Raw genomic sequence first — 57273 nt, 5'->3', positions numbered from 1 at the left:
GGCGGCCAGCGAGGCCGACCACTCCTCGGGCAGGCGAGCGACGGGGTGAAGCGGGGTGGAGCGCACCTCCGTGGCGTACTGCGCGCCGCCCCGAGCGGCAAGGGCACGGGCGCGAGCGCGGCCGCCAGCGCCGAGCGCGGGCACCCGCGCCGGCCTCAGGTCAGCTCTGCGTCTCGGCGTGCGCCGCCGCGAGCTGCCCGTCGCGGTCGCGGCGCGCCCGCGTCCGGCTCGTCGCCTCGAGCGCCTCGCGGGTGTAGCGCTCGAGCGCCTCGGCCCGGTGCATCGCCGTGTGCTCGGCGAACACGCGCTGCCGTGCCCGCTGGCCCACGGTGAGGCGCTTGTCCTCCTTCATCTCCCGGAGTTTCCGGAGCACGTCCTCCGGCGTGCGGACGAGGAGGATCTCCTCGCCGGGCTGGAAGAACGTCTCGATCCCGGGCCAGGTGTCGCTCAGGACCGGGGTCCCGCACGCGGCCGCCTCGAACAGGCGCGCGCTCGGCGACCACCCGGACTCGACCATCGCCCGGCGGGTCAGGTTCAGCGTGAAGCGCTGGGCGTTGTAGAAGATGCGGTGCTCGTCCGGCGGCAGGTGCTCCGTCCGGGTGACGTTCTCGGGCCACGCGAGCGACGCCGGGTACTGCGCGCCCGCCACCGCGAAGCGCCCGCGGCGCATCCGCCGCGCGGGCTCCAGCAGGAGCCGCTCGACCGCCGCCTGCCGGTCGTCGCTGTACGTGCCGAGGTAGCCGAGATCCCAGCGCATCGGCGTCGGCTGCGGGTAATACACGTCGGTGTCGGCCGCGCAGTAGAGCGCCCGCGCGCGCACCGCGCCGTGGCTGCGCTCCAGCCGCTCCAGCGTCGGGCCGCCCGTCGCCGACAGGTAGAGGTCGTACCGCGGGATCAGCGCCGGCGTGAGGTACGCGTGGTCCCCGTGCGCGAGCCGGCCCAGCGTGACCGGTGTGTCGAGATCGTAGAACGCGGCCTTGCCGCGGGCCTCCTCCGTGATCCACGCCCCGACGGTCGCCCCTTCCGGGACGAAGGAGCCGACCACCACGAGATCGGCTTCGCGCACCGCGCGTGAGAATCGATCGCGGAGCTCGGTAATGCTCGAGTACTGCTCGATCGCGCCGTAAGGCGGGTTGGGCAGGTCGCGGTGCTGATCGTAGATGGAGAGGTTCCGCTCCAGAAAGAGCACGTGGTGGCCGCGCGCCGCGAGCGCCCGGAGGAGCGCTCTGTACGTCGTGGCGTGGCCGTTGCCCCACGAAGACGTGATGGAGAGTCCCAGGAAGACATAGCGGTAGGTAGGTGTCGTCATAACGTGGTGGCGGCGAGGGTTGAGAGATCCCAGACGACGTGCCGGCCCGGAGTGGCCGGTCTCGAGACACACCGCGGCGACGCCCGTGAGGCCGGTTCCGGCCTCACGGGCGCAGCCAGGCAGGCGGACACGCCGGGCTGGACGAGGCTGGGCCGCGCCGCCCGGTTCGGTAACGAGAGCTGCACACGTCGATCCGGTTGCCCTGGCGCCGCGCGAGCGGGCGCGGCGACGAGCGAGCGAACCCCGGATTAACATGCGTGCTCACGCTCTGCAATCCTGCGAGATGCGGTTTCTCGTCCGAAGAGGCGTATTCCCCGTCAGGACCTCAGGCGATAAGGCCCGGACTGATCTCGAGACGATGAACGGCGCAGAATCGTAACGTGCTGAGGGATAAAGCGGCTCGATCGCGCAAAGCACCCGCGGCGAGCGCGGTTCGCGTGGCCGTTGCCTCGCCGCGGCCGCGGCGAGGCAACCGGCCTGTGCGGCGAAGAGCAGATTCGAAGAGATGATGAGAAAACCGGGGCCGCTATCGTAATGGTCAGCCGCGGCTGCTGGTCGAACGGAGCGATGGCGGGCGCTCCCGCACGGGAACGCCGCGGCAGCGCGTGAGACGCCGCCGGAGCCGGCGCGGCCCGGTGAGCGCGCCGCCGCGGGCCGCAGGGCGACGGACCTCTGCGCTGCCGGTCTCGATGAAGGCGCAGCGGAGCGCGGGCGCGCAGGGGGGCGCCGTCCGATCGGCGCGCCACCGGCGCAGCGGGCTCAGCCGGTGCCGTGAGGCGCGGAGGGGCGCGCGGAGAATTCGTCAGGGGAGCGGGAAGGCAGGAGGCGCACGGCGCCGCGGGCCGCCTTCCTGCTCGGAGAGGGCGTTGCCGCGGAGCGCGGCGCGATCGCCTGCGGGGTCGTCCAGCCTGGAGCGGCGGGGCGCGGCGCGGATGCCGCCGCGACGTTCAGCTGGCGGGGCGCAGCCCCCGCCAGCCGTCGAGCACCTCGGCGACGTTGGCGAAGCGGCGGTCTGGGCTGTGGGCGAGACCCCGGTTCACGAACACCTCGACATGCTTGTCGACCGGCGGCGGCATGAGGTTGCCGAGGCGGCGCGGCGGCGTCCTCGTCTTCAGGTCGGCGAGCATCATCAGGTTGCGCGCGGCGTAGGGGAGCTCGCCCGTGAGCGCCTGAAAGACCACCGTCATGGCCGCATAGAGGTCGGCCCGGTGATCCACCGTCTTGCCCTTCACGAGCTGCTCCGGCGGCGCGAACCTGAAATCGCCGAGACACCGGCCCGGCAAGCTCACCACCTCGTCGTCGAACGCGGGCGGGAGCTTGCACGAGCCGAGATCGAGCAGCGTCAGCCGCTCGCCGTCCGGGCCCCGGTCGAGGAGCACGTTCGTGGAGCTGATGTCGCGGTGGATGATGCCAATCTCGTGCAGCTCGGCGATCGCCAGCCAGAGCTGCTCGACCAGCGGGTGTAGGGCGGCGAACGGGATCGGCCCCAGCCGGGCGAGGCGGTCGCTGAGGAGCTCGCCCTCCCGCAGCTCGAAGACGAGGAGGGGGCCGTGCTCCGGGTCCTTGCCGCCGTCGATCGACGGCAGCGTGTGCGGGCCCCGCAGCCGCTGGCACGCCGCCGCCTCGCGCCGGAAGCGCGCCTGGGCCTCCTCCAGGGGCATGCGCTCCGGCGCGCTGAGCACGCCCCCCGGGTCCAGCCGCACCGGAGGCTCGCCGAGCACCTTCACCGCGACGCGGCGGCCAGCGCTCGCGTCCTCGGCGCTGAACACTTCACCGAGGCCTTCGCGGCGGAGATGACGCACCACGCGGTAGCGCTGGAGCAGTACGGTTCCGGGCACGATTGACAAGAGCGGCCTCCTTCGCTTGACAAAGGGGGTCCAGCGCGTTCCGGTCGCCTCCCCCCAGTCCCCAGACAAGCTCATTTATCACGCGGGCGCGACAGAGGAAGCGCCGCGCGCGTCGCGGAGTGAAAAGGAGGCCGCGCCTACACCTGCCACGCCGCATCGCGCGGCCTCGTCGCCCGGCCGCTGCGCTCGAGGTCGCCTGGACGAAAAAGTATCGTGGTGTGGGCGAGGGGGGAGGCGAGCGCCGCCGGCCGGGCGTGCCGTCGCACCAGGGCGCGGCGGGGCGCGGCGGGGCGGGGCGCGGCCGGGCGCCAGGGCAGGGGGCGCGCGGGCGCGTCGCTGCGCCGTAGAGTTACGCCGTAGAGTTGCCCGTGGCCGCGCTCTCTGGCGACGATGCGCGCTGGAGCGCGGCAATCGGCGGTGATTGCATCGAGGAGGCGGGGCCTCGCGGCGCGCGGCTCCGGCGACTGGCCACCACCCCCGAACCGCTGGCCATTCTCGTGAACTTCGCGTAGCTCCCACACAGGACGGACGGTCCGCGGGGAGCGGCGGCAGGGGCAATGCGAGCGGGAAACGTCATCGACGGCCGGTTCGAGATCGTGGAGCTCGCGGGCGCCGGCGGCATGGGCCACGTCTTCCGCGCGTACGACCTCACGACCGGCGAGACGGTCGCCCTCAAGGTCCTCCAGAACGCCGCCACCCAGGACTCGAGCCGCCTCTCGCGCGAGGCGCAGGCGCTCGCCACGCTGCGGGTGCCGGGGGTGGTGCGGTACATCGCCCACGGCGTCACCGACCTCGGCCACCCCTACCTCGCCATGGAGTGGCTCACCGGCGAGACCCTCTCGCAGCGCCTCGCCCGGCAGGCGTTCACGCTGGACGAGAGCCTCAAGCTCGCCCGGCGCGTCGCGACCACCCTCGGGTCCGTGCACCGGCTCGGCGTCGTCCACCGCGATCTGAAGCCGAGCAACCTGCTCCTCGTCGGCGGCGCGATCGACCGCATCACGCTCATCGACTTCGGCGTGGTCCGGATGTCCGGCATCGATCAGCAGCTCACCATGCCCGGCGCCATCCTCGGCACCCCCGGCTACATGGCGCCGGAGCAGGCCCGCGGCGAGGCCCAGGTCGACGCGCGCGCCGACGTCTTCGCGCTCGGCTGCGTGCTCTACAAGTGCATCTCGGGGCGCGCCCCGTTCCGCGGCGCGCGCGGGCTCGCGGTGCTCGTCAAGGTGCTCCTCGAGGAGCCGCCGTCGCTCCGGTGGCTCCGCGAGGACGTGCCCGAGGCGCTCGACGAGCTCGTCACGCGCATGCTGTCGAAGTCGCCCGAGGGGCGGCCGAGCGACGGCAACGCGGTCGCCGCCGAGCTCGCCGCGCTCATGGATCCCGCGGCGCTCTCGGTCCGCCCGCCGGCCAGCTCCATCCGCCCGCCGGAGCTCACGACCGGCGAGCGCAAGGTGATGTGCCTCGTGCTCGCGCGCGACGGCCGCGCCCCGGCCGCCGCCGAGGCGGCGCTCCCCGAGGTCGACGAGCAGGCGCGCGCGCAGGCGCTCTCGGCCACGGCGGCGCGCTACCGGGGCCAGCTCGAGCTCGTCGAGGCGCGGCTGCCGCTCGTCGTGCTCTCCGGCGCCGGCGCGACGACCGACCTCGCGGCCCGGGCGGCCCGCTGCGCGCTCGCCGTGCAGGCGCTGCTCGGCGGCGCGCCGGTCGCGGTCGTCACGGGCAGGGCCGAGATCGCCTCGCGCATGCCGATCGGCGACCTCATCGATCGCGTCGTCCAGCTGCTCCCCGAGCGCCGCGCCCCGTCCCGCGCGGCGGCGATCCGCATCGACGAGGTGACGGCGGGGCTGCTCGGGGCGCGCTTCGAGATCACCACGGACGAGGCCGGCCAGTGGCTCCACGGCGCGCGCGAGGGGCCGGACGAGGTGCCGCTCCTGCTCGGCAAGGCCACGTCGTGCGTCGGGCGCGAGCGCGAGCTGTCGCTCATCCGGGACGAGCTCGCCCGGTGCGTCGAGGAGTCGACCCCGAGCGTCGTGCTCGTCACCGGGCCGGCGGGCATCGGCAAATCGCGGCTCCGCCACGAGCTCGTCCGCGCGATCCGGGAGGACGGCGAGCCGGTCGAGGTGTGGCTCGGGCAGGTGGACCCGATGAGCGCCGGCTCGTCGTTCGGCCTGCTCGCGCACGCGCTCCGGCGGGCGATGGGCCTCTCCGAGACCGACGCCGTCGAGGAGCGGCGGCGCAAGGTGCGGGCGCGGGTCGAGCGGCACGCGTCGCTCGACGCGGCGCGCGTGGCGACGTTCCTCGGCGAGCTGGTCGGCGCGCCGTTCCCGGACGACGACGTCCAGCTCCGGGCGGCGCGGCGGAACCCGATGCTCATGGGCGACCAGCTGCGCCTCGCCTGGGAGGACTTCCTGCGCGCCGAGTGCGCGGTGCACCCGGTCCTGCTCGTGCTCGAGGACCTGCACTGGGGCGACCTGCCCACGATCACGATGGTCGACGCCGCGCTCCGGAACCTGAAGGACCGGCCGTTCATGGTGATGGCGCTCGGCCGCCCGGAGGTGCACGAGCTCTTCCCGAAGCTGTGGGACGAGCGGCGCGGGCACAAGCTCCGCCTCGCGGGGATCTCGCGCCGGTCGAGCGAGCGGCTCGTGCGCCAGGTGCTCGGCGAGCGCGAGAGCCCGGCGCTCGTGGCGACGCTCGTCGAGCGCGCGGACGGCAACGCCTTCTACCTCGAGGAGCAGATCCGCGCCGCGGCGGCGGGCAAGGGCGCGGACCTGCCGGAGACGGTGCTCTCGATGGTGCAGGCCGAGCTCGACGCGCTGGACGTCGGCGCGCGGCGGGTGCTGCGCGCCGGGGCGATCTTCGGCGAGAGCTTCTCGCGGAACGGGGTCGCCGCGCTGGTGGGCCGCGCGGAGGTCGACCGGCTGCTGACCGAGCTCGAGGCGCGGGAGCTCATCGTCCGGCGCTCGGTGGAGGGCGCGCCGGAGGTGATCGAGTACCGGTTCCGGCACGCGCTCGTGCGCGAGGCGGCGTACGGGATGCTGACCGATCACGATCGCCGCCTCGGCCACCGGCTCGCCGGCGAGTGGCTGGAGCGGACGGGGGCGGCGGACGCGATGGCGCTGGCCGAGCACTTCGAGCGCGGCGGCGAGCCGGCGCGGGCGGCGACGGCGACCCTGCGCGCCGCCGAGCAGGCGCTGCTCGGCAGCGATCTCGGCGCGGTGATCGAGCGGGTGGAGCGCGGCATCGCGCGCGGCGCGTCGAAGGCGACGGCGGGGGCGCTGCGGCTCTGCCAGGCCGAGGCGCACCTCTGGCGCGGCGAGTTCGCGCTGGCGGAGCGGCGGGGGATGGAGGCGCTGGAGCGGCTCTCGCCCGGGTCGGCGCCGTGGTTCTCTGCGCTCACGCAGATGATCCTCGCCGCCTCGAAGCGCGGCAACCACGACCAGGTCGAGCGCCTCTTGCGCGTCGCGCAGACCACGGAGCCGCGGCGCTCGGCGCGGACGGCGCGCAGCGTGTGCCTGTGCGCGGGCGCCGGGCGCCTCCTCTTCGGCGGGCGCTATCAGCTCGCGGACGAGCTGCTCGACGCGATCGAGCAGGACGCCGAGGAGACCGATCTGGAGGTCGAGGTGCTGGCGCGGCTCCACGAGGCGCGCGCGTACCGGGCGATGGCGGCCGGCGATCCGGGCGCCAGCTTCGCGGGCTTCGAGGGGGCGCTCGCGGCGTTCGAGCAGGCCGGCGATCGGCGCAACGCCTGCTGGGCGCGGAACAACCTCGGCTCCTGCTACGCGGAGCTCGGCGATTTCGAGGGCGCCGAGGCGGCGCTGCGCGCGTCGCTCGCGGACGCGGAGCGGATGGGGCTGTCGGACGCGCGGCTCGGGGCGCTCCTCGGCCTCGGCCCGGTGCTGGCGCGGCTCGACCTCGTCGAGGAGGCGCGGCGGACGGCGGAGGAGGCGATCGCGACGTCGCAGGGCCTCGGCGACGCGCGCCGGGAGGGCGCCGCGCGGACGTGCCTCGCGAGGATCCTGCTCCAGACGGGCGATCTCGGCGGTGCGGAGCGCGAGGCGCGCGCCGCGGTGGCGATCCTCTACGGCGCGCCGCCGCTGCGCGCGTTCGCGTACGCGGTGCTCGGGCGGGCGCTGCTCGACGCGGGGCAGGCGGTGGACGCGCTCGCGGCGACGACCGAGGCGTTCTGCCTGCTCGAGTCGGTGGGCGCCGAGGTGGGCGAGTCGCTGGTGCGGCTCGCGCACGCCGAGGCGCTCTCGGCGTGCGGTCACCGGCGGGAGGCGATGATGGCGATCGCGTCGGCGCGGGAGCGCTTGCTCGATCGGGCGAGGAAGATCGGGGATCCGGCGTGGAGGGCGAGGTTCCTGGGCAACGTGCCGGACAACGCGGCCACGCTGGAGATCGAGCGCAGGTGGCTGGGGGCGTAGGCCGGCGATAGCGCCGCGTCGCCTTGCTTCAGCGGGAGAGGGGGTGTCGCCCGGCCTACCGTGGACGCACGACCAGGGTCGTGCCTGGCTCCTGATGGAGAAGAATTTGAACCACAGAGACACAGAGGGCACAGAGGGAAGAGAAGAGAAAAATTTTATCTCATCTCTTCTCTCTCCTCTGTGCCCTCTGTGCCTCTGTGGTTCCTTCTCTCTTCTCTGCTGTCGCTCGGCGTCTGCGGGTCTCGGGACAGCCGCCTTCGCTACGCGGCGCCGGCGGGCGCCCGGCTCAGAGGAACTCGCAGAGATACCCTGTGGGCTGCGCGGCCTTGACGTCGAAGCCGCTCTTGCCGGCCACCTCGAACGACGTCCCCGCCGGGTACACGCGCCATTCCTGAGAGCCGTCGAAGCGGACGGCGAGCTCGCCCGCGACGACGGTCATCCGCTCCGGCGCCTCGGTCGAGAAATGGAACTCGCCAGCGTCGATGACTCCCACCGTCTGCCGGCGTCCGTGGCGCTCGAACCCGACGCTCTGGACGCTGCCGTTGAAGTAGCTGTTGTGCTTGAGCATGGCGCCCTCCTACCGCGTCCCGCGCCGAGAGGCCAGCCTCGACGCTCCCGGTCGCCGCGCGGCCGCGGCCGCGAGCCGCCGCCGGGAGCCGGCCGTCTGGGCGCGCCGGGCGGCCCCGGCGGCGAGGCTGAGCATCGCGTCGCCTCCCGGGCGCGGCGAGCCGCCACGGCGTGAACGCGAGCGCCGCTTGGGCGCGCGGCGCGCGTGCGGGTGAGGGCAAGAAAATTTGCCAGGTGGGGCAAGAAACTTTGCCCTTATCGTGTCTCTGACCCTGCGGTACCACCGCGTTGCCAAGGCACGGTCTCCCGCGAGCTCCGCGACGCAGCGACGCCCGAAGGGCCGCTCGTCATGGGCAAAGCCACCTCGTGACAGGCCCTGCATTGGCTACAACCTGCATGAGAGAGACCGCTACCGGTAGCTGACCCTGGCGGGGGGACGCCTGGCCTCTGTGGTTCGGCGACACATCGGATCTCGGGTGTCGCGCGCGGGCAGCGCGCGACACCGGCGAGACGCTCACCACGGCCGCTCCGCTGAAGCGACAGACACCGGAAGCATGAATGGAGGCAGCGCGTGACACACGACATCAAGGGCGAAGAAGGCACACTCCTCGAATCCCAGGACAACCTCGCCGTGGCCCGGCCCGGAGACGACAGGCGAGCCCGGTCGAGCGGGAAGGGTCGAGGCACGAGGTTTCTCATGAAGATGGCGATCGCCGTCCTCTCTTCCATGGCGCTCGCAGGCTGCGTCGCCCAGGAGGGCGATGAAGCCCTGAGCGAGGAGGCCCTGAGCGAGGAGGCCCTGAGCGAGGAGGCCGTGGGAGAGGCGGAGCAGGCGCTCCAGATCGGCCTCACGACGGTGAAGTGCAACAGCGGTTGGCCTGGTACGCGGGGCTGCTTCGTGCAGCTCGTCAGCGCGACGGACATCGTCCCCGGTTCGATCACCGTGCAGATCGATGGCCACAACGGCGCTGTGGGGTATAGCGTATCCCAGTCCGGGGCCCGGCTCATCAATTTCTCGGCGAGCATCCGCGAGGGCAACGCGTTCGACCCGGGGTCGAACACGACGAAGTTCATCGTGGCGTGGCTGCGCCAGTAGCGGCGGGGCCCGGATCCGACCCGGGTTGGCGGCGAAACGGGATCCGACCCGACCCGGGGTCGCGCCACAGGCCAACCCCGGTCGGGTCGCTGGAGCTCCGGGACGGGCGTGAACGGCTCAGGGGACGGAGCGGCCGACCGTCTCGGCCTTGGCCCACATCTGCGCGAAGCCTTCGGCGCCGTTGTAGAGCCGGTCGATGAGCTGCTCTCCGCCCGGCAGCGCCTCGACGTGCTTGAGGAAGTCCGGGAAGAGCCCGATGTGGACGACCCCCTCCTCGTTGTAATCCCACGAGCGGCTCCCCATCCGGGCCTTGGGGAACCTGGAGTAGTCGACGCAGGCCTTGGCGGCCGGAGCGGCGCATCGGTACACGACCTCCATGGCCTGCGTACAGAACATGCGCGTTGCGGCCCGGACACCGGCGCGGCCGTATTCGTCGGGAGACGGCGCCTTGTACGAGCAGGACGTCCTGGCGTTGCAGGCGCGGCCGACGAGGTCCGTGAGGTTGCCGCTGGTCTGGATGTCGAGGCAGCCGATGCGCGCGGAGCGCACGTCGATCTCCTCGCCCCCCGTGCACCGGAGCTGCGCGGGCGGGCGGCTCCAGGCGTCGCCCGGCACCGTCACCACCTGGTCCCGGGGCGCCTGGCACTCGGGAGAGCGCGGCATGACGACCATCCCGTTGATGTCCGAGCCGAGGGTGATCTGGAGCGGCTTGCCGCCCGACGCGATCGCCGCCACGGCGGCTGCGTTCCGCAGGAAGCTCCGGGCGTCGGAGTCGCCGAACCCGACGCCCGCGAGCCCGCCGCGCGCGGCGATCTCCATGTACTGGGCGTCGGTCCGGCCGTTCTCGTTGCCGCTCGAGCCGCGGAGCCCGTTGTGCCCCGAGACGAGCGGATACGCGCCGCCGGGCGTCGAGCGGGTGAACTCGAGCACGTCGCCCACCGTCCTCTGGGACATGTGATCGATGTCGATGACCATCCCGAGCTTCATCATCTCGTTGATGGCGACGCGGCCCATGGGCAAGAGCCCCAGCCGGTTCTTGTGGCCTTCGCCCGGCTTGCAGCTCGGGAGCGGGATGTGACCGCCGGCGTCGCCGAGCTTCATCAGCTTGAACAGATCGTTCCCCGACTGGATGCGCTTCGTGATGCCCTCTCCGCGGGAGCACTCGAGGTCCCACCATTTCCCCGTCTGGAAGCGGTTGGCGCGCGCCACCTCGTCCTCGTAGGCGGCGGTGCCGCCGAAGAGGTTGTCGGTGAGGTGGACCGGGAACACGTAGCGCACGCCGAGGCCGTGCAGGCGCCTGATCTCCGCGCGGATCTGGGCCTCCGTCGGCGCCGCCTTGTTCCACACGAAGTTGCCGATGTCGTCCAGCTCGACGCCGACGATCACCGCGAGCTTGTTCTTCTCCACGATGCGCCGGAGATCGCTGGATGAACGCGCGATCTCCATCCACGTGTCGTGCTTGCCCACGAAGCGGACGAGCTCGGCGATCTGGAGATTGCCCGACTCCCTGTCGTCGATGGGCGGGTTTGCTTCGACGCCGTGGGCGAGCGTGCGGCTGTTGACCGCCAGCGCGACCATCACCCGGAGGCCACCCTCCTTCGCGCGCCGGATCCAGTCGACCCACATCTGCTGGTGCAGGATATCGTTATGCGCCGGGAAGTGCGCGAACGTCGGATAACCCAGGGGGCGCTCGACCTGGAACGAGCGGATGCCGTGGGATTTCGCCATCTCCCCGAGCACGATCTGGCGGACGTGATTCCCGCACTTGTTCTTCAAGAAATCGTGGCCTCGGTGCGTGCTGTAGCTGGTCCCCAGCGCCTCCGCGATGCTGGCGGTGCGCCGCATCGACCCGTTGCACGTGGCGCCCGACATGCCTTGGCCGCTGGGGTCGTAGATTGTCCCCGGCGCCATGAGCACGTCGACGTCGGGAGCGCCGTGGAGCACGTGCCCCCCGAAGCCGAGGTGCGCCATCGGGTGGGTGTGGAGATCGACGAACCCGCGCAGCGGTCGGCCGGGAGCGCTCAGCGCGGACTCGAAGATCGGCGAGCGCCGCGCCTGCGCGCTCGCCGGGCCGGGGGTCGCGAGCGTCAGCGCGACCGCGGCGAGCGCGCTCCAGGGTGTCGCCCATGCAGGGCCTGTCATCGGGCTAGTTCTCTTCATACCGAATCATCCTCCAGAGGGGTGCGAGCGGCGGAGCCCAGGCGAGGATCCACTTCGGCGCCAGCAAGTACCGGAGGGCCAGCGGCACGATAAGGGCAAATTTTCTTGCCGCCCTGGATACGCACCGTGCGCCGGAGCGGCGCTCGCGTTCACACCGGCGCTTCGAGCAGCTCGAGCGTGACCTTGGCGCCGCCTTGCGGCAGGTTGGCGCGCAGGACGAGCCCACCGCTCGACTCCACCATGCCGACCACGAAGCCGAGCCCCTGTCCTGACCCGCCCGGCTTCGGGCTCGGCGTGTCGTGGAACCCCGGGCCGTCGTCCTTCACCTCGACGGCCACCCGTCCGCCGCCGAGCGGGCGCGCGTCCAGCGTCACGCTGGACGCGCCGCGCTCGCCGGTCCCCTCGCACGCGTTGACGAGGAGGTTCAGGAGCACTCGCTCCAGCGCGTCGTGCCCCCCCGCGAACAGGACCGCGGTGCGCTCCGCGCGACCCGTGACGTCGATCTTCACCGCCTGGTAGCGCCGCTGGACGGCGCGGAGCGCGCCGTGCGCCGCCTCGCCGATCTCGGCGGGAGCCGTCGCCCGCAGCGCGTCGAGCTCGCGCGTCGTCCGCTCGCGGATGTGCCCCATGGCCGAGGCGACCTCCTCGATGCTGTCGCGGAGCTGCTCCAGCTTCCGCAGCATGCGCTCGGCGCTCGCGGCTTCGCCCCGCGCGATCTCGCGCCGCAGGAGATCCGTGTCGATGAGGGCGGCGGAGAGCGAGGTCTTCACGTCGTGGTGCTCGTGCAGGACGAAGCTCAGGTTCCGCTGCGCCCGCTCCGCGCGCAGCGCGGCGCTCGCCCCCGCCTCGACGACCCTGAGCGTGCGCGTCGTGACGAGGAGCGCCGCGCACACGGCGGCGAGGAGCAGGAGCAGGAACAGCGAGGGCGTCGTCCAGTACCCGTGGTGGTCGCCGTTCAGCGCGAAATCGAGCGCGATGAGCACGAGCGCGGAGAGCGCGTTCGCCGCCGCCGCGAGGAGCACGGCCCGGCGGACGAGCCGGAATGCGCTCGCGACCACCGTGAGCAACACCGCGGCGATGTCGGGGGTCTGCAAGATCCCCGGGTAGCCCTCCCACGGCCAGATCACGTTCGGCAGGAGCGCCACGAAGCACAGCAGCGCGTCGAGGCCGACCGAGACGAGGAGCAGGTGGGAGGGCGCGTCGATTCGCCGGCTCGACCGCCACACGTACATCGAGGCGACCACCGCGCCGAGGAGCAGCGGCACCTCGACGACGGAGCGCGGGTAAAAGTCGGGCTGCGTCAGGCCGCCGAGGGCGACGAACCGCGCGAGGAGGGCCGCGCAGAAGACGCTCCGCGCGATCGAGGCGGTGCGCTCGCCCCGCAGCGCTTCGCGCGTGATGAGGGCGTCGAGCTGGACGCCGGTCAGCGCCGCCGGGGGGCTCGCCTGCTCCGCCATTTTCGCGCTATGCGCCCCCATCGACGGGATGGCACGCTAGCACACGATGTCCCGCTGGATGGTGGTCGAGGATGACGTGAGGCTCAGGCGCGCGCTGTGCGACGCCCTCGAGGCGCGCGGCGTCGAGGTCGTCGCCTGCGCGTCGGTGGCCGAGGCCCACGCCGCGCTCGCGGGCAGGGAGTTTCAAGGGATCATCGCCGACGTGATGCTCCCCGACGGCAATGCCGTCGACGTCGTGGAGCGGGCGATGGCCTACCCGGTCGCGCCGACGATCGTGGCCATCAGCGGATCGGCGAGCCCGGCGGTGTCGTTCCGGCTCGCGCAGATGGGCGTGCGCTCGTTCCTCGCCAAGCCGCTGTGCCTGGAGGCGCTGGAGCGCTCCATCGACGACGCGCTCACCCGGCCCCCGGATCTCCGCCCCCAGGTGCGCGCGGCGGTGGGCCGGGCATCGATCCAGGAGATCGAGGGGCAGGTCCGCGAGATCATGGTCGACGAGGCGCTCGCGCGCGCTGGCGGGAGCCGGCGAAAGGCGGCGCAGCTCTTGAGCATTTCCCGCCAGCTCCTCCAGCACATCCTCCGGCGTCGGTCGTAGCCGGCCGCGCTGGGCTCAGGGCTGCGACAGCGGCTCAGGGCGCGGGATCGGAGGGGCGGATCCGCTCGTGCTGGGCGGCGCGACGGGATCCGACCCGAGGTCGATCGCTCAGCGCAGCTCGCTCGCGCCGCCGATCTCGGCCCCGCCCGGCTCGGCCTCGCTCGGCCCGGCGGCGGGGCCTTGCGCCCCGTCCTCCGGCGGCGCTCCCTCGGGCGTGGCGCCCGGGTAGCGCTTGCCGGCGCGATCCGAGGCCCGGAGCACGGGCCCGCGGATGATCTCGATGTCTCGCGCCGGGGCGCGGGACACCTCGAGGTTGGAGAGCACGAGCGACACGACCTTGAACCACTGGCTGCGGGCGGCCTGGATGGTGGTCTTGGTGATGGGCGTGGTGGCCTGCGTCGCGTCGAGCTCCGTGCGGGCGCGCTCGAGCGCTTGGAGCTCCCGGCCCTTGGCGAGCCAGCGCTTCACGACGTCGAGCAGCGACGCCTTGCCGCGGGCGGGGATCGACCTCAGGAAGTCGGCGATCTCGGGCTCTGCTTCGAGGAGGCGGGCGATGCGGGTGGTGTTGCCCGCCTCGGCGAGCGGCGAGGCGTTGAGGATGGCGAGGCCGTTGGGAAAGAGCTTCTTCTGGACGGCATCGCACTGCGCGGCGCGCGCGGCGTCGGCCGGCGCCTCGGCGAGGCAGAGCTCGCGGTGCGCGTCGATACCGTACGATATGGCCCGGGCGAGGTGGTCGTGGCACCGGTCGACCTCGTTGCTCTCGTCCACGAGCGCGCGCAGCTTCGACGCCGCGTCGGCGCCGCTGCTCGGCTGGACCGCGACCACCGCCTCGTGGGCCTCCGCGACCCGCGGGTGGAGCGCCGCGATCTCGGGGATCGACAGGAACAGCTTGCGCTGCTTGGGATCGTCGACCCAGGGGGAGAGGAGCGCGACCATCTCGTCGAGATTCAGATGCTTCAACATGAGAGACACCTCCTGATGGGGTGGTGCAGGCAATGCCTGAGGTGGCATTGCTGGTGAGGGGGTAAGGGAAGTCCTTGGGATACCTGCGTCAAGACGGGGGCTGCGCTGGTTTCTTGCGTTGCTCCCGCGTGCGCTGGACTCTTTCAGGCATGGTGAAGCGCTGCCGATGAGGCGCGTGGGTCGGGAGGGGAGCGTGGAGCGGTCGTCGCGTGCCGGCGTGGCCTGGGGGGCCTCGGAGGCCGGTGCGGAACCGAAACATGGGGCCTCGGGAGGCGGCGCGGGGAGGTCGCGACGTGGCGGCGTCGCCTCGGAAGGGGGACCGGACACGTGCGGAACCGAAACATGGGGCCTCGGGAGGCGGCGCGGGGAGGTCGCGACGTGGCGGCGCGGCCTCGGAAGGGGGGCAGGTCGATGCGGAACCGGAAAATGGGGCCTCGGGAGGCGGCGCGGAGAGGTCGCGACGTGGCGGCGCTGCCTCGGGAGGGGGTGCGGGTCGGTTCGAGATCGAGACGGGCGGCCTCGGGAAGGGGTGCGGGTCGGTTCGAGATCGAGACGGCGGCCTCGGGAGGGGGTGCCGGTCGGTTCGCGATCGAAACAGGGGGCCTCGGGAGGGGGTGCGGGTCGGTTCGCGATCGAAACGGGTGACCTCGGGAAGGGGAGGTGTTCGCCCGGGGCGGACACACGTGCAGGTTGGCCGCATGCGCGATCAGGTACTACCGGTCTCGTTCTGCGGGATGCCGCCGTGACGTCCCTCGAGGCATATCCCGTGGAGGGAGGCGCGCGCCGTGAAGGAGTTGATCCCGCTCGACCGGATCGAGGTCCCCCGCGTCCGCCCGGACGCCAGGTACGCGGCCCGCCTGCCCGGCCACGACGCCTCGTTCCGCGGCCTGAAGCGGCTCCTCGGCGCCGCCGACGCCAGCAAGGCCGGCGACCGCAAGGCCGGCCTCTCGGCGCCCAGCGAGGCGGCGCGGGAGGCCGCCCGGGAGCTGCTCGGCGAGCTGACCCTGGAGCACCTCCACGATCACCCGCTCGCCGACGCGCGGGGCGAGGTCGACGCGGTGATGCGGGTCAATTACGACATCGACCGCGGCGCCTTCGCGCGGATCGCCTCGCTGCGCCTCGGCGAGCTCAAGGACGCGCTGCTCCGCGCCCCGAGCCCGGAGGTGGCGCGCCTCGGCCGCGCGCTGACCGGGGTCATGGCCGCGGCGCTGGCCAAGCTCTGCGACGTGCACGAGCTCATCTACATCGCCCGCAAGATCAGCCGCCCCACCCGCGCGCGCACGCTCCTCGGCGCGCCCGGCACGCTCGCCTCGCGCCTCCAGCCGAACCACCCCACCGACGATCCGCGCGGCATCGCCCTGCTGACCTACTGGGGCCTGTCCGTCGGCGCCGGCGACGCGCTGATCGGCGTCAACCCCGCGGCCGGCACGGTGGAGGCCACCGCCGCGATCCTCCGCCACCTCGACCGCATCCGCCGCGCGACCGGCGTCCCCACGCAGATCTGCTGCCTGTCGCACCTCAAGGTGCAGCTCGCCGCGCTCGACCAGGGCGCGCCCGTGGAGATCCTCTTCCAGAGCCTCGCCGGCACCGAGGCCTGCTGCGTCACCGAGTTCGACATCACCGTCGACCTCATCGACGCGGGCTATCGCCGCATGGCCGCGCGCGGCCCGCTCGCGGGCCAGGCCGAGCAGTTCATGTATTTCGAGACCGGCCAGGGCAGCGAGCTGACCTACGGCAAGCACGACGGCATCGACATGGCCACGGCCGAGGCGCTCTGTTACGGCCTCGCCCGCCGCTGGGACCCGTTCATGGTGAACAACGTCACCGGGTTCATCGGCCCGGAGACGCACCTCGACGATCGCGAGATGATCCTCGCGAACCTCCAGGATCATTTCATGGGCAAGCTGCTCGGTGTGCCCATGGGCATGGCGCCTTGTTACACCCTCCACGCCCACGTCACGCTCGAGGGCCAGCAGATGGCGACCCAGCTCCTCGCGGCCGCGGGCGCAAGCTTCTACATGGATGTCTGTCTCAACACCGATCGCATGCTCGCCTATTTCGACACGAGCGGGCATGACGTGCAGACCTTGCGCGAGCTCCACGGCCGCGCGCCCGGCGGCGAGTTCCTGGCGTGGGCGCTCGACCGGGGAATTTTGGCGCGCGCGGCGGAGGGACAGGGGGAGGGGCAGGCGCCGGCGGGCGCGATCACCCGCGGGCCGCGCTTCGGCGACGTGCGGCAGTTCTGCCCGGACGAGGCCGAGCTCGCCGCGCTCGTCGCGGCCACGCCCGCGGCCCACGGCTTCGCCACGGCCGGCCCGCGCCCGGCGAGCGCGGTGAGCCGGCGGGCGCGCCTCGATCAGGCCATCGCGCGGGCGGCGCTCGAGAGCGAGCTGCGCGAGGACGAGCTGGCGCGCGTCGCCGCGTTCCGGGTCCTCACCACGATGGCCCGTAGCAAGGACGAGCACCTCGGCTCCGCCGACGCGGGCGCGCGCCTCTCCCCGGAGAGCGCCGCCCGGCTCGCGCCGGAGGGCGCCCAGGTGCAGATCGTGGTGTCGGACGGCCTGAGCGCCGAGGCCGTCCACCACAACCTCCCCGACCTGCTCCCGGTCCTCCTGGACGGGCTCGGGGCGCGCGGCGTGACCGTCGGCCAGCCGCTGCTCGCGCGCTACGGCCGGGTGAAGCTCGCCGAGGCCGTCGCCGCGGGGCTCGGGGCGCGGCTGGTCGTGATGCTGCTCGGCGAGCGCCCGGGAAGCGGGGAGCTCGCCTCGCGCAGCCTCTCGGCCTACCTCGCCTACCGCCTCGCGCCCGGCGTGGACCAGGAGGCCGCCGCCGCCTTCAGCGGCAATCCCGCGATCGGCTTCGAGTACACGGTGATCGCGAACATCCACGCGGGCGGGCTGCCCCCCGCGGAGGCGGGCGTCGCGATCGTCGAGAAGGTCGCGCAGGTGCTCGCGCGCCGCGCGGCCGGCAACCGGCTGGAGGCGCTGCTCGCCCGCGACGCCGCCTGAGCGCCGCCGGCCGCCGGCGGAGCCCGCGGAGGTCGTCGCCGGCGGGCGCGCCCTGGCTTTGCATGGATGGAGATCGGTTTACCAAGACTGCTTGTTGCCGGAGAGGGCGCGGGACCGCATCGTACGGGCATGAGGGCGCTCGGTCTCGCGGGCACGACAGCGCCGAGCACGAGAGCCTCGATGGGATCGGAGGCCACATTGATTCCCTTTGCGTCGAAGAACGGCTTTTGGACCGCCACCGCGAGCGCGCTGGCCTTCGGATGCTTGGCTGCATGCAGCGGAGACGACGGCGGCCCTGCGCCGGACACCGCGCCGCCGCTCGCGGTCCGCTGCGCGCAGCTCGCGAACATGCAGATTCCGAGCGCCTCCATCGGGTTGCCCACGACCGGCGCCGTCGTCACGTCGACCCGGATGAACGCGGCGCAGGGCGCGGTCGGCGAGCATTGTCTCGTGTCCGGGGACATCATGCCTGTCGACCCGACGGCGCCCAGCATCAAGTTTCAGGTCGCGCTCCCCGCCGACTGGAACTCGAAGGCGGTCATGCTGGGCGGGGGCGGGTTCTGCGGGATCATCCCGGACGTCGCTGGCAATCCGCTGAACACCACGCCCGACGCGGTGACGCCGCTCGGGCGTGGTTATGCGGTGTTTGCCAGCGACGCTGGTCATCAATCGAATCCCCTCGACGGATCCTTCGCCCTGAACCAGGAGGCGTACGCGAACTGGGTGTCCGATGCCCTGAAGAAGACGCGCGACGCGGCCATCGCCTTGGTCGAGGCGACCTACGGCGAGGCCCCGACCAAGGCGTACTTCCTGGGCAGCTCGACGGGGGGACGGCAAGCCCTGGCGGTCGTGGGTCGCTGGCCAGAAGATTGGGATGGCTGCGTCGCGCTCTACCCCGCCCGGAACGTGACGACCGCGATGGTCGGCGGCCTCGCCATGATCCAGGCGTTCGCGGCGCCCGGTGCCTACCTTAACCCCGAGGAGCGCGGCGTGCTCTACCGCGCCGCCGTGGCCGCCTGCGACGCGCTCGACGGCGCGAGCGACGGGGTGATCAGCGACGTCCAGGGATGCAACGCGACGTTCGACCCGTCGACCGCGTCGCTGGACGGCGTGCCTGTCCGGTGCCCGGACGGCGTCGACACCGGGGACACGTGCCTGTCGGACGCCCAGCTCACGGCGCTCGGCAAGGCGAACGGAGAGGTGCCCTTCGATATCCCGCTCGCGAGCGGCGAGGCGAGCTTCCCCGGGTTCAATGCGTTCATCTCGGATCTGGGCATGGCGAGCAGCTCGCCGCTCCAGCCGCACGTCGCCGCGATCGGGCTGGGGAGCGCGCCGCCGGGGTTCCCGGTCACCGAGAGCATGTCGTACGGCGCCCATTTCGCGGACGGCTTCATCCGCTATGCCGTGGCCAGGGACGCCGCGTTCGACTACCTGACGTTCGATGTGTCGAACGCCGGCGCCTTTGCATCACGGGTGACCGAGCTCTCGGCGCTCGACGTCGCGGACGCCGATCTGACCGCCTTCGCCGCGAAGGGCGGGAAGCTCTTGATGATGCAAGGCACGGAGGACCTGCTCGTCAGCCCGCGCGCCGTGGAGGCCTATTACTCGCGCCTGCGGGCGGACATGGGGGCGGACGAGGTCGACGCATTCCTTCGATATTACGAGGTTCCAGGGTTTGGTCACTCCGTGAGCACGGTCTTCACCGCAGGGTGGGATTACTTGACCGCGCTCGAGAGCTGGGTCGAAGAGGGAGCAGATCCAGCGACCGATCAAATCGTTGCCGACACGACGGGCGTCCCGGGCCGGACCAGGCCCCTTTGTGTCTACCCAACATGGCCCCAGTACAAAGGCTCGGGCGATATGGATAGCGCCGCGTCCTTTGCGTGCACGGCGAACTAGCCTCGAGCGACCGCGCCCGCGCTCGATGCCGCGGGCAGCGCTTGGTCGTTCTAGCCGGGTGAGGGCGATCCCGGCGGCGGCGCGTCCCACGCGACGTTCAGCGCGGCCGGGCCGCGGTGCACGAGGTTGGGCATGTACGAGAGCCGCGCGTCGCCGGCGAGGCGCGCGCCCCGCAGGCGTCGCGTCAGCTCTTCGAGCGCGATAGCGCCTTCCAGGCGCGCGAGCTGCGCGCCGACGCAGAAGTGCGGGCCGCGACCGAACGCGAGGCTCGGCCCGGCCGCGCGCTCGAGCTCGAACCGCTCGGGGTCCTTCACGCCGGGCAGGTCCCGGTTGGCGGACCCGAACAGCACGAACACCCGCGCGCCGCGCGGCACGGCCACCCCGCGGATCCGGCAGTCCTCGGTCACGGTGCGCGTCATCCCCTGCACCGGCGCATCGAAGCGCATGCCCTCCTCGACCACGCCGGGGATCAGCGCCGGCCGGTCGCGCAGCGCCTGCCAGGCGCCGGGCGCGCGCAGGATCGACACGAGCGTGTTGCCGATCATGTTCGTCGTGGTCACGTGCGCCGCGAAGATCAGCACGCACAGCGTGCCCACCAGCTCCTGCGTATCGAGCGGGCCCTCGCCCTCCGCGCGCGCCTCGATGAGCTCGGTCACCAGATCGGGGCGAGGGCTCGCCCGGTGATCCTCGACGAGCGCGCGCAGGAAATCGCGGTACGCGACGATGCTGCGCGCCAGCTCCGCGCGCTGCTCGTCGGGCAGGAAGGCCATGAGGAACATGGTCTCGTCGTCGCACCACCGCTTGACCTGATCCATCTCCGAGAGCGGGATCCCGAAGAGCTGGCTGGTCACGCGGATCGGCAGCGGCGTGGCGAAGCGCGCCATCAGGTCCGCCTGCCCGTCCTTCTCGAACCCGCCCACGAGCTCGCTGGTGATCGCGCGGACGAACGGCTCCATCCTCGCCGCGAGGCGCGGCCCCGCGAGCGCCTTGCTCACGAGGCTGCGCACCCGCGTGTGGACCGGCGGATCGTTCGACAGGAGCGGATACACGCCGCTCCCGTCCTTGCCCAGGATCGCCAGCAGCTCGGGCGAGGGCTCCTGGAGCGGCGCGAGGACCTGCGCCGAGCTGAAGCGCACCGGATCCTTGACCACGGCCGCGACGTCCTCGTGGCGCGAGACGAACCACATCCCGAAGGTCGGGTTGAACACCACCGGCGCCTCGCGCCGGAGCTCCTCGAAGAGGGGATAAGGGTCCTCCAGGTGCGGGGAAACGAGGTGGTTGAAGGCGCGGGTGGTCTCGATCGACATGCTCGCGAGGCTCCGGGCAGAGGCGGCGGGGAGGCCGCCCTCAGGCCGTTCGATCGAATATCACCTTCCGAGATCGCGTTGATAGGCTCAGCCCACCGGCAACCGCAGCGCGACCTCGAGCCCGCCGCCCTCGGCGTTCCTCGCCTCGACCTCGCCGCCGTGCAGCAGCACCGCCCGCTGCGTGATCGCCAGCCCGATCCCCGTGCCGCCCGCGCCGCGCGCCCGGTGATCGTCGACCCGGTAGAACGGCTTGAAGATGTCCACGAGCGCCACCTCGGGCACGCCCGGCCCGCGATCGCGGACGCGCACCTCGGCGACCCCGCCCGAACACGAGAGGTCGATGCGGACCGTGGTGCCCGCCTCGGTGAATCGCACCGCGTTGCGCACCACGTTCTCGATCGCCCGCCGGAGCAGCTCCTCGTTCCCGTCCAGGGAGCACGCGTCGCGCGCCCCGAGCTCGACCGAGCACCCCTGCTGCTCCGCCTCGAACGCGGCGTCCTCGACAAGCTGCTCCACCAGCGCCGTCAGGTCGACCCGCTCGGTCCGCTCCATGCCCCGGGCCGACTCCAGCCGGCTCAGCGTGAGCAGCTCGCCGATCATCCCGTTGAGCCGCTCCGTCTCCCGCTCGATCCGGTCGAACGCCGGCGCCACGTCCGGCGGCGACCGGCGGCGGACGAGCTCGAGCGAGATGTTGAGCCGCGCGAGCGGCGACCGGAGCTCGTGCGAGACGTCGCGGAGCAGCCGGCGCTGCGTCTCCAAAAGCTCCTCGATGCGCTCCGCCATCCGGTCCATGTCGCGCCCGAGCGCCAGCGTCTCGCCGTCCGCGCCCGCGAGCTGCCGCGCGACGCGGACCGAGAGATCGCCCGCCGCCATCCGCTGCGTGGCGCCGCGCAGGATGTGGATCGGACGGGACAGGTAGCGCGCGAGGACCACCGCGACGAGCCCGGTCACGACCACGATCGCGAGCAGCCGGAGCGGCAGCGTCTCCGGCACGATGAAGAACATCCACGGCGACCGGACCGGACCGGTCGCGACCGCCACGAAGGACGGGTCGCGGCGCAGGACGACCGCGACGAGCTCCCGCTCGCCCACCTCGACGGCGATGCCGTCCGCCGAGCGCCGCGCCCGCTCCTCGACGAGCGGCGCGCCCTCGATGGGCTCGCCGCTCACGAGCGCGCCGGACCGGTAGACCGCGACGCGCTGATCCCGCGGCTCGAGCGGCGAGAGGCGCTGCTCGCAGCCGGAGAGCCCGTCCCGCGCGCAGAAGAGCGCGCTCTCCGCCCGGAGCTCGACGCTGCGCGTGCTCAGGCGGCGGCGCAGCGAGCTCGACTCGGCGGAGAACGCCCAGCCGTGGATCACCGCGAACAGCCCGACGAGGAGCGCCATCGCGATCCACAGCGAGACGAGGAGGCGCAGGAAGAGGCTCTTCACGCGCGCCCCCCGAGGCCGCGGCGCCTCGCGGGCGCCCTCCGCGGCAGGCGCCTCACGGGCGCTCCCGGGCCAGGATGTAGCCGGCGTTGCGGACCGTCTTGATGCGCTCGCCCCCGCTCGGCCCGGGGCCGAGCTTGCGGCGGAGGTTCGAGACGTGCATGTCGATGCCGCGGTCGTACGCCGCGAGGCGGCGGCCCAGCACGCGCCGCGCGAGGTCCTCGCGCGAGACCACCGTGCCCGCCTGCCGCACCAGGACCTCGAGCAGGTCGTACTCGGCCGTCGTGAGCCGGACCTCCTCGCCGCGGACCCGGACCCGCCGCGCCGCGGGGAACACCTCGAGATCGTCGACCGTGAGGACGCTCTGCGCCTCGGCGGCGCCCGGCCCCGCCGCGGCCGCGCCCGCGTGGCCCACGTGGGATGCGCGCCGGTGGAGCGCGCGCACCCGGGCGACGAGCTCGCGCGGGTTGAACGGCTTCGGCAGGTAGTCGTCGGCGCCCATCTCCAGGCCGACGATGCGGTCGACGTCCTCGCCCCGCGCCGTCAGCATCAGGACCGGCACCCGGGAGCTCTGCCGGAGCCGCGTGAGCACCTCGAAGCCGTTGAGGCCAGGCAGCATCACGTCGAGCACCACGAGGGTGAACGGCTTCTCCTGCGCGCGGGCGAGGCCGGAGATCGCGTCGCGCGCGCTCTCCACCGCGTAACCCTCCTGACCGAGCAGCTCGGCCAGGAGCTCGCAGAGCTCGGCGTCGTCGTCGATGACCAGGATCTGAGGCGGATCGGCCATGTCGGCGACTGTAGCGCGGCCGTCACGGCGCTGTGTAAGGCCTGGTCAAAAGGCTCTTGACGAATCTTTACACGAACTGGACACCTCTTGAGACACTGCCTCCTAGCCTGGGCCGCATGACGCTCACTCGCTCCGTTCCCTTGCCGTGGCTGGCGTCCCTCGCCGTCATCGCCACGTGCACGCTGGGGAGCGCGGCGCGCGCCGAGACGCTCACCGCCGAGCAGGCGGTCGGCCGCGCAGCCTCCCAGAACCCGGCCCTGCGCGCGGCCCTGCTCGAGGCCACCGCCGCGCGGCAGGCCGTCGCCGCCGAGCAAGGCGCCCGCAAGCCCACGCTGTCCGCCTCGGTGACCGGTCAATACGCGGAGGATCTCGGGAACGGGGGCCGCGGGATCTCGGGCACCACGACCGTCGCGTCGGACGTGGCCCTCCGGTACACGACCGACGTCGGGACCAGCCTCGAGGTGGGCGCGTCGGCGAACAAGTCGTGGGGCGGCGCGGCCCGCAGCCTGGAGGGCAACGGCGTCCTCCGGCCGACGACCACCGCGGAGGCGTACGTCTCCGCGCGGCAGCCGCTGCTCCGGGGCGCCGGGACCGACGCCGTGCTCGCGCCGATCGCGCAGGCGGAGGCGTCGGCGATCGCCGCGGCGCAGGAGCGCGACCTCGCGGCGAGCCAGACCGCGCTCGACGTGCTCGAGGCGTACTGGGAGCTCTGGTACGCGGAGCAGGCGATCGGCGTGCAGGAGCAGGCGCTCGCGGCCGCGCAGCGGCAGCTGAACGACGCCAAGGCCCGCGCCGAGACGCTCGGCACCGGCACGCGGGTGGACGTCCTGCAGTTCTCGACCTCGGCCGGGTCGATCGCGGACGCGCTGTCGCAGGCCCGCGCGACGCGCTCGGCGCGGGCGATCGCGCTCGGCCGCGCGCTCGGCATGGCCCCGGGAGAGGCCGCGTCGCTCTCGCCGACCGGCGCGCCGCCCTCGCTCGGGCCGCTCCCCCCGATCGACGCGCTGACGCGCGCGGCGGCCGAGCGGTCGCAGGAGCTCGCCGCCCTGCGCGCCGACCTCGAGGCGCAGCGCGCGCGGGTGAGCGCCGCGGAGGACGCCGACCAGGTCCGCCTCGACGTGTTCACGACCGCCTCGGTGAAGACCCCGTGGGCCGACGACGGCACGTCGGGGGTCTCGCTCCTGGGCGGGCGGCCAGCGTTCACCGTGCTCGGCGGGCTCGACCTCGAGCTGCCGTTCGGCGGGGGCCGGGCGTCGGCCGACGCGGCGCGCGCGCGCACGCAGCTCGCGGCCGCGGAGGCGCGTTACCAGGCGCGCGCCGCGGCGATCGCGGCCGAGCTCACGTCGCTGCGCGTGACCCTCGAGGCGTCCGACGAGCAGGTCGCTCTCGCCACGGAGACCGCCCGTTTGGCGGGCGAGCTCGCCGAGGCGGAGCGGCAGCGGCTGCTGCTCGGGACGTCGACGTCGGCGGACGTGGTGAAGGCGGAGCAGACGCTGCGCGAGGCGGAGCTCCGCAAGCTGCGGGCCCTGGTCACGGCGCTCACCTCGCGCTTCCAGCTGGAGCACGCCGCGGGCGCGCTCCTCGATCGCTTCGCTTCGGTGCTCCCCAGGAGGTCGTCATGAACAGGAACAAGAAACGCTACCTGATGTCCGGCGTGGCCGCGGCGGCCATCGCGACGTTCGCGATCGGCGGGTACGCCTGGTATCAGACGCCCTCGAAGGCGCCCGCCGGGCCCACGGTCGAGATCCGCCGCGGGAGCCTGACCGAGACCGCCGCGGCCTCCGGGAAGATCGAGCCCGACGTGCAGGTCGAGGTGAAGTCGCGCGCGGCGGGCCAGGTCATCGAGGTGCTCGTGAAGGAGGGCGACCAGGTCGAGGCCGGGCAGCTCCTGGTCAAGCTGGATCCGATCGACGCGGAGCGCGATCTCGCCGCGGCGCGCGTGGCGCGCGACCGGGTGAAGGCCGACCTCGCCGCGGCGCAGGCGTCGCTCGCTGTCGCCGACCTCGAGCGCAAGAACAACGAGGTGAGCCAGGGGATCGCCGAGAAGAGCGCCGAGCTCGGCCTCGGGTCGACCGACGCCGCCCGATCGGCGGCGCACTCGACGAAGGTGGCGAGCGCCAACATGACGCTGCGGCGCGCGCAGGTGACAGCGGCCCAGGCGCAGCTCAAGACGGCCGAGCTCGCGGTGCAGGACGCCGAGACGCGCCTCAAGGAGATGCAGATCTACGCGCCGATCGCCGGCACGGTGCTCGACGTGGCGGTGGAGAAGGGGACGCTCGTGTCGTCGGCGCTCACCAACGTGAGCGGCGGCAGCGCCGTGATGACGCTCGCGGATCTGTCGAACCTGCGCATCGTCGGCGCCATCGACGAGGCGCAGATCGGCCGCGTCGCCCCCGGCCAGCGGGTCGAGATCCGCGTCGACGCCTACGGGGACCGGGTGTTCCAGGGCGTGGTCGACCGGGTGAGCCCGCTCGGCAAGGAGGTGTCGAGCGTCGTGACCTTCGACGTCGAGATCGTCGTCAACGACAAGGAGGCGTCGCTGCTCCGGTCGGGGATGAGCGCGGACGTGGAGATCGTGACGGCGGAGCAGAAGGACGTGCTGCTCGTGCCGCTCCTGGCGGTGCAGTCGTCGGGCAAGCGGCGGTTCGTGCGGCTCGCGAACGGCGAGGAGCGGCCGATCAAGACCGGGGCGACGGACGGGACGAGCATGGTGGTGGTCGAGGGGCTGAGCGAGGGCGACGACGTCCTCGCGAGCGCGCCGGTCGTGAGCGCGCCGGGCCCGCAGCAGGGGGGGCAGGGGCAGCGGGGCGGGCAGAACCCGATGCGCGGGATGGGGATGGGCATGGGCGCCCGGGGGGGCCGCTGAGATGGACGTCCCGGTCTTCGTGAGCGGCCTCTCCAAGGTGTACCACGCCGATCGCGCGGACCTCGCGGTGCGGGCGGTCGACCGGATCGGGTTCGAGGTGCGGCGCGGCGAGTCGGTCGCGATCATCGGGCCGTCCGGGTGCGGGAAGTCGAGCCTGCTGAACATCCTCGGGTGTCTGGATCGGCCGACCGAGGGCACGTACCGGCTCGGGGGGCGCGACGTGGCGGAGCTCGACGACGACGAGCTCGCGGCGCTCAGGAACAAGCACATCGGGTTCGTGTTCCAGAGCTTCAACCTGCTGCCGCGGATGACGGCGGCGGAGAACGTCGAGCTGCCGCTCCTCTACGGGGCGGTCAAGGACAGCCGGGCGCTCGCGGAGCACGCGCTCGAGCGCGTGGGGCTCGCGGCGCGCGCGCGGCACCTGCCGTCCGAGCTCTCGGGCGGGCAGCGGCAGCGCGTCGCGATCGCGCGGGCGATCGTGACGCGGCCGTCGATCCTCCTGTGCGACGAGCCGACGGGCGCGCTCGACAGCCGGACGGGGCGCGACGTGCTGGAGCTCTTGATGTCGCTGAACGCGGACGGGACGACGCTGGTGATGGTGACGCACGACCTCGGCGTGGCGCGGGCGCTCGCGCGCGCCATCCACATGAAGGACGGCCACATCGTGGCCGACGGCCCGTCGAGCACCGTGGTGGCGGCGTTCCACGCGAGCGAGATGGAGGGGGCATGCTGATCAAGGAGACGGCGAAGAGCGCGTGGCGCTCGCTCGCCTCGAACCGGCTGCGGACGCTGCTGACGATGCTCGGCATGATCATCGGGACGGCGGCGGTCGTGGCGGTGCTCGGCATCGGCGAGGGCGCGCGCAGCAGCGTTGAGGGGCGGATCCGGTCGCTCGGCGCGAACCTGCTGATGGTGCGGCCGGGGTCGGCGTCGGCGAGCGGGGTGCGCTCGGGCACGGTGAAGACGCTGACCGAGGCGGACGCCGAGGCGCTGAAGGCGCTCGACGGCGTGGCGGCGGTGGCGCCGGAGCGGAGCGGCAGCGCGCAGCTCCGCTACATGGCGAGCAACCTGAACGCGTCCGTGACCGGGATCACGCCGGCGTACCTCGAGGTGCGGTCGCTCGCCGTGGCGAGCGGCGTCGGGTTCTCGGAGCTCGACGAGCAGCAGCGCGCGCGGGTGGTGATCCTCGGGGCGAACGTGGTGCGGCAGCTCTATCCGGGGGGGTCGCCGCTCGGGACGCGGCTCCAGATCAACGGGAGCGCGTTCCGGGTGGTCGGGGTGCTGGCGGAGAAGGGCTCGGGGATGGGCTCGCCGGACGACGGGGTGTTCGTGCCGCTGTCGACGCACCGGTCGGTCCTGTTCGGGCAAGATCACCTGTCGACGATCTCGCTGCAGCTCGCGAGCGAGGACCGGTCGGAGGTGGTGATCGCGCAGCTCGAGCAGCTCTTGCGCCTGCGGCACCGGCTGCGCGCGGATCAGCCGAGCGATTTCGAGGTGCGGTCGCAGGCGGAGATGCTGGCGACGATGGGGCAGATCACGGGGACGTTCACGACGCTGCTCGGCAGCGTGGCGGCGGTGTCGCTGATCGTGGGCGGCATCGGGATCATGAACATCATGCTGGTGTCGGTGCGGGAGCGGACCCGCGAGATCGGCGTGCGGATGGCGGTCGGGGCGCGGCGGAAGGACATCCTGCGGCAGTTCCTCGTCGAGGCCGTGGTGGTGTCGCTCGCGGGCGGGGTGGCCGGCGTGGGCCTCGGGTACGGGGCGGCGGTGCTGCTGTCGCGGTTCGGGGAGTGGGCGACCATCGTGCCGCCGTACGCGGTGGGGCTGGCGCTCGGGGTGTCGATCCTGATCGGGATCACGTTCGGCGTGGGGCCGGCGCGGCGCGCGGCGCGGCTCGACCCGGTGGAGGCGCTGCGGTTCGAGTGAGGGTGGGGGGGCGGGGATGGGGGACGGCATGGGGCGCGCTTGATGGGTGCACCGGGCTTGGGTCAAGCCGGGGGGGCCAGGCCCATGCGGTTGTGCCTTCCGCTGCTGTCCATGAACCCGGCGCAGGGCTCCCCCGAACGCCAACGCAGTGGGCGAGGCAGAGAAAACCATTGCGATGGCGATGAAGGTCGTTGTGCCCGAGCTACCGGACAGGCGAAGGAGAATCCCGACAGGCTCAGCTTCGGTTGGGTCATCCGGCCGCCCGCGCGTTTGAAGAACGCTCCCGGTGTGAGCCCGACGAGCTGACGGAAGTCGGCGATGAGGTGCGCTTGATCGTAGTAACCCGCGTTTGCGGCGATGCGTGCCCAGTCGCACGAGGTCGCTGCCATTCGCACCGCGCGTTGCAGGCGGACGGTCCGCGCGAACTCCTTCGGGCCGATACCGACGTTCTCGGCGAAGGCGCGGCGAAGATGCCGCGCCGTGACGCCGAGCCGGTCGGCAACACCCTCCACCCGGACCTCGCCCTCTTCGAGCAAGCGAACCGCACGACGAGCGAGCTTCCCCGATGCCGTCTCGAAGGGTTGGCCGGCACGAAGGGCGAGCGCCCGGGCGACGCGCTCCATCACGTCGGCGCGGCTCCTCGCGGCGAGGAGCTCACCGCCGAGCTCGCGCCCCGCGCGGCCCCACACGTCCTCCAGCGGAACCATCCGGTCCGTGAGCTCGCTCGCCGCCACGCCGAGCAGCGGAACCGACCAGCCTGGCCTGAACCGAAGCGTGATCGTCCGCGCGACCCCGGTCTTGGTCTTGAATAGCGCGCGCGTTCGGGGGCCCGCGACCCACACATCCCCCTCGCGCGCTCCCTCGAGCGCTCGAAAAACGAGGGTCGTTCTGCCGTCGGGAAGCCACTCGAGGTCGAGCGCCTGGCCGGGGGGCGGCGCGACCGCACGGACTTCCTCGACGAAGCGCGGGAGCGCGAGGGTGGGGAGATCCATCGCTGCGGCCATGTACGTTATCTTTACGCCTCTCGTGCGGCCGTTCAAGCCGACGCGGGGGCCCGCATCGATCGGCTACCGCTCGCTGTCGAGGACCTTCATTTGCTGGGCGGCGTAGCGCGCGCCGCCGATCGCGTCCGCCGGCACGATGGTCTCGAGCGTCGCGACGTCGCTCGCCGACAGCGGCTTGTCGAGCGCCACGAGGGCGTCGTCGAGCTGGGCCCGCGTGCGGGCCCCGATGACCGGCACCAGCGTGGGCTGCTTCGCCAGCACCCACGCGAGCGCCACCTGAGCCGGCGTCATCCCGCGCTCGCCGGCGAAGGCGTGGAGCTTCTCGACGACGCTCGCGTTCTTTGCCCCTTGCTCGCCTGCGAAGCGCGGCATGTACTGTCGGAAGTCGCCCTTTCCCGAAGGCTTGCTGCCGGTGAGCAGCCCCCGCGCAAAGACCCCGTAGAGCGTCGCGCTCATCCCGAGCTCCGCGAGGGCAGGGAAGATCGACGCCTCGGGCCCGCGCGTCGCGATCGCGTACTCGATCTGCAGGTCCACGATCGGGTGCACCGCGCTCGCACGCCGGATGGTCTCGACCCCCACCTCGGACAGCCCGATATGCCGGACGAAGCCGGCCTTGACGAGGTCGGCGATGGCCCCGATGGTGTCCTCGATGGGCACCTGCGGGTCGAGGCGCGCGGGGCGGTACACATCGATGACCTCCACGCCCAGCCGTTGCAGGCTGTACGCCGCGAAGTTCTTCACGGCCGCCGGGCGGGTGTCGATGCCCACCATGGCGCCGTCCGGGCCGCGCATCGCGCCGAACTTCACCGAGAGCTGGACCTTGTCGCGCACCCCCTCGATCGCGCGCCGGATGAGGAGCTCGTTGTGCCCGTTGCCGTAGAAGTCTCCGGTGTCGATCAGGGTGATCCCTCGCTCGATGGCGTGGCGGATCGTCGCCACGCTCTCGGCCTCTTCGGCCGGGCCATAGGCGCCGGACATCGCCATGCAGCCGAGGCCGACGGGAAAGACGCTGGGCCCGGTCTTGCCCAGCGGAGTCGATCGGAGGGGGGAGCGGCTCATCGTGGCGTCGAGGTCGGTCATGGGATGTTCATGGCACGCGCCCGCGGACTCCGATTGGATAAACCGGACATCTCGACGGTCCGGGCGGGCGACAACCACGTCATGCACCGGCTCGGCGTGGGGCCGGCGCGGCTCGACCCGGTGGAGGCGCTGCGGTTCGAGTGACGGCCGGGGGGCGGGCCACCCGGGGGGAGCGGCCGGGTCAGGCGGGCCGGGTGGCGGCGAGGGCGGCGAGGAGCGAGGCGTTCTGGTGGAGCGCGTCGACGGCGTGGTGGAGGGATTGGCCGGCATAGTAGACGTTCTCCACGTCGAGGCTCTCGGCCAGCTGGCGATTGTGTCGGCTTTTGAAGCATATCTGCTCCTTGGGCTGCCACACGTCGTCGAGAGCGCTGCGATCATCAGCCCATGCTCGAAAGATATCGACGTGCTTTCCCCGGCACGCCGGGTTCTCTTCGCAGAACCGAATTCCGGCGCGTGTGTTCTGGAAGAGCCAGGCCTCGATGCTGTAGTAGGGCACCAGGAGAAGGAGCTGAGACAGCGCCAGCTCGCCGGCCGCCGCGCGACCGCTGCGTTGGCGCCGATGCTCGATGAAGCGGCGTACGTCGATCTCGATGAAGTCGCGGAATTTTTCTACGTTCTCGCTCGTCTCGCGCTCTGCCCAGCGGCGGTCTCCATCGATGTGGTAGATCACGAAGGCGCGATCTCCTTCGAGCAGCTTCGTGGCGATGTAACCCATGAGGTCACGGCGCTTCGGGTGGTTCCGGTTCTTCCACTCGTTGCCACGGAGAACGAGGCGCAGGTTGCCGTCCTCCGGTGGCTCGAAGCGGATATGCTGCCAGTCATAATTGCTGTCTACGAGGCGGAAGATGTTCTTCGCGAGCGCGACCAGCGTCTCGTGCGCTCCTTCGCCTGAATCCTCGCCGAGCACCAGGAACGAGCAGCGGGCGACGCTCACCAGAGCCCCCGCGTCCGCAGGATCTCGCCGACATGCTCGATACCGACCTGGTAGGCGCGGTAGAACATGTCGGCCTCGTCGTCGGTCATGTTGCGCCAGATCATGCGCTCGCGGTCGCCGTCGGCCTGGTTGCGGCAGAGGATGAAGCTCTCCTTGACCTGCTCGGCGGACTCGAAGGTCAGGTAGTCGAGCAGGAGCGGGTTCTGGCTGGTGAGGAACGCCTGCCGGTCGCCGATGGCGGTCATGCACTCCTCGATCCACGCGTGGTGGAGGCCGTTCACCAGCTCGTCGGCGATGACGAAGCTGGGGTTCGCGTCGAGGTAGTAGAGGAAGGCGAGGAGGCGCTTCTGGCCGTAGCTCAGGTGCTGGTCCTGGAAGATCGAGCCGTCGCGGCGGGTGAACCAGAACTTGAGGTTGCCGAGCTCAAGGTACTCGGCTGGCGGGGCTGTCTGCAAGCGCTTGCCGATGAGCTCGAGCTTTGCGGTGGCCGAGCGCAGGCCGAGCAGACGGACCACCTCGGACAAGAAGGCGAGCTGCTCGTGATTCATGGAGTAGTCGGTCGCGCCCTCAGGCAGACCGATCTTCAGTCCTTCAAGAATCCCGACGGGTACGACGCCACGTGCAGGGTGAACATGGGTTGTCGCAAGCCTGGGAAAATGGATTGCGAGAATGCTTGGCCGTAGATCGCTGTTCGAGTGTGTGGTCTCGTTCTGTCCCGCGGTGAAGGCGTGAAATGCATCGAGCGATTCGTCGAACCGGCATGCGTTCCTGAGGTCGGGTCGGAGATCGATGCGATTGTTGTCGCGCTTGAGTGTGGCAATGATTGCAATTTGAGCGAGAAGGTCCGGAGGGCTCTTGAACTGATCAAGCGACCACTCTTCGCTGGAGTCTGCGCCCTGGAGGGTAACCGTGTCCCCCGAACCACGGATGGCGACCGTCTCCCGATGGGCTGCCAACGTCAGGACAAGATCGAAGTCCAGCACCTCGCGGGCGGCATAAGCACTCTTGTGCGCCGCGCGGACCACCGTCGAGAGACCCAAGAGCTCCGCCGGATCGACCTCCGGCTCCCGGCTCGCGATCTTCCCGATCAGCGACCCCTGAGGGAACGTCAGCTCGACCTCGATCGAGAAGGGATCACCCGGGTCGCTCAGGTTCGTCCTGAGGATCTTCGAGATCAGCGAGAGGAGCGTCGTCTTCCCGGCGCCGTTCGGGCCGAGCAGGACGTTGCGGCGGTCGCTAAAGATGAGCTCGCATGGCTCCACGTTGCGGTAGCGGTGGATCTTGAGGCGCTTCAGCTTGACCACGGTGTGGCAGCCTAGTCCCCGCCGCCGCCGGCGGGCAACGGGAACGCCCCGTCTCCTGCGTCGCGGCCCAGACGTCGCGGTCCGCCACGGGAACGCGGCCGCCCGCTCGTGCCGGACCGCGCCGACGCTCCCGCCCGGTCCGACACCTCGCTCCCGATTCACGCGAAGCCGCCATCCCGGCAGAGCTTTTCAGTGCCAGCGCGCCGCCGGCCCGCTATCCTTTGCTGGGCATGACGGCGCTGCTGCAGAACGACTACCTGACGGTCTCGCTCGATCAGGAGCGCTCGATCGTCCGGAGCACCCGTTCCGAGCTCCCGTACGCCTCCCCCGACGAGTTCATCCGCATCCACACCGAGGCGCTCCAGGTCTACGAATCGCTCGATCGCCAGAGCCTCGGTCACCTCATCGACCTCCGCCGGCCTGCCATGAACAACGATCCGTCGTTCGAGGCCGCGACGATGCGCACCCGCAGCATGCTCGTCCAGGAGTTCGCCGCCGTCGCCGTCGTCGTCCGGACCGCCGTCGGCGCCTTGCAGGTGAACCGGCTCCTGCGTGAGGAGCACAACGACAGTGTCGTCGTGCTCCACGACGAGGACGTCGCCCTGGGGTACCTCGTCGAGGAGCTCCGGAAGGTGGTGCGCCGCTCCAGCACACCGCCCGGCGGCCGAGACCGGAGCTCCCGCCCCTCGGCGCGCCCCCTCCGGGTGCGCTGAGCCCCGCCGCCGCTTCTCGCGAGCGCGCCCATCGCCTAGCATCGGGGCGATGCGCACGTGTCCGCGCTGCGGCCTCCTGATCAACGCCGAGGGGCGCTGCTATCCCGGGTGCGCAGGGCCGCTCGCCACCGTGCGCTGCGGCGGCTGCTACCTGCTGAACCTGCCCGACGCCGAGCGCTGCGACGGATGCGGGCACGAGCTCGGCCTGGAGCCGATCGCGGAGCTCGACGCGCTCCTCTGCTCCGATTGCGGCGTGCCCTTCTCCGCGTTCCGCGCCGCGACTGGCCTCCTGCGCGACTGCGGCCGATGCGGCGGCCAGCTCGTCGACCACGCGCTCCTGCGCGACCTCCTGGAGCGCCGGGAGAGCTACGGCGCGGCCGCGCCGAGGCCGCCGCGGCGCCCGGAGCACGTCGACGTCCGCGTGCGCTACGTCCGCTGCCCGGCCTGCGGCCAGCCGATGAACCGCAAGAACTTCGCCGGAAAGAGCGGCATCATCGTCGACATCTGCAGGGAACACGGCACCTGGTTCGACCGGGGCGAGCTCCCGCAGCTCCTCGCCTTCGCCGAGGCCGGCGGCACCGCGAGGGCGCGCCAGCAGCAGATCGAGGACGAGGCGCGCTCGCGCCGGCAGGCGGAGATCGCCAGGGAGACGGCGAGGCGGACGAGCGTCGCCACGATGGCCTCGTCCTGGGACGCCCGGAAAGCCCGGCTGGACGCGGTGAAGGAGCTGCTCGAGCTCCTGTCGCGGATCTCCGGCTGAGCGGGGCCCACGGCGCCCGACGACACGCCGCCGGCGAGGGGCGGCGGACGACGGACGAGAGGCCCGCACACGCCCGGAGCGCCGCCGGCGCGGCGGCTACAACTCTTCTCCTGATCATCACACTATTTAACAGTCCAGCGCGCGTGCGCGCGTGTTGAAGAGGCGCTGCGCGAAAGCCCCAGGGATCGGCGCGGCCAGGCGCGGTGAGCGCGATGTCCGACAAGGCATCCTATTGAGCCCTCTGCGTGCAGCGTGGCTGGAGAAGGCGCGAAATTCAATCAAAGTCTTGCCCGTCGATCGATGTGTGCTTTCTCTATCCTCCTATGATGACTTCTCGAACCCGCTTTGCCTTGCTCGATGTGCGACTCCTCCTCTGCGCCGCGCCCGCGCTCCTCGCCGCCTGCAGCTCGGGAGAGCTCGCCGGAACGGAGCCGTCGGAACAGCTCGCGTCGGCCGTGGCCCAGACGGCGAGCCTCGCGCCGACGAGCGACGTCGCGCTCGACAAGATCTGGGGTGGGGGCGGCACGGCGCCCATCTTCAAGCTCGTCGACGACGGCACCTCGTTCGCGGCGAGCGACGGTGGGGGCACGTTCGCGCGGAGCGCGCCAGGCGCCGCCACGGCGTCGCTCACGCTCGGCTACTCGGGCGCCCCGGCGGGCGGCGCGCGCCAGGTCGTCGTCAACTACCAGGCCTGGGCGATCAACGGCGGCGCGGGCACGGTGCGCGTCCACCTCTACGACGGCGACACCCTGCTCGGCTCCGGCCCGGCGCGCGCGCTCAGCGCGAGCCAGCAGAACCTGAGCGAGACGTTCGGCGGCCTCGCCGTCGCGAACGGCGACCGGCTGCGGACCGAGCTCGTCTTCCAGAACACCGCCGGCACAGGCTCGCTCGTCTCGTCGATCGTCTGGATCGACGTCACGACGCCGGACGACGACGGCGGCACGCCGCCGGACGAGGAGCCCGTCGTGTCGGACAAGCTCGTGCCGAGGAACGGCGCCTGGTGGGGCGCGTACAACTCGTCGAGGAGCTATGGCTGGGACTGGGGCCTCGCGATCAAGGACTTCGAGGCGAAGGCCGGCCGCAAGCTCGACATCGTGTACCGCTACCACGACTGGGGGACCACCGATAACGGCGTCTTCCCGGACAGGTTCGAGGCGGCGCAGATGAACGAAGGGTACATCGTCCACCTGTCCTGGGAGTCGCGCCGCTACTCCGCGGGCCAGAACGTCACGTGGACCGAGATCGCGAACGGCTCGCAGGACGCCGTCATCCGGGCGGCCGCGGAGCGCGCCAAGAACGCGCCCGGGAAATTCATGATCGCCTTCGACCACGAGATGGACAACACCGACGTCCACAGCGCCGACGGCCCGGACGCCGACTACGTCGCCGCGTACCGGCGCATCGTCGACATGTTCCGCGCGGCGGGCGCGACCAACGTGGTGTGGGTCTGGACCCCGATGGGCTGGAGCGGCACCCGCGCCCGGCTCCCCGCGCTCTACCCCGGAGACACCTACGTCGACTGGATCGGATACGATCCGTACAACTTCTACGAGTGCAACGGATCGGGGTGGAAAGATCCCGCGACCACGTTCGGGAGCCACTACGACTGGATGCACGCGCCCGCGCAGATGGCCTGGCACGGCGAAAAACCGTACATCCTGAGCGAGTTCTCCAGCCACGAGGACCCGGCCGACCCGAACCGCAAGGGCCAGTGGATGCGCGGCATCGTCGACGCCCTGAAGCGGTATCCCGACATCAAGGCGGTGCAGTTCTACAACTCCAACGTGACCCACCGGAGCCCGTGCAAGCTGGCCGTCGACTCGAGCAGCCAGTCCGTGGCCGGCTATGCAGCGGCGGGGAGCGACCCGTACGTGAACCAGCCGCATCACTGATGCTGCGTGCAGGACGGTCGAGGGCGTCGTATGACGTGCCGCCACGACATGACGTCCCTCGACCAGCGCCTGTCGGCCCTCGAGCTGTCCATCCTGCCGACCTGGGTCTACGACCACGACCGGTACCGCTTCCCCTGGGCCAACGCCAAGGCCGTGCAGTTCTGGCGCGCGGCCGATCGCACCGAGCTCTACGCCCGCGATCTCTCGGACCTGTCGCCGGCCGTCCGCGCGCGGCTCGACGGCTACGTGCGCGTCGTCGCCGAGGGCGGCACCGTCGTGGAGGACTGGACGCTCTACCCGCGCGGGACGCCCGCCACGGTGACGCTCCACGGCCAGGCGATCCGCCTCGACGACGGGCGGCTCGCCGTCCTGTTCCAGGCGCTGCCGCAGTCCTCCGACGTCGACGCCTCCATGGTCCGCGGCGTGGAGGCGGTGCGGCACTCGTCGGTGCTGGTCAGCCTCGTCGACCGCGCGGGGAAGGCGCTCTTCCACAACCCCGCGGCCCTGCGCGCCCTCGGCGACGCGCTGCAGATCGACGCGGTGTTCCCGGACGAGGAGGCGGGCGCGGCGATCCGCGGGGCGATCGACGCCGAGGAGCCCTGGTCGGGGGAGCTCAAGGTCCTCACGACCGAGGGCGAGCGGTGGCACCGGGTGGAGGCGCGCCCCACGACCGATCCCGTGACCGGCGGCCGCGCGGTGCTCGTCCAGCAGCTCGACGTCACGGCGCAGCGGCGCGCCGAGGGGCAGATCGAGCAGCAGGGCCGGCTCATCGACGAGCTGAACCGCTCGCTCGCCCTCGTGGAGGAGCAGCGGCGGCAAATCCTCACGCTCTCGGCGCCGATCCTCGACGTCGGCCGGGGCACGCTCGCCGTGCCGCTCATCGGGCGCCTCGACGCCGAGCGCGCCGGCGAGCTCGGCGAGCGGCTCCTGCCCGCGATCGTGGCGCAGCGGGCGTCCTACGTGGTCCTCGACGTCACCGGCGCCGACGCGCTGGATCCGGACGGCGCCGCCGCCCTGGAGCAGCTGGCCCGCGCGATCCAGCTGCTCGGCTCGCGGCCGATCCTGACCGGCGTCCGCCCGGAGGTCGCCCGCGCGCTCGTGGACGTCGACCTCGGCGAGGACCTGCTCGTCCTGCGCAGCCTCGGCCGCGGCCTGGAGGTCGGCCGCAAGCGCGCCGCGGCGCGGCGGCGGGCCTAGCTCCGCCCGCCAGAAGGCCGGCCAGGGATCCGGAGCGAGAGTTCAACGCAAAGGCGCAAAGGCGCAAAGACGCAAAAAAGATTTGTAGTTTTGCGCCTTTGCACCTTTGCGCCTTTGCGTTTATTTCTCTATCGCTCGTGAGGCAGAGCCCTGGCGGGAGTTCTGAGCCGCGGAACTGGCCGCCGCGCCGCGGCGCGCCTAGGAGACCCGCGCATGCCCGCTGCCACCCAGATCGGCATCCCCACGCTGGTGCGCATCAAGCCCGGGGCGCTCCCGCGCAGCGGGCTCTACCTCGCGCGGGCGGCGCGCCGCCACGTCGTGCTGCTGGCGAGCGAGGGGACGCCGGCCGCCATCGAGGCGGCGATGCGCGAGGGCCTGGACGCGCAGGCGATCGAGGTCGTGGCCCGGCGCGAGGTCGCCTCGGCCAGCGTCGAGGAGGCCTCGGCGCTCCTGCCCGCGCTCCCTCCGCGGTGCGACGCGATCGTCGGGCTCGGCGGCGGCCGCGCCCTCGACACGGCCAAATACCTCGCGTCCCTCGCCCGGCTGCCGTTCCTCGCCGTGCCCACCTCGCTCTCGAACGACGGCTTCTGCAGCCCCTCGGCCAGCCTCACGGTCGGCGGGAGGCGCCGCTCGCTCCCGTGCGCGGTGCCGTTCGGCGTGGTGGTCGACACCGAGGTCTGCCTGCGCGCGCCGGAGGTGCTGTGGCTCTCCGGCGTGGGCGATCTCGCGGCCAAGGTGACCGCGGTCCACGACTGGAAGCTCGCGTTCCACGCGCGCGGCGAGCCGGTCAACGACTTCGCCGCCCTGCTCTCGGACGCGACGGTGTTCCAGTTCATGGCGCGCCCCCGGCGCGACCTCGAGGGCATGCGCCTGCTCGCGACGGCGCTCATGCTGAACGGCATCGCCATGGAGATCGCCGGGTCGTCCCGGCCCGCGAGCGGCAGCGAGCACCTCATCTCGCACGCGCTCGACCAGACCTCCGGCCGGCCGCGGCTCCACGGCCTCCAGGTCGGCACGGCCGCCTACGTGGTCACTCAGCTCCAGGGGCGGGACACGGACCTCATCGCCGCCGTCCTCGACGCGACCGGCTTCTGGGAGGCGATCCGGGCCGACCCGTTCTCGCTCGACGAGTGGCTCGAGGCGGTCCGCGTCGCGCCGGAGATCAAGCCCGGCTACTACACGGTCCTCTCGTCCCGCGACTGCGTGTCCGAGGTCGAGGCGATCCTCCGGACCGATCCGCGCCTGAAGGGGTGCTTCGCCTGACCTCCCAGCCGCGCTCACTCCGCGCCGGCGAGGAGGGGCGCCGCCACGGGCGGCGGGAGGTCCGCGCGCGAGCGGGGCGGCGTGGGCGGGCCCTCGCCTGAAGCGAGGATCGTCCGGAGCAGCGCGCCGGTGAGGCGACCGACCTCCGGGAGCTCCCGGGCGCGGGGCCGCGGCAGGTCGACCGCGACGCTCTCGGCGATGCGGCCCTCGTCGACCACCAGCACGCGATCGCCGAGCAGGACCGCCTCCTGGACGTCGTGGGTCACCAGGATGGCCGTGAAGCCGTGCTGGGCCCACAGCGACTCGACGAGGCGCTGCGCGCCGATCCGCGTCAGAGCATCGAGCGCCCCGAACGGCTCGTCGAGGAGCAGGACCTTGGGGTCGTGGACGAGCGCGCGCGCGAGGGCGACGCGCTGCCGCTGGCCGCCCGAGAGCACGCCGGGGTAGTCGTCCTGGCGATCGAGCAGGCCGACCCGGGCGAGGACGTCGCGCGCGCGCTCGCGGCGCGCCTTCGGCAGGCCGATGCAGACGTTCTGGAGGACGGTGCGCCACGGCATCAGCCGGGGCTCCTGGAAGACGACGCGCACGGCCGCGGCGCCCGTGACGCCCTCCGGCGAGAGGACGCGCGCGGCGCCGCCCGTGGGCTGCTCGAGGCCGCACAGGATGCGGAGCAGGGTGCTCTTGCCCGATCCGCTCCGCCCGACGATGGTCAGGAGCTCGCCAGGCTGGACGTCGAGGTCGATGCCCGAGAGGACAGCCTTGTCGCCGAACCGCTTCTCGAGCCCTTCGAGGAGGACCCGGGCGCCGCTGTGGTGTTCCTTCGACACGCTCATGTTCACCCCGCGTCCATGCGTTGCAGCCGGGGCTGCCAGGGCAAGAGCTGGCGCTCGGCCCAGCGCGCCAGGGAGTCGGCCAGCTTGCCGAGGAGCGCCCAGAGCACGATCGTGAGCACGAGCAGGTCCATCTGCATGAACTCCCGCGCGTTCATCGCGACGTAGCCGAGGCCCTGCGTGGCGCCGATCGTCTCGGCGACGATCAGCACGAGCCACGAGAGCCCGAGCGCGAAGCGGAGGCCCACCAGGATCGACGGGAGCGCGCCGGGGAGGATGACCTCGCGGTAGAGCGCGAGCCCCCGGACGTCGTAGACGCGCGCCATCTCGATGATGTGCGGGTCGACGCTGCGCACGCCGTGGAAGGTGTTCAGGTAGACGGGGAAGAGCACCGTCACCGCGACGATGAAGAGCTTGGCCGTCTCGCCCAGCCCGAACCACAGGATGACGAGCGGCACGAGCGCCAGCGCGGGGATGGCGCGGAGCATCTGGAGGGGGCCGTCGACGACGAGCTGGAGCGCGCGCGAGAGCCCCGTGGCGAGGCCCAGCACGAGCCCGATGCCGGCGCCGATGACGAGCCCGCCGAGCGCGCGCAGCGCGCTGACGCCGAGGTGCGCCGGGAGGCCGCCGCTCTTCGTGGCGTGCACCGCGGCCAGCACCACCTCCGAGGGCGAGGGCAGCAGGCTCTTCGGGATGACCTGCAGCCGGGACAGGGCCTCCCAGACGAGCACCAGCGCGAGCGGGGCGATCCAGGGGGCCAGGCTCCGGCCGAGCGCGCCCGGCGCGCGGCCGGCCGTCATCGAACGCCCCCGTACGCGGCCGCCGGCAGGAACGCGTCCTCCACGCGGACGGCGCGCGGGATGACCTCGAGCTTGTGGAGCGTGTCGGCGATGCCCTGCTGCTTCTTCAGGATCTCGGGCGTGATCGGCAGGAGGCCGAACGCGCGCCGGCGCTCGGAGGTGAGGAACGCCTCGTAGGCGACGCCCGACGACTGCGCGAGGATCTGCGCGGTCTCCTCGGTGTGCTCGCGCTCCCACGCGCTCAGGGCCTGGTACTCCTCGAGCACGAGCCGCAGGAGCTCCGGCTGCTGCTCGGCGAACTCGCGCCGGGCCACGTAGAAGAGGTGGTTGTCGACGAGCCCCTCGCCGCTCTGGAGGACGCGCGCGCCGGCGAGCTCCGCCGCGGCGAGGAACGGGTCCCAGATCACCCAGGCGTCGACCTTGCCGCTCTCGAACGCGCTCCGCGCGTCCGCCGGCGCGAGGAACGAGACCTGGAGATCGTCGAGCGTCAGACCGGCGCCCTCGACGGCCCGGACCAGGAGGTAGTGCACGTTGGAGCCGCGATTGACCGCGACGCGCTTGCCCTTGAGGCCCGCGACGCTGGTGATCGGCGAGTCCTTCGGGACGACGATCGCCTCGGCCTTCGGGGCCGGCGGGTCGGTGGCGACGTACACGAACGGCACGCCGCCCGCCTGCGCGAAGACCGGGGGCGTCTCGCCGACGTGGCCGACGTCCACGGCGCCGGCGCGCATCGCCTCGAGCAGCGGAGGCCCGGCCGGGAACTCGATCCACTCGGCGCGGGCGTTCTTCGCCTCGAGCGCCTTCTTCAGGCGGTCGGCGCGGTCCTTGAGGAGATACGGGGTGCCGATCTTCTGGTAGCCGAGGCGGACGACGCCGGCCTCGCGCCGGTCCTGCGCCGGCGCCGGAGCGGCGGTATCGGGTGCGATCGCGGCGCCCGGCTCACCGCCGCCGCGGTCGCAGCCGAACAGGGCGCACGCCAGCGCAGCGCAGCCGAGCAGCCCGGAGCGGATCCTCGTGAAGGGGGTGTGCCTGATCATGGGAGGTTCTTCCGGGCGCCTTCCGGCGCGCCTGGGACAGCGCTGGCCGATTCCAGGTGCCGAGGGCGCCGGCGAGACGAACGCACCGGGATGTAACCGCAGGCCCCTGGCAGCCGCCGTGCCACGCAGGAAACCGTTGTCTTTCGCGCGGTTACAGGCATGTCGCCCCGGCGGAGGCCGGCGGGCGCTGCTGCTCCAGCAGCACGCGATCAGCAAAGCGTGCTGCTGGGGCAGCACCGGAGGAGCGCTCGGCGCCCGGCCGTGCGGCCGCCGCGCGACGCCCGTCGTCCGCCGCGCTTTTGAGGTGCCAGGCGAGCTCGGCTCTGCCATAAGCCGCCGCCATGACGGTGGAAATTCGTGGAAAGTGGGCGCTGGTCACCGGCGCGAGCCGGGGGATCGGGAAGCAGATCGCGCGGGGCCTGGCCGGCCTCGGCTGCAACCTCGTCCTGCACAGCCGCGACGAGGCGCACACGCGGGAGCTCCAGGGCGAGCTCGCCGGCAAGGGGATCCGGGTGAGCGCCGTCTCCGGGGAGCTGTCGGACCAGGCGGCGGTCGACCGGATCCTCGACGGGGCCATCGCCGCGTCGGGCGGGATCGACATCCTGTTCAACAACGCCGCCATCATGACGCCGTTCCGCACCTCGCCCACGGAGACGCCGGCGGAGGACTACCGGCTCAGCTTCGAGGTGAACGTCATCAGCCCGATCCGGATCACGTACCGGCTGCTGCCGACGATGCTGGAGCGCCGCTGGGGCCGCATCATCCAGGTGACCTCCGGGATCCAGGACCAGCCGGAGCTCATGGCCTATGCGGCGTCGAAGGCCGCGCTCGACAAGTTCGTGCGCGACACGGTCCCTTCGCTGCGCGGCACAGGCGTGCTGATGAACCTCCTCGACCCGGGCTGGCTGCGCACCGATCTCGGCGGGCCCAAGGCGCCGAACGACGTGGAGTCCGTCCTCCCCGGCGCGCTCGTGCCGGCGCTTGTCGACGGCGAGGTCCACGGCGTGCTGTTCCGCGCGCAGGACTACGCGCGTCCCGCCGCGCGCTGAGGCGCCCTGAGCGCCCCGGTGGCGCGTCCCGGCGCGAAAGATTGTGTCGCGCTCGCGGTACGTGTGTTGCTAAAGTCGTCGGAGGTGAAAGCGATCTCGGAGCCTCGGGCGGAGTCGAGACGTCGTGCGGCCGGTGACGTGGGGAGAGCTTCCCCGGCGCGCGCGACGGTCTTCGACGCGCGTCCATCGCGGTGGCGACGCTGGGTTGCGCTCTTGCCGGTGCTGATCTGCGGCTGTTCGCTCGAGGGGCTGTCCGTGGCGTGGGACACATCGTCGTCCTCCACCGGGGGCGGCGACGGCGGCTACCCCAGGATCACGGTCGAGGCCGAGGACGATGCGCTATGCGAGCTCTCCGGCCTCTTCGTGCGTGTGGAGGACCCGCTGGCGAGCGGCGGGCAGTACGTGGCCGTCCCCGAGACCGAGAAGGATTGCAAGTCCTCCCGGGTCGACTGCTCCTTCGAGATCAGCGAGGCCGGCACCTACCGGATCAGGGCCAGGGTCGCCGAGGGGCCCGCCGACGGTGTGGACAACTCGTTCTGGGTCAGCGTGGACAACGCGCCGGACCCCGCATACAGGTACGACTTCAGCGGCGCCGATTTCCACGAAGATTACGTGCGCGACTCGCAAGACGATACAGGGGCGCTGCTCGAGTTCGCGCTCGAGCCCGGGATGCACGTCGTCACGTTCGGGTGCCGCGAGGACGCGTCCAAGCTCGACTGGATCGCGCTCGTACGAATCGGCCCCTGAGACCCGCGAGGAGCGCCGCGGCAGCGAGCCCGGGTGGCGCACGAGGCGCCTGGCGTCACCGCGTCTGTCAGCGCCAGGGTCGATGACGCGGTGCCTCACGTGTCCACGGTGTCAACCTGCGGTTGACAGGCTCGTTGCGGCGTTGTGGATGCCGCCGGAGAAGCGGAGGCGCGCTGCCGTTGTCGCGGCGGAAAAATGCCGTGAAGGGTCGCGATCCGGGCGGCCTCGAGGCGTCGTGCGCTGATGGCACATGCGTTGCTGAGAAGCTCCCGCGAACGGCCCGTGCGCTGTCCGGCTTCTCCACCGCGTCGCGCGCGCTGCTTGGCTCATCACGGAAAGGTAACTTGCGCATGAAGTTCGATTCTCGAGTCGCTTGGGCTGCGCTGATCGCGCTCGGCATCACTGGCCTCTCGACGGCAGGGTGCGGCTCCGATGCGTCGGATCCGGAAGAGAACGACGATCAGCCGACGAGCAGCGGGAGCGTCAGCTCCACCACCAGCGCTAGCTCCGGCGGGCTCGGCGCCGGCAGCGGCACGGGCGGGTCTGGCAGCGGCACGGGCGGCTCCGGCAGCGGCCAGGGCGGCTCCGGCGGCGAGGGCGGCTCGGGCAGCGGCGAGGGCGGTTCAGGCGGTGAGGGCGGCTCCGGCAGCGGCGAGGGCGGCTCCGGCAGCGGCGAGGGCGGCAGCGGCACCGGCGGCAGCAGCCCCGGCGGCGCCGACTTCAGGCTCTACGGCTACGCCACGACCGACGGCGGCACCACCGGCGGCAAGGGCGGAGCGGTCGTCTCCGTGAGCTCGCTCGACGCGCTCCGGACCGAGGTCGCGAAGGACGAGGCCCTGATCATCCAGATCACCGGCAAGATCAGCGGCAGCGGCGACGACGTGGACGTCGCCTCCAACAAGACCATCGTGGGGGTCGGGTCGAGCGGAGAGATGCAGGGGATCGGGCTCAACCTGAGGAGATCGTCCAACATCATCATCCGCAACCTGAAGATCCACCACGTGCTGGCCAGCAGCGTCAACGGCGACGGCATCCACCTGGACGAGAGCCACAACGTCTGGATCGACCACTGCGAGCTCTGGGCGGACTCGCCCGCCGTGAACTCCGACAAGGACAAGTACGACGGCCTCATCGACGTGACCCACGAATCCTCGAACATCACGATCTCGTGGACCTACCTGCACGATCACTGGAAGGGCATGCTCGTCGGCTCGTCGGACAACGACGACAGCGATCGCCGCATCACGTTCCATCATAACCATATCAACAACGTGAACTCCCGCCTCCCGAGCTACCGCGGCGGCAACGGGCACGTGTTCAACAACTACTTCGAGAACGTCCCCACGTCGGGGGTCAACTCGCGCGTCGGCGCCTGCCTGCGGGTCGAGGGCAACCACTTCTACAAGGTGAAGAACCCCATCACCACGCTGGACAGCGACGCCGGCGGCACGGATCGCAAGGACAACCTCTTCGAGGAGACCACGGGGACGCAGGCGTCCGGCGCGGACTGCACCTGGGCGGCGCCGTACGACTACCCGCTCGACAGGTCGGCCGACGTCAAGGCGATCGTCCTCGCGCACGCGGGCGTCGGCAAGATCGATCCCCTCGAGAACCTGCCCTGACGCGGGCCGTCCGGCGGCCGGCGCGGCGCCCCGGCCGGCGTGGCGCCCGCCGGAGCGCCGCCCGGGCCGCGCCCGCGCTACCGGAGCGCTCCCACCCGAAAGCTCGCGTGGGAGGCTCCGTGAGGCGGCGAGGCGGCCTGTCGGACGACGGCGGCAGCAGGGATCAGGACTCGGGCTCGTTGCCCCACGGGTTGAAGTCGTGCACCTGCCCCGGCGCGGGCTTCTGGCCCCGGGTGAACGCGTCGAGCAGGACGTCCTGGAGCGGCTCTTCGTCCGCGCGCCGGTAGGTCCCCGCGCGCTCCGACCAGGCGATCTGGCGGCGGAAGGTCTCGACCAGCGGCACCGTGGTCCGGAAGCCGAGGTCGCGCGCCGCCTTGCCGTTGTCGAAGATCGACCCGTATTGGTAGATGAACTTGACGCCCACCATGCGGCGCGGCGCGACCTCGTAGAGCCAGTCGGTCGGGATCGAGACGACAGGGGATTTGCCGCCGGCGGCCTCCTTGAGCGCGGCGAAGACGCCGCCCCACGTGGTGTGCTCGTCGCTCGTGAGGTGGTAGGCCTGCCCGTAGGCCTTGTCGTTGCCGAGCGCGTTCACGAACCCGCGGGCCACGTCGGAGACGTGCGCGATGGCCCACGGCGTCGTGCCGTCGTCGTGGACGATGAGCGGGAGGCCGCGACGGGCGCGATCGGCCATCGAGTCGTCGAAATAGAGCGCGCCGAGCGCGGTGTGCCCCTCGCCGGTCGTGAACGACGGGCGCAAGATCGTGGTCTTGAGCCCGTTCTGGCCGTTCGCCGCGAGCAGCGTCGACTCGATGCGCGACTTGTTCTGGCCATACTTCGTCACCGGTCGGTGCGGCTCGTCGTCGGTCGCCGGCGAGCGCGTGAGCGGCCCGCCGTAGACGCACACGGTCGAGCAGACGACCAGGTGGCCCGCGCGGCCCGAGAACGCCCGCAGCAGCGAGTCGGCGTTCTCCGGGGCGAAGGCGACCATGTCGATCACGGCGTCGAACGTGCGCTGCTGCATCTCGCGCTCGAACTCGGCGTATTTCCAGCGATCGCCGGCGATGACCTCGACGTCCCCCTCGAACCGCCGCGCCGTCACGCCGCGGTTGTAGAGGGTGACGCGATCGCCCCGCTCGAGGAGCTGCTGCACGATGGCCGTCGAGATGAGGCCGGTCCCGCCGACGATGAGGACCCTCACGACTGCCCCTCGGCCTTCCGCCCCGCCCCCGCCGCGGGCTCGTCCAGCCAGAGGATGGCCGTCACGCCGCGCGGGTAGTAGCGGCTGCCGACGGGCACGCCGCGCTGCATCTGGTCGGAGTAGGCCCAGTAGCCGGAGCCCTCGATCTGCCAGCGGACGTGGGCCTCCTCGTGGCGCTCGGGGTCGGGGAGATCGGCCTTCAAGATCGCGCGCGCGATGTGCTGGCAGAGCGCGATCTTGCTCGCCCAGGAGTTGTCGCTGCTGCTCGAGAGCTTCCAGCCGCCCTCGGGGAACAGGCACAGCCCGGGCTTCAGGATGGCGTGGAGGTGGCGGCGGAGCACCCGGACGAGCTCGCCGTGCTCGGCCTCGTCGAGCAAGCCCATGACGTGCGGGTAGAGGAGCCCCTCGATCGCGGGGATGATCGCGCTCGTCGAGCTGCGGTCGAGCAGGGCGGGGATGTAGCCCGACGGCTCGTGGAAGGCCGACACGATCGCGCGCGCGGCCTTCTGGCCAGCCGCCTTGGCCTCGGCGGCGAGGGGGGCGTCCCCGCAGCGCTCGAGGAGGTGGGCGAGCACGACGTACGACGCCCACGTCTTGCCGGCCAGGTAGAGGTTGCCGCGCGCGCGGCCGAGCGAGTGATCGAGCGAGTCGTAGGTGGTGATCTCGGCGCCGGTGCCGCAGCGGCTGCTGTCGAGCGCCATGACGCCGGTCCGCGCGCCCGGCTCCGGCGCGTCGCGGTGGAGCAGGCTCGCGAGCAGCTCGGCGAAGAGGCCCCGGTGGCGCTCGAGGAAGCCCTTGTCGCCGGTGCGCGCGACGTACACGCCGGCGCAGCAGATCCAGTTCGTGAGCTGCTCGTGCGTCATGAAGCTGAAGCAGATGGCGTCGAGGTTGGGGCGCTCGTAGCTGGAGTCGCCGGCCGGCGAGAAGTGGTTGCTGACGCCCATGTCGTGCGTGAACGACACCCCGCCGGGCAGGAGCTCGCCGCCCGCGCCGGGGCGCTTCACCTGGTCGCGGTAGCTGTAGCGATCGACGTAGAGGTCGAGGATGTTGCGCACGGCCCAGGGCGCGTAACGCAGCTCGAAGAAGAGGTGATCGATCGCGAGATCGAAGGTGTTCATCATCTCGTACTCGCCCTCGTTCACGACCCACAGCGGCGCGGGCGGCGAGGCGTCGTCGAGCGCCGTGTCCAGCCACTCGGTCGACCCGAAGTAGCCGTGCGTCGCCTGGGCGAGCAGCCACTTCTGGGCGGGGCTGAGCGCCGACTGCGCGAGCTCCGCGTCGCGCTGGGCCGCCTCGCGGACGAGCGCCTCGCGGCGGTCGAGCGCGGAGGCGAGGACGTCCTCGAGCCGGTGGAAGTAGCGGGTGTAGGCGTAGCGCGCCTCGACGCCGGTCGTGATGGCGCCGGCGTCGTGGAAGCCGAGCGCGATCCAGACCTCGCGCTTTTGCCCCGCCGGGACCTCGATGACCAGGCCGCCGGTCTTGCCGAGGCGGAACAGCCGGTCGGCGCTGCCGTCGAACGCGTGCTCGGGCGTGAAGGCCTGGAAGGCGCGGAGGCCCGGCTCCGGGCGGCAGGCGAAGCCCCAGCGCCGGCCGTGCGCGACGCCGACGAGGCGGCCGTCGCTCTCGGTCTCGAGGTCGCGCAGGCTCGGCGCGTCGAGCGCGAAGAGGCCCGTCAGGGGCTTGTCGCTGCCGGTGTTGTCGAGCTCGAGGCGGGCGATGAGCGCCGGGCACGAGCGCGCGGCGACCTCGGCGGGCGGCGCCGTGCGCGGGTCGGGGATGGGGCCGAACGGCGAGTAGATCGCGAGCGTCAGGCGCCCGGCGCGGATCGTGTCGCTCGCCCACCCGAGCTCGCGGCGGATGTCTTTGTCGCCGAAGACGCGGCGCATCCGCGTGTCGTTGCTCAAGGTGACGCCGAACGGGACGTCCGGGCCGCGCTGGCTCTCGAAGTAGGGCAGGCAGAGGAAGTCCCCGTCGCCCTCGCGGTAGCCGATGTAGAGGTTCGACTCTCCCGGGCGGCCCACCTGGGAGGCGAACCCGCCCCGGCGGTTGAAGCTGCCGAGCGTGAAGGAGGCAAAGGCGCCGACCGGCGCGTGCTGGACATTGTAGGAGGAGGTCACGGCGGCAACATACCGTAACCGCCTCGCCGAGCGCTCCCGGGAAGCGCGCTCGCGGAGGGAGCCTGTGGAGGCGGTGTGCGGCGCCGTCGCAAAGGTCGCTCCGTACCACCCGGCGGGCGCGCCGAGGTGGGGCGGCCCTCCGGCGGCTGCCCGGGCCCGGACGGCGGCGGCGAGGCCGCGCCGCCGCCGGGGTGGCGCGCAGGACAGGGGTGAGGGGGGCACTGCGGCGTGGAGCAGACGTCGGGCCTGGGGCGCTGGCTCGCGACGCGGTGCTCGCTGGAGCGGAACGCGGTGCGGCCGCCGGCGTCGTCCTCCTCTCCGGCACAAGATGGTTGCGCCGGAGGTCGCCTCGACCCGGATATCGGTTCTTGACGAGAGGCGTCGTGTCGCAGAAACACCGATTCGTGGTCGGCGCCGCGTCGATGGGCGTCCTGCCCACGGGTGTGGCGAGCCCCGACGGTGTAGTCCGCGCGGCGCCGGAGGTCCCAATCAGGGGCGCGGCGTGGCGCCCGGTGATCCCGTCGTGGACTGATGTATAAAGGCCTATCGGGACCCGACGGGCGGGCGGTGCGTCGCTCGGCCGGGCGCCGCCTGCTCGAACAGCACGGAACCCGGGGAAGATCTTGTCATGTTGACCTTCGCGACGCTTTGTGCCCAGAGCCGGGCGCTCTCACGGATGGCCTTCGACCGGAGGTACCCGCACGCGTGGCTGCTCCGGGAGCTCGGCCCCGAGGACCAGCCCCCTCCGTCGTTCAAGACCGTCTTTGCCGGCACCTCGCCCGGCTCGCACAGCCAACCGGCCCTGGTCCGTCACCGCATCTCGTCGGCGATGAGCGTCGCGTCCCACGGCTGCGAGCTCCTGCCGGTGACGAAGCGCCCGGAGAGCCCCTGGCAGGATCGCATCACCATCGGGCGCGCCCCGAACAGCGATATCGTCCTGCGCGACCCCTCCGTATCAAAGGCCCACGCGCACATCTCGGCCGTCGTCGCGGACACCCCGATGCTCCACGCGAGGAAGAGCACCAACGGCACGTTCCTGAACGACCGGCTCCTCACGCCGGCCGGGGACGGCGCCCCGCTCCGCAGCGGCGACATCCTCCAGTTCGGCAACGTCGTCTGCGAGTTCATCCTGAACGCCGATCTCTACCGGCTCGTCGCGCGCTGACGCCGGGCCCCTCCGGCCCCCGCTCGCCCGCGGCGCGCCGCCGGCTCAGCTCCGCTCCGGGTGGGGCGCGCGGAACAGCACCTCCACCGGGCCCGCGTGCGTCTCCACCACGTAGCTCGCGTCCACCGGGGCGCCGCCGCGGAAGGCCCTCGTGATCTCCTTGCGCCGCTTCATCAGCTCGACGAGGCCGAGGGCGAGCGCCTCCGAGGCGGTGAGCTCCTTCGGCGTCGGCTTGCGGCCGATCAGGTCCTCGTCGACCATCGCGAGCGTGGGGTAGGCGTCCGGGCCGGCCAGCTCCCAGCGCTGCTCGGCGACCTCGTCGCGCAGCGCGGGGTGCAGGTCGCTCGCGCGGTCGAAGCTCAGCGAGAAGAAGCTCGCCGGCAGCGACGCGGGCGGCGCGTCCGGGAGCTTCGCGGTCTCGGCCAGGTAGAGCTCGAACCCGCGCGCGCTCTCGAACAGGAGCACGCCGTGGCTCTGGCCGGCCTGCCCGACGACGCACAGCGCGAGGTCGCGCGCGCCGAGCGACGGGATCGACAGCGCCATGATGTCCGCGTCGGTGGGCACGGCCTTCCAGGGCGTGGCGCGGTAAAGCGCGGCCGCCGCGCGGAAGAACGACGCCATCGCGGGCGCCTCGATGCCGCCGCCGAGGAAGCTCGGGGTCAGGCGGCCGTCCCGCGCGCCGAGGTGCGCCTCGAGGTCCTCGGCCACGACGTCGATCTCCGGCGTCGGCGCGACGCGGACCTCGATGGCCGGGTCGAGCCGCGCCCGCAGCGCGTCCGCGAGCGCGGGCGAGGCCACGCGCACGCGCTCGGGCAGGCGCGGCTTCCCCTCCAGCGGGCCGGTGGCGGCGGCCTCGAAGCTGTCGACCGCGCCCGCAACGACGTCGCCGGGGCGCAGGGCGGCGCAGCTCAGCACGAAGCCGCGTTCGGTCATCCAGACGACCGCCTCGGGGCGGTACGCCTCGTCGCCCTCGTGCACGAACGCGCGCAGGGAGAAGAAGCCGCCGATCCACTCCTCGTCCCGGCGGGGCAGGGAGGGCGCGCGCTTCTTGGACCGCTTCTTCTTGGGGGCGGGCACGGAGGACATCAGGGCACCTGTTCGCGGGAGCGCTCCAGCCGGTACGCTCGATGACGCGAGAGCCAGGGGCGAGACCGGAATCGAAGGCGGAAAGCTAGCGCAAAGGCCGCGGGGGTCGAAGCGGAACGCGGGCGAGCGGCTGCCTCGCCGGACCCGCGCTCGGGCATCGCGCGGCGGCGCGGCGGCGCGGCGGCGCGGCGGCGCGGCGGCGCCCGAGCGCGGGCCTTTCGGCCTGGCGCTCCTCGCGGTGCCCTGTTATCGGTCGTCGCGGTCCAGCGCGCGGACCTGACGCAGGTGCTGCTCGCCGGCCGCCCAGGGGACTCGATGCCTGAAGAGATCTGCAGAGGACCCCGCCGCTGCGCCGGCGGCGCGGGGCGCGCGGCGCGGCGGGGCCTCGGCCGCGCCCCGCTCGGGCTCCTCGCGGCGCTGGCCGCGTCGGCGGTGGCGGCCCCGGCCTGGGCCGAGCCGACCATCGCGGAGCGCGCGCGGGCCGACGCGCTGCGCCGGGAGGCGCAGGAGCTGCTGGCGAGCGACCGGCCGGACGCGGCCTGTCCGAAGCTCGAGGAGAGCGAGCGGCTGCGCCCGTCGACCGAGACGAAGCTCGAGCTGGCGCGGTGCCACGAGCGCACCGGCCGCCTCGCCAGCGCGTGGGCGCTCTACGCCGACGTCGAGGCGGCGGGCGGCGACGCGAAGCAGGACGCCGAGGCGCGCGAGCGCGCGGCGGCGATCGCGCAGAGGCTCCCGAAGCTCGCGATCCTCGTGTCCGACGAGGTGAAGGCGCTGCCGGGGCTCGAGGTGGCGCTCGACGGCGCGGCGGCGCGGGGGGTCGGGGTGGCCCGCCCCGTCGAGCCGGGGAAGCACCGGGTCACCGCGACCGCGTCCGGCCGGCAGGCGTTCTCGCGCGAGGTCGAGGCGCGGCAGCCGGGCGAGATCGTCGAGGTCCGCATCACGGCGCTCGATCCGCGCGCGGCCGCGCCGGCGCCCGCTGCCGCCGACCTGGAGCGGCGCCGGCCGACGCCGTACGGCCCGAGGCCGGATCCGATCCACCGGAACCTGATGTGGGTGACGGGCGGGCTCGCGCTCGCGGGCATCGCGCTCGGGAGCACCTTCGGGGGCCTGGCGATCTCCACGTGGGACAAGGTCGAGAACAGCGCCGGGACGGCGTGCAGGAACGCGGAGCGTTACCTGGACTGCGCGCAGCCGGTGCCCGATCTGGCCAGCAGGGCGATGTCGTACGCGACCGTCTCCGATTTCTCCTTCATCGCCGCGGGCGCGGCGCTCGCCGGCACGGCCGTCCTCTGGCTGACGCTGCCCCCGGACGGCCCGCGCGCGAGCGCGGGCGTGCAGATCGCGCCGGGCGTCCTCGGCGGCGCTGTCCTCGGGGTGTTCTGATGACGCTCGAACGGCGTGCGCGGCGCTGGCTGGCGAGCGCCCTCCTCGCGGCGGGCGGCGCGGGCTGCGCGGAGATCGCCGGCATCCAGGCGATCTCCGAGCAGGGCGTCGGGGGCGGGACGTTCAGCGAGCCCGGCTACACGTGCCAGTGGGTGACGTCGTTCGGCGACGCCGACACCACGCTCGGCGGGCTCGTGGCCGACAGCGACGGCACCTTGTGGCTGGCGGGCGGCTTCAAGGGCGACCTCACCGTCGCCGGCGGCGCGCTCACGGCGGGGGGCGCCGGCAAGGACGTCTTCGTGGCGCACCTCGCGCACGACGGCAATCACATCTGGAGCGAGCGCTTCGGGAACGCGGAGAACGACGCCGCGACGCACACGCACCAGGCGACGTCGATCGCCCTCGGCGAGGGCAGCGTCTATGTCGCGGGCGACTTCACGGGCAGCCTGTCGTTCGGCGCGGACTGCGCGGCGCCCGCGGACGGCGGGGCCGGCGACGCGTTCGTGGCGCGGCTCGACAGGCACGATCCGGGCGGGGTCGCGGCGTGCGTGGTGCACGGGTCGCGCGGCCCCGACGAGGCGAGAGCGGTGGCCGCGGAGGGCGATCGCGTCTTCGTCCTGACGTCGCTCCAGGGCGGGGCGGACATGGGGTTCTCCAGCTACGATGGACAGACCCTCGCGAACGCGTGCATCGGTGTCTTCTCGGGCCTCCAGGGCGCGCGCTACCGGCCCCGGGCGCTCCGCGTGTCCTCCGGGGAGGTCTTCGTGGTCGCCGATTTCGAGGGCCGCGTGAACGTCGGATTCCCCGGCTCCGAGCGCGGGCTGCCGCCCGGCGACGCGGTCGCGGAGGGGACCGACGCCGTCCTCGCCTCGTTCCCGGCGTCCTGGATCTGCGATGGATCGAGCGCCGAGGGCGCCGGCCTCTGGTACCGACACTACGCTTCCCTCCCCGGGGACCAGCGCGCCGGCGCCATCGCGGTGAACGGCGCCGGCGTCATCCTGGCCGGCTCGTTCGACGGGCAGATCGATCTCGCCGGCGAGCTCGTCGCCACGGAGGAGGACGGCTTCGCCGCGCACCTCGACCGGCGGGGCGTCGCCACGTGGGCCAAGCACCTCGGCGGCAGCGGGGATCAGTCGGCGCAGGTCGTCGGGGTCGACGCGTTCGGGCGGGTGATCGTGGCCGGGCACTTCCGGCAGCAGCTGATGACCGACGACGCCGAGGTTGCCGGGGACGCCAGCGAGGGGGACATCTTCCTCGCGCGGCTCGGGGCCTCCGGCGGCGAGACCGAGTGGCTCGGCGCGCTCGGCGGCCCCGGGCTCCAGCGGGTCCAGGCGCTCGCGATCTCCGGGACGGACGTCTACCTGGCGGGCACCTCCAGCGCCGACTTCGCGCTCCTGAACTGCAAGGTCGAGGAAGAGGACGGTCAGCTGTTCGTCGCCAAGCTCTCGGTCTCGTCGCGCTGACCGCCGGCCGCGGGGCGCGGGCCGCTGCGCTCGCCGCCGCGCGCGAGCAGCGCCCGCGCGCACGGCGCGACGACCTGGGCGAGCGCGCGCTCCCGGAGCGTCCGCCGGTGCGCCGGCGACAGCACGCCGAAGCCGAGCAGGCCGCTGCGCGCGGCGTCGTCCGGGGTTGCGGGGGCCGGCTCCGCGGCGGCGGCGGCGAGCTCGTCGGCGACCGCGCTCGCCAGGGAGGGGTCGCGCTCGATGGCCCAGGCGGCGAACCGGAAGGCGAGCTCGGCGTGCCGCGTCTCGTCCTCGGCGATCGTCTCGAGGGCGCGCCGGACCGCGGGATCGGTCGCGTGGAGGGCGGCTTCTGCCGCCTCGATCGCGGCGATGGTCTCGCCGATGCACCCCTCGCGGAGGGTGGTCACGAGGATCTCGCGGGCGCCTTCGCCGCCGAGGGCGCCGTCGATGGCGAGGGGCCCGGGGCCGACGCCGCGTCCGGCGAACGCGCTGGCGAGGGCGAAGCACAGGCGCGCGTGCTCGGCCTCGTCGCCCATGGCCGCCTGGGCCGCGCCGACGAGCTCCGGCGGGGCGCCGAGCGAGAGGAGCTGGAGCGTGAAGCGGGCGAACGCGGCGATCGACGCGTGCTCGAGGAGGGCGACGCGGGTCCAGTGCTCGGCGAGCGCCGCCTGCTGCTCGGCCGAAAGCGTGTCGCGGCGAGGCGGCGCTCCCGGCGAGGCGGCCCAGTCGTCGCGCGCGGCGGGCTCGGCGGTGCGCTCGACCCCGGCCACGAGGAATGGCCGGCCGATCACGCAGAGCGGCTCCGCGCAGGCGTGGCGCAGCGCCGTGAGCGTGCACTGCTGGTCCCCCGGGCAGTCGCCGTCCCCGGCGCACTCGTCGGTGGCCGTCTGGCAGGCGAAGCCGGTCCCGCCGCAACCCGGGTTGAGGACGTAGCTGGAGCAGAGCACCCTGCCGCAGTCCTGATCGCTGGTGCACCGCGCCTGCACGCACTGCCCGACGGGATCGCCGCACAGGCAGATCTGCCCCTCGTTGCATTCGGCATCGGTCGTGCATCCGTAGTGGCAGAAGCACCCTGGGGGCGCCTCGCCTCCGAGGCCGGGGCTGCAGAAGCCGTGCGGCTGCTCGGTGCAGTCGGCGTCCGAGGAGCAGCTGCTCGCGCCGCCGCCCGTGTCCTTGCACGCCTCGGGGCGCGGGAGCGGGGTCGGGCAGGTGATGACCTCGGCGCGGTGCATCCAGCCGCCGGCACAGCGCACGTACCCGGTGTTCTGGCCTGCGACGAGGATGGGCTCGGGATCGTCGCACGCGAACGGGAACCCTCCCGGCGGCGCGCTTCCCGTGCTCCCCGCGGGGCCCGCGCCAGAGCTCGCGGCCGGGCCCTCCCCCGTGCTCGCGCTCGCCGTGCTCGCGTTCGAGCCTGTTCCACCGCTGCCGCCAGAGCCCTCTTCGGCCGTGACGTCGCCGCCGCAGCTCAGGGCGGGCGCGATCGCCAGCACCGAGAGCAACCTCGCACCCCAAGCGTCGATCGAGACAAGCAATCTCATGGCTTCAACCTCGTTCGAGGATCTTACCCGCGTTCGGCCCCGCCGTCGCTGCCCCCGCGAGCGCGCTTGCCGCGTCCTTCGCGGCGTGCGACCGTGGCGCCATGCGTGTCTTGATTGCCGGCGGCGGGATCGGCGGTCTGACGGCGGCATTGAGCCTGCAATCGGCCGGCGTGGAGGCGTTCGTCGTCGAGGCAGCGCGCGAGATCAAGCCGCTGGGCGTCGGCATCAACCTGCTCCCGCATGCGGTGCGAGAGCTGGCCGAGCTGGGCCTCGCGGACGCGCTGGCGGCGACGGGGATCCCCACGGCCGAGCTGGTGCATTACGATCGGTTCGGCGGCCGGATCTGGGCCCAGCCGCGGGGCATTGCCGCCGGGTATCGCTGGCCTCAGATCTCGATCCACCGCGGCGAGCTCCAGGCGACCCTGCTCGCGGCGGCGCGGCAGCGGCTCGGGAGCGCCGGCGTGCGGACCGGGCTCGCGGTCGAGCGGTTCGAGCAGACGGGGGCGGAGGTGCGGGTCTCGCTGCGGGATCGGCGGAGCGGCGAGCTCGAGGTGGTCTCCGCGGACGTGCTCGTCGGGGCGGACGGCATTCACTCGGCGGTCCGCGCGCAGCTCCACCCGGCGGAGGGGCCGCCGCGGTGGAACGGCATTCACATGTGGCGGGGCGTGACCGAGGTCGAGCCGTTCCTCACGGGGCGCAGCATGATCATGGCGGGCAGCAACCGGGCCGCAAAGTTCGTCGCATATCCGATCTCGCGTGGCGCGGAGCTCCGCGGCCGGGCCGCGGTCAACTGGGTGGCGGAGGTGCGCTTGCATGAGGGGGCGACCGTCGCGCCCGCGAGCTGGGACCGGCGAGGTCGCCTGGAGGACGTGCTGCCCCATTTCGCCGCGTGGCGCTTCTCTTGGCTCGACGTCCCGGCGCTCATCGCCGCGGCGCCGGTCCTGTTCGAGTATCCGATGGTCGATCGCGACCCGCTGCCGTGGTGGGGCGCTGGCCGGGTCACCCTGCTCGGCGACGCCGCTCATCCGATGTTCCCGGTCGGCTCCAACGGGGCTTCCCAGGCGATCCTCGACGCGCGCGTGCTGGCCTGGCACCTCGCCCGGGCGAGCGATCCGGAAGCGGCGCTGTCCGCGTATGAGGCCGCGCGCCGGCCACCCACGAGCGCGCTCGTCCTCGCGAACCGGGCGATGGGCGCCGAGCGGGTCATCGCGCTGGTGGAGCAGCGGGCGCCCGCGGGTTTTGCGCGGATCGAGGACGTGCTGAGCGGCGAGGAGCTGGAGGAGATGAGCCGCGGCTACACGAGGATGGTCGGAACCGACGTCGAGGAGCTCAACGGCCGGCCGTCGTGGAGCGTGGGTGAGGCGCGACCTGACCCGGGTTGCGGGGCCCAGTGACCCGACCCGGGTTGCGGGGACCTTGACCCGCGGCGACCCGACCCGGGTTGGCGGCGACCCGACCCGGGTTGGGTTGGCGGATTGGGTTGGCGCAGTGACCCGACCCGGGTTGCGGGGACCTCGGACCGGGGTTGAGCGACCAGCGATCCGACCCACGTTGAGGTTGGAGACGCGACCCAGGTTGAGGTCACCGGCGGCGGTGACCCACGTTGAGGTTGGAGACGCGACCCAGGTTGAGGTCACCGCGAGGTCACCGCGGGACCTGGCGGCCGCCACCCGCGGAACGCGGCCGCCACCCCTGAGAGGGTAGTAACTCATCGAAATCATTCATCACGATCCTGGCACGACGTTTGTTTTGTGCGATGACCATGAGCCAGCCTCGCGAGATCGCTCCTGGCGCGACGTATCTGATCACCCGTCGCATCGTGCGTCGGCACCTGCTCCTCCGACCTGATGCGGTCATCAATCAGCTTCTGATCTATGCCCTAGCGATCTGCGCCCGCCGTTACGGCGTCCAGGTCCATGCGCTCTGCGCAATGTCGACGCATCTACACTTGATCGTGACCGACGTGACGGGCGTATTACCACGCTTCCTGCAGTTCTATCATCGCATCGTCGCGCTCGGGACGAAGGTGATCCGCGCATGGGAAGGACCAGTGTGGGACCACGAGGCCCCGAGCGTGGTGCGGCTGCTGACGCCCGCGGCGGTGGTGGAGAAGATCGCCTACATCCTCGCCAATCCGGTGGCTGCTGGCCTCGTACGGCATGCGCGTGAGTGGCCGGGCGCCAAGGTGGAGGTGGACGAGATCGGCCGAGGCGTGCTGAGCGCGACGCGCCCCTCCGCGTATCTCGATCCGGAAAACCCGCATTGGCCCGAGGAAGTGACGCTTCCGCTCTCGTTGCCGCCGGCGATCGAGCACGATGCGGAGGGCTTTCGTCAACAGGTCGCCGCCGAGCTCAAGCAGCAGGAGGCGCAAGCTCATGCGCAGATGCAGCAGCTTGGCCGTAAGTTTCTGGGGGCGGAGCGAGCCCGTAAGATTTCCCCTTACGTACGTGCTACAAGCTTCGAAGCGCTACGCGAACGCAATCCTACTTTTGCGGTCGGTCGTGAGCAGGGCGATGCATGGCGAATGGCAGGTGCAGCTGTGCGGGCATTTCGCGCGTCATACCGCGCGGCGCTCGAGCGATGGCGCGCAGGCGTACGCAGCGTTTTATTCCCTGCAGGAACGTGGTGGATGTATACGTTTCACGGCGCCAGCGTGACGGGCGCCGTTTCCGCGATATGACTGTGGACCCAAGCAGCTACCAACCCGGCCCAGGTTGAACTCGCGAACCCAACCCAGGTTGGAAACCAATGACCCGATCAGCGGAAGACCATTACGGCGACAACCCGGGTCGGGTCTCCTCCTGGCCTTTTCCGGCCACGAGGCCCGCGAAGGCCGCCGCGAAGCGGCGCCGCAAATCCTCGTCCGTGAGCAGCTTGTCGCGCAACGCTCGCGACAGCTCGAGGTGGTAGAATGGCGCGCCCATCTGGCGCGACCACCGAGCCTGCACGTTGGTGGCACCGCCGAGCTTCTTGATGTCGGCGGGGTAGGCGAGGACCTTCCCGTCACTGACGACCGCCCGCAACGGGGCGAGCAGCCGCTCAAGGTTGGCGCCGTGCCCCACGGCGCTTGCGATGGCGGCGGCGTCTGGCGCCGAGCTGTCCTGAAAACCGTGCAGTTGCACCGCCGGCACGCCGGGGAAGCTCTGGAGCAGCGCCCGGTGGGCCGACAGGAAAAACGAGCGCTCGGCATGCGCCACGTCTGCGAAGGCAAGCGTCGCAGCCGGCCGTCCGCGGGCGGAAACGATGTCCCCCCGCGCGCCGCCGCCTGCGCCCTGGACGCCATCGCCGCCGCCCGCGCCCGTGGCGCCGGACCCGGCCCGCCCGCTGCCCGCCGTCCGAGCGCCGTCCCCCGTTGCCTGCGTTTCGGCGGCCGCCTCATCCGCGCTGGCGCCGCCCGTTCCTTCGCCTTCGTCGTCTCCGACGGCGTTGCTTGGCTTAGGGCCGCCGCC

At 72.3% G+C, this 57273-nt stretch carries 45 protein-coding genes (2 of these 45 cut by a window edge); 23 read left to right on the top strand and 22 right to left on the bottom strand.

The features are described from left to right. The 3 genes from rlmN to WMF26_RS28705 form a co-directional block, all read right to left on the bottom strand. Positions 1-66: the 5' end (the start) of a 23S rRNA (adenine(2503)-C(2))-methyltransferase RlmN gene (gene rlmN / locus WMF26_RS28715; RefSeq protein ID WP_437995276.1), read on the bottom strand. 1104 nt of this gene lie to the left of the window's left edge; the window shows 66 of its 1170 coding nt (coding positions 1-66); the start codon lies at positions 64-66; its stop codon lies beyond the left edge, outside the window. 94 nt (positions 67-160) lie between these two features. Beyond that, complete coding sequence (locus tag WMF26_RS28710; RefSeq protein ID WP_437995275.1) at positions 161-1309, bottom strand: CgeB family protein; 1149 nt, start codon at positions 1307-1309, stop codon at positions 161-163. 947 nt (positions 1310-2256) lie between these two features. Then, positions 2257-3147 (bottom strand): serine/threonine-protein kinase, encoded by an 891-nt coding sequence (locus WMF26_RS28705; protein WP_438002460.1) that lies wholly within the window; start codon positions 3145-3147, stop codon positions 2257-2259. Between the two features lie 377 nt (positions 3148-3524). Between WMF26_RS28705 and WMF26_RS28700 the strand changes: the two genes are divergently transcribed. Both WMF26_RS28700 and WMF26_RS28695 read left to right on the top strand, forming a co-directional pair. Then, positions 3525-3668, top strand: a complete 144-nt coding sequence (locus WMF26_RS28700; protein ID WP_437995274.1) for a hypothetical protein — start codon at positions 3525-3527, stop codon at positions 3666-3668. 45 nt (positions 3669-3713) lie between these two features. Next, on the top strand, positions 3714-7577 hold the full coding sequence (locus WMF26_RS28695; protein WP_437995273.1) for a serine/threonine-protein kinase: 3864 nt from the start codon (positions 3714-3716) through the stop codon (positions 7575-7577). Positions 7578-7863: 286 nt separating this feature from the next. On the opposite strand, the gene WMF26_RS28690 is transcribed toward WMF26_RS28695, so the two are convergent. After that, on the bottom strand, positions 7864-8145 hold the full coding sequence (locus WMF26_RS28690; RefSeq protein ID WP_061625631.1) for a pyrimidine/purine nucleoside phosphorylase: 282 nt from the start codon (positions 8143-8145) through the stop codon (positions 7864-7866). 696 nt (positions 8146-8841) lie between these two features. Between WMF26_RS28690 and WMF26_RS28685 the strand changes: the two genes are divergently transcribed. Then, a complete protein-coding gene (locus WMF26_RS28685; RefSeq protein WP_437995272.1) occupies positions 8842-9240 on the top strand; it encodes a hypothetical protein in 399 nt (132 codons plus the stop codon). Between the two features lie 117 nt (positions 9241-9357). On the opposite strand, the gene WMF26_RS28680 is transcribed toward WMF26_RS28685, so the two are convergent. Then, positions 9358-11400 (bottom strand): membrane dipeptidase, encoded by a 2043-nt coding sequence (locus tag WMF26_RS28680; RefSeq protein WP_437995271.1) that lies wholly within the window; start codon positions 11398-11400, stop codon positions 9358-9360. Between the two features lie 149 nt (positions 11401-11549). Further along, positions 11550-12857: a sensor histidine kinase gene (locus WMF26_RS28675; RefSeq protein WP_437995270.1), complete on the bottom strand. Its 1308-nt coding sequence runs from the start codon at positions 12855-12857 to the stop codon at positions 11550-11552. Positions 12858-12903: 46 nt separating this feature from the next. Here WMF26_RS28675 and WMF26_RS28670 point away from each other — a divergent pair, with 46 nt between their 5' ends. Next, positions 12904-13449: a response regulator gene (locus WMF26_RS28670; RefSeq protein ID WP_063823800.1), complete on the top strand. Its 546-nt coding sequence runs from the start codon at positions 12904-12906 to the stop codon at positions 13447-13449. A 108-nt stretch (positions 13450-13557) separates the two neighbouring features. Here the strand turns inward: WMF26_RS28670 and WMF26_RS28665 are convergent, their stop codons facing one another. Continuing rightward, the gene (locus WMF26_RS28665) at positions 13558-14412 is read right to left on the bottom strand and encodes a hypothetical protein (RefSeq protein WP_437995269.1); all 855 of its coding nucleotides are present in this window, start codon (positions 14410-14412) and stop codon (positions 13558-13560) included. A 785-nt stretch (positions 14413-15197) separates the two neighbouring features. Between WMF26_RS28665 and eutB the strand changes: the two genes are divergently transcribed. Both eutB and WMF26_RS28655 read left to right on the top strand, forming a co-directional pair. Continuing rightward, entirely contained in the window at positions 15198-17420 is a 2223-nt protein-coding gene (gene eutB, locus WMF26_RS28660; RefSeq protein ID WP_437995268.1) for an ethanolamine ammonia-lyase subunit EutB, read from the top strand. 264 nt (positions 17421-17684) lie between these two features. After that, positions 17685-19319 (top strand): tannase/feruloyl esterase family alpha/beta hydrolase, encoded by a 1635-nt coding sequence (locus WMF26_RS28655; protein ID WP_437995267.1) that lies wholly within the window; start codon positions 17685-17687, stop codon positions 19317-19319. 50 nt (positions 19320-19369) lie between these two features. Here WMF26_RS28655 and WMF26_RS28650 read toward each other — a convergent pair whose 3' ends face one another. The 3 genes from WMF26_RS28650 to WMF26_RS28640 form a co-directional block, all read right to left on the bottom strand. Next, on the bottom strand, positions 19370-20626 hold the full coding sequence (locus WMF26_RS28650) for a cytochrome P450 (RefSeq protein ID WP_437995266.1): 1257 nt from the start codon (positions 20624-20626) through the stop codon (positions 19370-19372). An 87-nt stretch (positions 20627-20713) separates the two neighbouring features. Continuing rightward, positions 20714-22057 (bottom strand): sensor histidine kinase, encoded by a 1344-nt coding sequence (locus tag WMF26_RS28645; protein ID WP_437995265.1) that lies wholly within the window; start codon positions 22055-22057, stop codon positions 20714-20716. Positions 22058-22109: 52 nt separating this feature from the next. Further along, complete coding sequence (locus WMF26_RS28640) at positions 22110-22841, bottom strand: response regulator transcription factor (protein ID WP_437720239.1); 732 nt, start codon at positions 22839-22841, stop codon at positions 22110-22112. Between the two features lie 116 nt (positions 22842-22957). Here WMF26_RS28640 and WMF26_RS28635 point away from each other — a divergent pair, with 116 nt between their 5' ends. From WMF26_RS28635 to WMF26_RS28620, 4 genes are read left to right on the top strand one after another with little or no spacing between them, the layout of a single operon-like run. Further along, positions 22958-24463, top strand: coding sequence for a TolC family protein (locus WMF26_RS28635; RefSeq protein ID WP_437995264.1), 1506 nt, complete (start codon positions 22958-22960; stop codon positions 24461-24463). Then, the gene (locus WMF26_RS28630; protein WP_437995263.1) at positions 24460-25707 is read left to right on the top strand and encodes an efflux RND transporter periplasmic adaptor subunit; all 1248 of its coding nucleotides are present in this window, start codon (positions 24460-24462) and stop codon (positions 25705-25707) included. Before WMF26_RS28635 ends, WMF26_RS28630 begins: the two co-directional genes overlap by 4 nt. Before the next feature lies 1 nt (position 25708). Then, positions 25709-26440 carry an ABC transporter ATP-binding protein gene (locus tag WMF26_RS28625; RefSeq protein WP_061625645.1) on the top strand — a complete coding sequence of 244 codons (732 nt, stop codon included), beginning with the start codon at positions 25709-25711 and terminating at the stop codon, positions 26438-26440. Continuing rightward, positions 26434-27636: an ABC transporter permease gene (locus WMF26_RS28620; protein WP_437995262.1), complete on the top strand. Its 1203-nt coding sequence runs from the start codon at positions 26434-26436 to the stop codon at positions 27634-27636. Before WMF26_RS28625 ends, WMF26_RS28620 begins: the two co-directional genes overlap by 7 nt. Before the next feature lie 62 nt (positions 27637-27698). Here the strand turns inward: WMF26_RS28620 and WMF26_RS28615 are convergent, their stop codons facing one another. From WMF26_RS28615 to WMF26_RS28600, 4 genes are all read right to left on the bottom strand, one after another. Next, positions 27699-28640 (bottom strand): helix-turn-helix domain-containing protein, encoded by a 942-nt coding sequence (locus WMF26_RS28615; RefSeq protein WP_437995261.1) that lies wholly within the window; start codon positions 28638-28640, stop codon positions 27699-27701. A 63-nt stretch (positions 28641-28703) separates the two neighbouring features. Then, the gene (locus WMF26_RS28610; protein ID WP_437995260.1) at positions 28704-29720 is read right to left on the bottom strand and encodes an aldo/keto reductase; all 1017 of its coding nucleotides are present in this window, start codon (positions 29718-29720) and stop codon (positions 28704-28706) included. 181 nt (positions 29721-29901) lie between these two features. Continuing rightward, entirely contained in the window at positions 29902-30654 is a 753-nt protein-coding gene (locus tag WMF26_RS28605) for a hypothetical protein (RefSeq protein WP_437995259.1), read from the bottom strand. Next, positions 30651-31958, bottom strand: coding sequence for an AAA family ATPase (locus tag WMF26_RS28600; protein ID WP_437995258.1), 1308 nt, complete (start codon positions 31956-31958; stop codon positions 30651-30653). The genes WMF26_RS28605 and WMF26_RS28600 overlap by 4 nt, the downstream gene beginning before the upstream one ends. 230 nt (positions 31959-32188) lie before the next feature. Between WMF26_RS28600 and WMF26_RS28595 the strand changes: the two genes are divergently transcribed. The 5 genes from WMF26_RS28595 to WMF26_RS28575 all read left to right on the top strand — a co-directional run bounded on the left by WMF26_RS28595 (position 32189) and on the right by WMF26_RS28575 (position 37783). Next, on the top strand, positions 32189-32671 hold the full coding sequence (locus tag WMF26_RS28595) for a hypothetical protein (protein ID WP_437995257.1): 483 nt from the start codon (positions 32189-32191) through the stop codon (positions 32669-32671). A 49-nt stretch (positions 32672-32720) separates the two neighbouring features. After that, positions 32721-33431 (top strand): zf-TFIIB domain-containing protein, encoded by a 711-nt coding sequence (locus WMF26_RS28590; protein ID WP_437995256.1) that lies wholly within the window; start codon positions 32721-32723, stop codon positions 33429-33431. A gap of 359 nt (positions 33432-33790) precedes the next feature. Next, positions 33791-35323, top strand: a complete 1533-nt coding sequence (locus tag WMF26_RS28585; RefSeq protein WP_438002459.1) for a glycoside hydrolase family 26 protein — start codon at positions 33791-33793, stop codon at positions 35321-35323. A 48-nt stretch (positions 35324-35371) separates the two neighbouring features. Continuing rightward, positions 35372-36520 (top strand): STAS domain-containing protein, encoded by a 1149-nt coding sequence (locus WMF26_RS28580; protein ID WP_437995255.1) that lies wholly within the window; start codon positions 35372-35374, stop codon positions 36518-36520. Between the two features lie 213 nt (positions 36521-36733). Next, a complete protein-coding gene (locus WMF26_RS28575; protein WP_437995254.1) occupies positions 36734-37783 on the top strand; it encodes an iron-containing alcohol dehydrogenase family protein in 1050 nt (349 codons plus the stop codon). Positions 37784-37797: 14 nt separating this feature from the next. Here the strand turns inward: WMF26_RS28575 and WMF26_RS28570 are convergent, their stop codons facing one another. Genes WMF26_RS28570 through WMF26_RS28560 form a run of 3 tightly spaced genes read right to left on the bottom strand, consistent with a single transcriptional unit; the run spans position 37798 to position 40450 of the window. Beyond that, a complete protein-coding gene (locus WMF26_RS28570) occupies positions 37798-38616 on the bottom strand; it encodes an ABC transporter ATP-binding protein (RefSeq protein WP_437995253.1) in 819 nt (272 codons plus the stop codon). Between the two features lie 2 nt (positions 38617-38618). Then, positions 38619-39413 (bottom strand): ABC transporter permease subunit, encoded by a 795-nt coding sequence (locus WMF26_RS28565; RefSeq protein WP_437331585.1) that lies wholly within the window; start codon positions 39411-39413, stop codon positions 38619-38621. Next, on the bottom strand, positions 39410-40450 hold the full coding sequence (locus WMF26_RS28560) for a sulfonate ABC transporter substrate-binding protein (protein WP_437995252.1): 1041 nt from the start codon (positions 40448-40450) through the stop codon (positions 39410-39412). The genes WMF26_RS28565 and WMF26_RS28560 overlap by 4 nt, the downstream gene beginning before the upstream one ends. 341 nt (positions 40451-40791) lie before the next feature. Here WMF26_RS28560 and WMF26_RS28555 point away from each other — a divergent pair, with 341 nt between their 5' ends. The 3 genes from WMF26_RS28555 (at position 40792) to WMF26_RS28545 (ending at position 43868) form a co-directional block, all read left to right on the top strand. After that, positions 40792-41499, top strand: a complete 708-nt coding sequence (locus tag WMF26_RS28555; protein WP_437995251.1) for an SDR family NAD(P)-dependent oxidoreductase — start codon at positions 40792-40794, stop codon at positions 41497-41499. A 219-nt stretch (positions 41500-41718) separates the two neighbouring features. Beyond that, positions 41719-42246, top strand: coding sequence for a hypothetical protein (locus tag WMF26_RS28550; protein ID WP_438002458.1), 528 nt, complete (start codon positions 41719-41721; stop codon positions 42244-42246). 350 nt (positions 42247-42596) lie between these two features. Continuing rightward, positions 42597-43868, top strand: coding sequence for a pectate lyase family protein (locus WMF26_RS28545; RefSeq protein ID WP_437995250.1), 1272 nt, complete (start codon positions 42597-42599; stop codon positions 43866-43868). A 163-nt stretch (positions 43869-44031) separates the two neighbouring features. On the opposite strand, the gene WMF26_RS28540 is transcribed toward WMF26_RS28545, so the two are convergent. Together WMF26_RS28540 and WMF26_RS28535 are read right to left on the bottom strand one after the other, a co-directional pair. Beyond that, the gene (locus WMF26_RS28540; protein WP_437331581.1) at positions 44032-45069 is read right to left on the bottom strand and encodes an NAD-dependent epimerase/dehydratase family protein; all 1038 of its coding nucleotides are present in this window, start codon (positions 45067-45069) and stop codon (positions 44032-44034) included. Further along, positions 45066-47186, bottom strand: coding sequence for a glycoside hydrolase family 52 protein (locus tag WMF26_RS28535; RefSeq protein WP_437995249.1), 2121 nt, complete (start codon positions 47184-47186; stop codon positions 45066-45068). Before WMF26_RS28535 ends, WMF26_RS28540 begins: the two co-directional genes overlap by 4 nt. Positions 47187-47814: 628 nt before the next feature. Between WMF26_RS28535 and WMF26_RS28530 the strand changes: the two genes are divergently transcribed. Continuing rightward, on the top strand, positions 47815-48351 hold the full coding sequence (locus tag WMF26_RS28530) for an FHA domain-containing protein (protein WP_437949342.1): 537 nt from the start codon (positions 47815-47817) through the stop codon (positions 48349-48351). A 45-nt stretch (positions 48352-48396) separates the two neighbouring features. On the opposite strand, the gene WMF26_RS28525 is transcribed toward WMF26_RS28530, so the two are convergent. After that, positions 48397-49437, bottom strand: coding sequence for a hypothetical protein (locus WMF26_RS28525; RefSeq protein ID WP_437331578.1), 1041 nt, complete (start codon positions 49435-49437; stop codon positions 48397-48399). A gap of 315 nt (positions 49438-49752) precedes the next feature. Between WMF26_RS28525 and WMF26_RS28520 the strand changes: the two genes are divergently transcribed. Continuing rightward, the gene (locus tag WMF26_RS28520; RefSeq protein ID WP_437995248.1) at positions 49753-50820 is read left to right on the top strand and encodes a hypothetical protein; all 1068 of its coding nucleotides are present in this window, start codon (positions 49753-49755) and stop codon (positions 50818-50820) included. Next, a complete protein-coding gene (locus WMF26_RS28515) occupies positions 50820-52283 on the top strand; it encodes a hypothetical protein (protein ID WP_437995247.1) in 1464 nt (487 codons plus the stop codon). Before WMF26_RS28520 ends, WMF26_RS28515 begins: the two co-directional genes overlap by 1 nt. Here the strand turns inward: WMF26_RS28515 and WMF26_RS28510 are convergent. Then, on the bottom strand, positions 52244-53824 hold the full coding sequence (locus WMF26_RS28510; protein ID WP_437995246.1) for a ferritin-like domain-containing protein: 1581 nt from the start codon (positions 53822-53824) through the stop codon (positions 52244-52246). The two genes, WMF26_RS28515 and WMF26_RS28510, sit on opposite strands and share 40 nt — an antisense overlap. A gap of 101 nt (positions 53825-53925) precedes the next feature. Between WMF26_RS28510 and WMF26_RS28505 the strand changes: the two genes are divergently transcribed. Both WMF26_RS28505 and WMF26_RS28500 read left to right on the top strand, forming a co-directional pair. After that, positions 53926-55218 carry a flavin-dependent oxidoreductase gene (locus WMF26_RS28505; protein ID WP_437995245.1) on the top strand — a complete coding sequence of 431 codons (1293 nt, stop codon included), beginning with the start codon at positions 53926-53928 and terminating at the stop codon, positions 55216-55218. A 368-nt stretch (positions 55219-55586) separates the two neighbouring features. Next, positions 55587-56504, top strand: a complete 918-nt coding sequence (locus tag WMF26_RS28500; protein ID WP_438002457.1) for a transposase — start codon at positions 55587-55589, stop codon at positions 56502-56504. 91 nt (positions 56505-56595) lie between these two features. On the opposite strand, the gene WMF26_RS28495 is transcribed toward WMF26_RS28500, so the two are convergent. Next, positions 56596-57273, bottom strand: partial view of a hypothetical protein gene (locus WMF26_RS28495; protein ID WP_437995244.1) — the 3' portion only. Its footprint extends 417 nt past the window's final position; the window shows 678 of its 1095 coding nt (coding positions 418-1095); the start codon falls outside the window, past its right edge; it ends in the stop codon at positions 56596-56598.

This window comes from Sorangium sp. So ce185 (assembly GCF_051526825.1).
Classification (GTDB): domain Bacteria; phylum Myxococcota_A; class Polyangia; order Polyangiales; family Polyangiaceae; genus Sorangium; species Sorangium cellulosum_D.
This window is presented reverse-complemented; position numbering and strand designations above follow the sequence as displayed.

What these genes read in the sequence shown, in the direction of transcription:
- WMF26_RS28710 (WP_437995275.1), bottom strand. Translation starts at nt 1,309, where the DNA reads ATGACGACACCTACCTACCGCTATGTCTTCCTGGGACTCTCCATCACG.
- WMF26_RS28695 (WP_437995273.1), top strand. Translation starts at nt 3,714, where the DNA reads ATGCGAGCGGGAAACGTCATCGACGGCCGGTTCGAGATCGTGGAGCTC.
- WMF26_RS28690 (WP_061625631.1), bottom strand. Translation starts at nt 8,145, where the DNA reads ATGCTCAAGCACAACAGCTACTTCAACGGCAGCGTCCAGAGCGTCGGG.
- WMF26_RS28685 (WP_437995272.1), top strand. Translation starts at nt 8,842, where the DNA reads ATGAAGATGGCGATCGCCGTCCTCTCTTCCATGGCGCTCGCAGGCTGC.
- WMF26_RS28680 (WP_437995271.1), bottom strand. Translation starts at nt 11,400, where the DNA reads ATGAAGAGAACTAGCCCGATGACAGGCCCTGCATGGGCGACACCCTGG.
- WMF26_RS28675 (WP_437995270.1), bottom strand. Translation starts at nt 12,857, where the DNA reads ATGGCGGAGCAGGCGAGCCCCCCGGCGGCGCTGACCGGCGTCCAGCTC.
- WMF26_RS28670 (WP_063823800.1), top strand. Translation starts at nt 12,904, where the DNA reads ATGTCCCGCTGGATGGTGGTCGAGGATGACGTGAGGCTCAGGCGCGCG.
- WMF26_RS28665 (WP_437995269.1), bottom strand. Translation starts at nt 14,412, where the DNA reads ATGTTGAAGCATCTGAATCTCGACGAGATGGTCGCGCTCCTCTCCCCC.
- WMF26_RS28650 (WP_437995266.1), bottom strand. Translation starts at nt 20,626, where the DNA reads ATGTCGATCGAGACCACCCGCGCCTTCAACCACCTCGTTTCCCCGCAC.
- WMF26_RS28640 (WP_437720239.1), bottom strand. Translation starts at nt 22,841, where the DNA reads ATGGCCGATCCGCCTCAGATCCTGGTCATCGACGACGACGCCGAGCTC.
- WMF26_RS28635 (WP_437995264.1), top strand. Translation starts at nt 22,958, where the DNA reads ATGACGCTCACTCGCTCCGTTCCCTTGCCGTGGCTGGCGTCCCTCGCC.
- WMF26_RS28630 (WP_437995263.1), top strand. Translation starts at nt 24,460, where the DNA reads ATGAACAGGAACAAGAAACGCTACCTGATGTCCGGCGTGGCCGCGGCG.
- WMF26_RS28625 (WP_061625645.1), top strand. Translation starts at nt 25,709, where the DNA reads ATGGACGTCCCGGTCTTCGTGAGCGGCCTCTCCAAGGTGTACCACGCC.
- WMF26_RS28620 (WP_437995262.1), top strand. Translation starts at nt 26,434, where the DNA reads ATGCTGATCAAGGAGACGGCGAAGAGCGCGTGGCGCTCGCTCGCCTCG.
- WMF26_RS28615 (WP_437995261.1), bottom strand. Translation starts at nt 28,640, where the DNA reads ATGGCCGCAGCGATGGATCTCCCCACCCTCGCGCTCCCGCGCTTCGTC.
- WMF26_RS28610 (WP_437995260.1), bottom strand. Translation starts at nt 29,720, where the DNA reads ATGACCGACCTCGACGCCACGATGAGCCGCTCCCCCCTCCGATCGACT.
- WMF26_RS28595 (WP_437995257.1), top strand. Translation starts at nt 32,189, where the DNA reads ATGACGGCGCTGCTGCAGAACGACTACCTGACGGTCTCGCTCGATCAG.
- WMF26_RS28590 (WP_437995256.1), top strand. Translation starts at nt 32,721, where the DNA reads ATGCGCACGTGTCCGCGCTGCGGCCTCCTGATCAACGCCGAGGGGCGC.
- WMF26_RS28580 (WP_437995255.1), top strand. Translation starts at nt 35,372, where the DNA reads ATGACGTCCCTCGACCAGCGCCTGTCGGCCCTCGAGCTGTCCATCCTG.
- WMF26_RS28575 (WP_437995254.1), top strand. Translation starts at nt 36,734, where the DNA reads ATGCCCGCTGCCACCCAGATCGGCATCCCCACGCTGGTGCGCATCAAG.
- WMF26_RS28570 (WP_437995253.1), bottom strand. Translation starts at nt 38,616, where the DNA reads ATGAGCGTGTCGAAGGAACACCACAGCGGCGCCCGGGTCCTCCTCGAA.
- WMF26_RS28565 (WP_437331585.1), bottom strand. Translation starts at nt 39,413, where the DNA reads ATGACGGCCGGCCGCGCGCCGGGCGCGCTCGGCCGGAGCCTGGCCCCC.
- WMF26_RS28560 (WP_437995252.1), bottom strand. Translation starts at nt 40,450, where the DNA reads ATGATCAGGCACACCCCCTTCACGAGGATCCGCTCCGGGCTGCTCGGC.
- WMF26_RS28555 (WP_437995251.1), top strand. Translation starts at nt 40,792, where the DNA reads ATGACGGTGGAAATTCGTGGAAAGTGGGCGCTGGTCACCGGCGCGAGC.
- WMF26_RS28545 (WP_437995250.1), top strand. Translation starts at nt 42,597, where the DNA reads ATGAAGTTCGATTCTCGAGTCGCTTGGGCTGCGCTGATCGCGCTCGGC.
- WMF26_RS28530 (WP_437949342.1), top strand. Translation starts at nt 47,815, where the DNA reads ATGTTGACCTTCGCGACGCTTTGTGCCCAGAGCCGGGCGCTCTCACGG.
- WMF26_RS28525 (WP_437331578.1), bottom strand. Translation starts at nt 49,437, where the DNA reads ATGTCCTCCGTGCCCGCCCCCAAGAAGAAGCGGTCCAAGAAGCGCGCG.
- WMF26_RS28520 (WP_437995248.1), top strand. Translation starts at nt 49,753, where the DNA reads ATGCCTGAAGAGATCTGCAGAGGACCCCGCCGCTGCGCCGGCGGCGCG.
- WMF26_RS28515 (WP_437995247.1), top strand. Translation starts at nt 50,820, where the DNA reads ATGACGCTCGAACGGCGTGCGCGGCGCTGGCTGGCGAGCGCCCTCCTC.
- WMF26_RS28510 (WP_437995246.1), bottom strand. Translation starts at nt 53,824, where the DNA reads ATGAGATTGCTTGTCTCGATCGACGCTTGGGGTGCGAGGTTGCTCTCG.
- WMF26_RS28505 (WP_437995245.1), top strand. Translation starts at nt 53,926, where the DNA reads ATGCGTGTCTTGATTGCCGGCGGCGGGATCGGCGGTCTGACGGCGGCA.
- WMF26_RS28500 (WP_438002457.1), top strand. Translation starts at nt 55,587, where the DNA reads ATGAGCCAGCCTCGCGAGATCGCTCCTGGCGCGACGTATCTGATCACC.